The organism is Lentzea sp. NPDC055074 (genome assembly GCF_053608005.1).
On sequence record NZ_JBSGUQ010000018.1, the window covers coordinates 79623 to 135537 of the forward strand.

At 68.4% G+C, this 55915-nt stretch carries 59 protein-coding genes (1 of these 59 running past the window's edge); 24 read left to right on the top strand and 35 right to left on the bottom strand.

Features of this window, described 5'->3' with window-relative positions; all coding sequences use genetic code 11:
* Window positions 1–75: 75 nt before the first annotated feature.
* Window positions 76–1875 (bottom strand): Xaa-Pro dipeptidyl-peptidase, encoded by a 1800-nt coding sequence (locus ACWF7A_RS33005; protein ID WP_452254421.1) that lies wholly within the window; start codon window positions 1873–1875, stop codon window positions 76–78.
* Window positions 1876–1982: 107 nt separating this feature from the next.
* On the opposite strand from ACWF7A_RS33005, the gene add reads away from it, so the two are divergent.
* Both add and cutA read left to right on the top strand, forming a co-directional pair.
* Window positions 1983–2984, top strand: a complete 1002-nt coding sequence (gene add, locus ACWF7A_RS33010) for an adenosine deaminase (protein ID WP_452254422.1) — start codon at window positions 1983–1985, stop codon at window positions 2982–2984.
* Entirely contained in the window at window positions 2981–3292 is a 312-nt protein-coding gene (gene cutA / locus ACWF7A_RS33015; protein WP_452254423.1) for a divalent-cation tolerance protein CutA, read from the top strand. The genes add and cutA overlap by 4 nt, the downstream gene beginning before the upstream one ends.
* On the opposite strand, the gene ACWF7A_RS33020 is transcribed toward cutA, so the two are convergent.
* Window positions 3275–5299: a helicase gene (locus ACWF7A_RS33020; protein WP_452254424.1), complete on the bottom strand. Its 2025-nt coding sequence runs from the start codon at window positions 5297–5299 to the stop codon at window positions 3275–3277. The two genes, cutA and ACWF7A_RS33020, sit on opposite strands and share 18 nt — an antisense overlap.
* Before the next feature lie 288 nt (window positions 5300–5587).
* Here ACWF7A_RS33020 and ACWF7A_RS33025 point away from each other — a divergent pair, with 288 nt between their 5' ends.
* Genes ACWF7A_RS33025 through lspA form a run of 3 tightly spaced genes read left to right on the top strand, consistent with a single transcriptional unit; the run spans window position 5588 to window position 7893 of the window.
* A complete protein-coding gene (locus tag ACWF7A_RS33025) occupies window positions 5588–6886 on the top strand; it encodes a 6-phospho-beta-glucosidase (RefSeq protein WP_452254425.1) in 1299 nt (432 codons plus the stop codon).
* A gap of 4 nt (window positions 6887–6890) precedes the next feature.
* Window positions 6891–7358, top strand: a complete 468-nt coding sequence (locus ACWF7A_RS33030) for a YybH family protein (RefSeq protein WP_452254426.1) — start codon at window positions 6891–6893, stop codon at window positions 7356–7358.
* A gap of 49 nt (window positions 7359–7407) precedes the next feature.
* The gene (lspA, locus tag ACWF7A_RS33035) at window positions 7408–7893 is read left to right on the top strand and encodes a signal peptidase II (protein ID WP_452254427.1); all 486 of its coding nucleotides are present in this window, start codon (window positions 7408–7410) and stop codon (window positions 7891–7893) included.
* Here lspA and ACWF7A_RS33040 read toward each other — a convergent pair.
* Together ACWF7A_RS33040 and ACWF7A_RS33045 are read right to left on the bottom strand one after the other, a co-directional pair.
* Window positions 7865–8494 (bottom strand): endonuclease V, encoded by a 630-nt coding sequence (locus ACWF7A_RS33040; RefSeq protein WP_452254533.1) that lies wholly within the window; start codon window positions 8492–8494, stop codon window positions 7865–7867. The genes lspA and ACWF7A_RS33040 overlap by 29 nt on opposite strands.
* A gap of 13 nt (window positions 8495–8507) precedes the next feature.
* Window positions 8508–9470, bottom strand: coding sequence for a DUF3500 domain-containing protein (locus ACWF7A_RS33045; RefSeq protein WP_452254428.1), 963 nt, complete (start codon window positions 9468–9470; stop codon window positions 8508–8510).
* A 125-nt stretch (window positions 9471–9595) separates the two neighbouring features.
* Between ACWF7A_RS33045 and ACWF7A_RS33050 the strand changes: the two genes are divergently transcribed.
* Both ACWF7A_RS33050 and ACWF7A_RS33055 read left to right on the top strand, forming a co-directional pair.
* Entirely contained in the window at window positions 9596–9943 is a 348-nt protein-coding gene (locus ACWF7A_RS33050) for an ArsR/SmtB family transcription factor (protein ID WP_452254429.1), read from the top strand.
* Window positions 9936–10472 carry an SRPBCC domain-containing protein gene (locus ACWF7A_RS33055; RefSeq protein ID WP_452254430.1) on the top strand — a complete coding sequence of 179 codons (537 nt, stop codon included), beginning with the start codon at window positions 9936–9938 and terminating at the stop codon, window positions 10470–10472. Before ACWF7A_RS33050 ends, ACWF7A_RS33055 begins: the two co-directional genes overlap by 8 nt.
* 103 nt (window positions 10473–10575) lie before the next feature.
* Here the strand turns inward: ACWF7A_RS33055 and ACWF7A_RS33060 are convergent, their stop codons facing one another.
* The 4 genes from ACWF7A_RS33060 to ACWF7A_RS33075 all read right to left on the bottom strand — a co-directional run bounded on the left by ACWF7A_RS33060 (window position 10576) and on the right by ACWF7A_RS33075 (window position 13470).
* The gene (locus ACWF7A_RS33060) at window positions 10576–11517 is read right to left on the bottom strand and encodes an MBL fold metallo-hydrolase (RefSeq protein ID WP_452254431.1); all 942 of its coding nucleotides are present in this window, start codon (window positions 11515–11517) and stop codon (window positions 10576–10578) included.
* A 39-nt stretch (window positions 11518–11556) separates the two neighbouring features.
* Complete coding sequence (locus tag ACWF7A_RS33065; RefSeq protein WP_452254432.1) at window positions 11557–11985, bottom strand: CBS domain-containing protein; 429 nt, start codon at window positions 11983–11985, stop codon at window positions 11557–11559.
* Between the two features lie 145 nt (window positions 11986–12130).
* Entirely contained in the window at window positions 12131–12310 is a 180-nt protein-coding gene (locus ACWF7A_RS33070) for a hypothetical protein (protein WP_452254433.1), read from the bottom strand.
* 194 nt (window positions 12311–12504) lie between these two features.
* Window positions 12505–13470 (bottom strand): DUF6923 family protein, encoded by a 966-nt coding sequence (locus ACWF7A_RS33075; RefSeq protein WP_452254434.1) that lies wholly within the window; start codon window positions 13468–13470, stop codon window positions 12505–12507.
* A gap of 325 nt (window positions 13471–13795) precedes the next feature.
* Between ACWF7A_RS33075 and ACWF7A_RS33080 the strand changes: the two genes are divergently transcribed.
* Complete coding sequence (locus ACWF7A_RS33080) at window positions 13796–14554, top strand: bestrophin-like domain (protein ID WP_452254435.1); 759 nt, start codon at window positions 13796–13798, stop codon at window positions 14552–14554.
* On the opposite strand, the gene ACWF7A_RS33085 is transcribed toward ACWF7A_RS33080, so the two are convergent.
* The 3 genes from ACWF7A_RS33085 to ACWF7A_RS33095 form a co-directional block, all read right to left on the bottom strand.
* Window positions 14551–15207 carry an EcsC family protein gene (locus ACWF7A_RS33085; protein ID WP_452254436.1) on the bottom strand — a complete coding sequence of 219 codons (657 nt, stop codon included), beginning with the start codon at window positions 15205–15207 and terminating at the stop codon, window positions 14551–14553. The genes ACWF7A_RS33080 and ACWF7A_RS33085 overlap by 4 nt on opposite strands.
* Before the next feature lie 28 nt (window positions 15208–15235).
* Window positions 15236–17746, bottom strand: a complete 2511-nt coding sequence (locus tag ACWF7A_RS33090; RefSeq protein ID WP_452254437.1) for a PEP/pyruvate-binding domain-containing protein — start codon at window positions 17744–17746, stop codon at window positions 15236–15238.
* A gap of 87 nt (window positions 17747–17833) precedes the next feature.
* Window positions 17834–18730, bottom strand: a complete 897-nt coding sequence (locus ACWF7A_RS33095) for an ADP-ribosylglycohydrolase family protein (protein WP_452254438.1) — start codon at window positions 18728–18730, stop codon at window positions 17834–17836.
* Between ACWF7A_RS33095 and ACWF7A_RS33100 the strand changes: the two genes are divergently transcribed.
* The gene (locus ACWF7A_RS33100) at window positions 18723–18953 is read left to right on the top strand and encodes a hypothetical protein (protein WP_452254439.1); all 231 of its coding nucleotides are present in this window, start codon (window positions 18723–18725) and stop codon (window positions 18951–18953) included. The two genes, ACWF7A_RS33095 and ACWF7A_RS33100, sit on opposite strands and share 8 nt — an antisense overlap.
* Here ACWF7A_RS33100 and ACWF7A_RS33105 read toward each other — a convergent pair.
* Window positions 18928–19479 (bottom strand): hypothetical protein, encoded by a 552-nt coding sequence (locus ACWF7A_RS33105; protein ID WP_452254440.1) that lies wholly within the window; start codon window positions 19477–19479, stop codon window positions 18928–18930. The genes ACWF7A_RS33100 and ACWF7A_RS33105 overlap by 26 nt on opposite strands.
* 98 nt (window positions 19480–19577) lie before the next feature.
* Between ACWF7A_RS33105 and ACWF7A_RS33110 the strand changes: the two genes are divergently transcribed.
* A complete protein-coding gene (locus tag ACWF7A_RS33110; protein ID WP_452254441.1) occupies window positions 19578–20099 on the top strand; it encodes an HNH endonuclease in 522 nt (173 codons plus the stop codon).
* Between the two features lie 511 nt (window positions 20100–20610).
* Here ACWF7A_RS33110 and ACWF7A_RS33115 read toward each other — a convergent pair.
* The 3 genes from ACWF7A_RS33115 to ACWF7A_RS33125 all read right to left on the bottom strand — a co-directional run bounded on the left by ACWF7A_RS33115 (window position 20611) and on the right by ACWF7A_RS33125 (window position 24532).
* Window positions 20611–23436: a vitamin B12-dependent ribonucleotide reductase gene (locus ACWF7A_RS33115; protein ID WP_452254442.1), complete on the bottom strand. Its 2826-nt coding sequence runs from the start codon at window positions 23434–23436 to the stop codon at window positions 20611–20613.
* 66 nt (window positions 23437–23502) lie between these two features.
* Entirely contained in the window at window positions 23503–23973 is a 471-nt protein-coding gene (gene nrdR, locus ACWF7A_RS33120; protein WP_089924179.1) for a transcriptional regulator NrdR, read from the bottom strand.
* Window positions 23974–24247: 274 nt separating this feature from the next.
* The gene (locus ACWF7A_RS33125; RefSeq protein WP_452254443.1) at window positions 24248–24532 is read right to left on the bottom strand and encodes a hypothetical protein; all 285 of its coding nucleotides are present in this window, start codon (window positions 24530–24532) and stop codon (window positions 24248–24250) included.
* 222 nt (window positions 24533–24754) lie between these two features.
* Here ACWF7A_RS33125 and lexA point away from each other — a divergent pair, with 222 nt between their 5' ends.
* On the top strand, window positions 24755–25432 hold the full coding sequence (gene lexA / locus ACWF7A_RS33130; protein WP_452254534.1) for a transcriptional repressor LexA: 678 nt from the start codon (window positions 24755–24757) through the stop codon (window positions 25430–25432).
* Here lexA and ACWF7A_RS33135 read toward each other — a convergent pair.
* Window positions 25416–26156 carry a helix-turn-helix domain-containing protein gene (locus ACWF7A_RS33135; RefSeq protein ID WP_452254444.1) on the bottom strand — a complete coding sequence of 247 codons (741 nt, stop codon included), beginning with the start codon at window positions 26154–26156 and terminating at the stop codon, window positions 25416–25418. The genes lexA and ACWF7A_RS33135 overlap by 17 nt on opposite strands.
* 109 nt (window positions 26157–26265) lie before the next feature.
* Between ACWF7A_RS33135 and ACWF7A_RS33140 the strand changes: the two genes are divergently transcribed.
* A complete protein-coding gene (locus ACWF7A_RS33140) occupies window positions 26266–27375 on the top strand; it encodes a cytochrome P450 (RefSeq protein WP_452254445.1) in 1110 nt (369 codons plus the stop codon).
* Here the strand turns inward: ACWF7A_RS33140 and ACWF7A_RS33145 are convergent, their stop codons facing one another.
* From ACWF7A_RS33145 to ACWF7A_RS33155, 3 genes are read right to left on the bottom strand one after another with little or no spacing between them, the layout of a single operon-like run.
* Window positions 27376–28332, bottom strand: a complete 957-nt coding sequence (locus tag ACWF7A_RS33145) for a hypothetical protein (RefSeq protein ID WP_452254446.1) — start codon at window positions 28330–28332, stop codon at window positions 27376–27378. It abuts the gene before it with no gap.
* Window positions 28329–29789, bottom strand: a complete 1461-nt coding sequence (gene hflX, locus ACWF7A_RS33150) for a GTPase HflX (RefSeq protein ID WP_452254447.1) — start codon at window positions 29787–29789, stop codon at window positions 28329–28331. Before hflX ends, ACWF7A_RS33145 begins: the two co-directional genes overlap by 4 nt.
* A 25-nt stretch (window positions 29790–29814) precedes the next feature.
* Window positions 29815–30315 carry an ArsR/SmtB family transcription factor gene (locus ACWF7A_RS33155; RefSeq protein WP_452254448.1) on the bottom strand — a complete coding sequence of 167 codons (501 nt, stop codon included), beginning with the start codon at window positions 30313–30315 and terminating at the stop codon, window positions 29815–29817.
* Window positions 30316–30369: 54 nt separating this feature from the next.
* Between ACWF7A_RS33155 and ACWF7A_RS33160 the strand changes: the two genes are divergently transcribed.
* Complete coding sequence (locus tag ACWF7A_RS33160; RefSeq protein WP_452254449.1) at window positions 30370–31611, top strand: MFS transporter; 1242 nt, start codon at window positions 30370–30372, stop codon at window positions 31609–31611.
* A complete protein-coding gene (locus ACWF7A_RS33165) occupies window positions 31604–32482 on the top strand; it encodes an SMP-30/gluconolactonase/LRE family protein (RefSeq protein ID WP_452254450.1) in 879 nt (292 codons plus the stop codon). The genes ACWF7A_RS33160 and ACWF7A_RS33165 overlap by 8 nt, the downstream gene beginning before the upstream one ends.
* A gap of 33 nt (window positions 32483–32515) precedes the next feature.
* Here the strand turns inward: ACWF7A_RS33165 and dapF are convergent, their stop codons facing one another.
* From dapF to ACWF7A_RS33180, 3 genes are read right to left on the bottom strand one after another with little or no spacing between them, the layout of a single operon-like run.
* The gene (gene dapF / locus ACWF7A_RS33170) at window positions 32516–33322 is read right to left on the bottom strand and encodes a diaminopimelate epimerase (protein ID WP_452254451.1); all 807 of its coding nucleotides are present in this window, start codon (window positions 33320–33322) and stop codon (window positions 32516–32518) included.
* Window positions 33310–34218, bottom strand: a complete 909-nt coding sequence (gene miaA / locus ACWF7A_RS33175; protein WP_452254452.1) for a tRNA (adenosine(37)-N6)-dimethylallyltransferase MiaA — start codon at window positions 34216–34218, stop codon at window positions 33310–33312. The genes dapF and miaA overlap by 13 nt, the downstream gene beginning before the upstream one ends.
* The gene (locus tag ACWF7A_RS33180; protein ID WP_452254453.1) at window positions 34215–34895 is read right to left on the bottom strand and encodes a hypothetical protein; all 681 of its coding nucleotides are present in this window, start codon (window positions 34893–34895) and stop codon (window positions 34215–34217) included. The genes miaA and ACWF7A_RS33180 overlap by 4 nt, the downstream gene beginning before the upstream one ends.
* Window positions 34896–35065: 170 nt before the next feature.
* Between ACWF7A_RS33180 and ACWF7A_RS33185 the strand changes: the two genes are divergently transcribed.
* Window positions 35066–36415 carry a DUF349 domain-containing protein gene (locus ACWF7A_RS33185; RefSeq protein WP_452254454.1) on the top strand — a complete coding sequence of 450 codons (1350 nt, stop codon included), beginning with the start codon at window positions 35066–35068 and terminating at the stop codon, window positions 36413–36415.
* An 85-nt stretch (window positions 36416–36500) separates the two neighbouring features.
* Here the strand turns inward: ACWF7A_RS33185 and ACWF7A_RS33190 are convergent, their stop codons facing one another.
* From ACWF7A_RS33190 to miaB, 3 genes are all read right to left on the bottom strand, one after another.
* The gene (locus ACWF7A_RS33190; protein WP_452254455.1) at window positions 36501–37349 is read right to left on the bottom strand and encodes an RICIN domain-containing protein; all 849 of its coding nucleotides are present in this window, start codon (window positions 37347–37349) and stop codon (window positions 36501–36503) included.
* A gap of 76 nt (window positions 37350–37425) precedes the next feature.
* Complete coding sequence (locus ACWF7A_RS33195; RefSeq protein ID WP_452254456.1) at window positions 37426–37905, bottom strand: Rv2732c family membrane protein; 480 nt, start codon at window positions 37903–37905, stop codon at window positions 37426–37428.
* Entirely contained in the window at window positions 37902–39383 is a 1482-nt protein-coding gene (miaB, locus tag ACWF7A_RS33200) for a tRNA (N6-isopentenyl adenosine(37)-C2)-methylthiotransferase MiaB (protein WP_452254457.1), read from the bottom strand. The genes ACWF7A_RS33195 and miaB overlap by 4 nt, the downstream gene beginning before the upstream one ends.
* A 131-nt stretch (window positions 39384–39514) precedes the next feature.
* Here miaB and ACWF7A_RS33205 point away from each other — a divergent pair, with 131 nt between their 5' ends.
* Window positions 39515–40429 (top strand): TAXI family TRAP transporter solute-binding subunit, encoded by a 915-nt coding sequence (locus ACWF7A_RS33205; protein ID WP_452254458.1) that lies wholly within the window; start codon window positions 39515–39517, stop codon window positions 40427–40429.
* 10 nt (window positions 40430–40439) lie between these two features.
* Here the strand turns inward: ACWF7A_RS33205 and ACWF7A_RS33210 are convergent, their stop codons facing one another.
* Window positions 40440–41825 (bottom strand): sensor histidine kinase, encoded by a 1386-nt coding sequence (locus ACWF7A_RS33210; RefSeq protein ID WP_452254459.1) that lies wholly within the window; start codon window positions 41823–41825, stop codon window positions 40440–40442.
* A gap of 54 nt (window positions 41826–41879) precedes the next feature.
* Window positions 41880–42554, bottom strand: a complete 675-nt coding sequence (locus ACWF7A_RS33215; RefSeq protein WP_189159389.1) for a response regulator transcription factor — start codon at window positions 42552–42554, stop codon at window positions 41880–41882.
* A 159-nt stretch (window positions 42555–42713) separates the two neighbouring features.
* On the opposite strand from ACWF7A_RS33215, the gene ACWF7A_RS33220 reads away from it, so the two are divergent.
* The 4 genes from ACWF7A_RS33220 to ACWF7A_RS33235 all read left to right on the top strand — a co-directional run bounded on the left by ACWF7A_RS33220 (window position 42714) and on the right by ACWF7A_RS33235 (window position 45980).
* On the top strand, window positions 42714–43442 hold the full coding sequence (locus ACWF7A_RS33220; protein WP_189159489.1) for an amino acid ABC transporter ATP-binding protein: 729 nt from the start codon (window positions 42714–42716) through the stop codon (window positions 43440–43442).
* Window positions 43443–43481: 39 nt separating this feature from the next.
* Window positions 43482–44375 (top strand): glutamate ABC transporter substrate-binding protein, encoded by an 894-nt coding sequence (locus ACWF7A_RS33225; protein ID WP_452254460.1) that lies wholly within the window; start codon window positions 43482–43484, stop codon window positions 44373–44375.
* Between the two features lie 79 nt (window positions 44376–44454).
* Complete coding sequence (locus ACWF7A_RS33230) at window positions 44455–45102, top strand: amino acid ABC transporter permease (RefSeq protein WP_452254461.1); 648 nt, start codon at window positions 44455–44457, stop codon at window positions 45100–45102.
* On the top strand, window positions 45099–45980 hold the full coding sequence (locus tag ACWF7A_RS33235; protein ID WP_452254462.1) for an amino acid ABC transporter permease: 882 nt from the start codon (window positions 45099–45101) through the stop codon (window positions 45978–45980). The genes ACWF7A_RS33230 and ACWF7A_RS33235 overlap by 4 nt, the downstream gene beginning before the upstream one ends.
* Before the next feature lie 53 nt (window positions 45981–46033).
* Here ACWF7A_RS33235 and ACWF7A_RS33240 read toward each other — a convergent pair whose 3' ends face one another.
* Genes ACWF7A_RS33240 through ACWF7A_RS33250 form a run of 3 tightly spaced genes read right to left on the bottom strand, consistent with a single transcriptional unit; the run spans window position 46034 to window position 47144 of the window.
* Window positions 46034–46501 carry a hypothetical protein gene (locus ACWF7A_RS33240; protein WP_452254463.1) on the bottom strand — a complete coding sequence of 156 codons (468 nt, stop codon included), beginning with the start codon at window positions 46499–46501 and terminating at the stop codon, window positions 46034–46036.
* Window positions 46486–46851, bottom strand: coding sequence for a hypothetical protein (locus ACWF7A_RS33245; protein WP_452254464.1), 366 nt, complete (start codon window positions 46849–46851; stop codon window positions 46486–46488). Before ACWF7A_RS33245 ends, ACWF7A_RS33240 begins: the two co-directional genes overlap by 16 nt.
* A 20-nt stretch (window positions 46852–46871) precedes the next feature.
* A complete protein-coding gene (locus ACWF7A_RS33250; protein WP_452254465.1) occupies window positions 46872–47144 on the bottom strand; it encodes a hypothetical protein in 273 nt (90 codons plus the stop codon).
* 125 nt (window positions 47145–47269) lie between these two features.
* Between ACWF7A_RS33250 and ACWF7A_RS33255 the strand changes: the two genes are divergently transcribed.
* Window positions 47270–47926 (top strand): response regulator, encoded by a 657-nt coding sequence (locus ACWF7A_RS33255; RefSeq protein WP_452254535.1) that lies wholly within the window; start codon window positions 47270–47272, stop codon window positions 47924–47926.
* Here the strand turns inward: ACWF7A_RS33255 and ACWF7A_RS33260 are convergent.
* The 4 genes from ACWF7A_RS33260 to ACWF7A_RS33275 all read right to left on the bottom strand — a co-directional run bounded on the left by ACWF7A_RS33260 (window position 47913) and on the right by ACWF7A_RS33275 (window position 51678).
* Window positions 47913–48662: a succinate dehydrogenase/fumarate reductase iron-sulfur subunit gene (locus ACWF7A_RS33260; protein WP_452254466.1), complete on the bottom strand. Its 750-nt coding sequence runs from the start codon at window positions 48660–48662 to the stop codon at window positions 47913–47915. The two genes, ACWF7A_RS33255 and ACWF7A_RS33260, sit on opposite strands and share 14 nt — an antisense overlap.
* Window positions 48659–50527 (bottom strand): fumarate reductase/succinate dehydrogenase flavoprotein subunit, encoded by a 1869-nt coding sequence (locus ACWF7A_RS33265; protein WP_452254467.1) that lies wholly within the window; start codon window positions 50525–50527, stop codon window positions 48659–48661. The genes ACWF7A_RS33260 and ACWF7A_RS33265 overlap by 4 nt, the downstream gene beginning before the upstream one ends.
* A gap of 9 nt (window positions 50528–50536) precedes the next feature.
* A complete protein-coding gene (locus ACWF7A_RS33270; RefSeq protein WP_452254468.1) occupies window positions 50537–51301 on the bottom strand; it encodes a hypothetical protein in 765 nt (254 codons plus the stop codon).
* An 86-nt stretch (window positions 51302–51387) separates the two neighbouring features.
* Complete coding sequence (locus ACWF7A_RS33275; protein WP_452254469.1) at window positions 51388–51678, bottom strand: hypothetical protein; 291 nt, start codon at window positions 51676–51678, stop codon at window positions 51388–51390.
* 227 nt (window positions 51679–51905) lie between these two features.
* On the opposite strand from ACWF7A_RS33275, the gene edd reads away from it, so the two are divergent.
* From edd to ACWF7A_RS33290, 3 genes are all read left to right on the top strand, one after another.
* Window positions 51906–53762, top strand: coding sequence for a phosphogluconate dehydratase (edd, locus tag ACWF7A_RS33280; protein ID WP_452254470.1), 1857 nt, complete (start codon window positions 51906–51908; stop codon window positions 53760–53762).
* A 427-nt stretch (window positions 53763–54189) separates the two neighbouring features.
* Window positions 54190–54813 (top strand): bifunctional 4-hydroxy-2-oxoglutarate aldolase/2-dehydro-3-deoxy-phosphogluconate aldolase, encoded by a 624-nt coding sequence (gene eda, locus ACWF7A_RS33285; RefSeq protein ID WP_452254536.1) that lies wholly within the window; start codon window positions 54190–54192, stop codon window positions 54811–54813.
* 106 nt (window positions 54814–54919) lie between these two features.
* Window positions 54920–55219, top strand: a complete 300-nt coding sequence (locus ACWF7A_RS33290) for a hypothetical protein (protein WP_452254471.1) — start codon at window positions 54920–54922, stop codon at window positions 55217–55219.
* A 380-nt stretch (window positions 55220–55599) separates the two neighbouring features.
* On the opposite strand, the gene ACWF7A_RS33295 is transcribed toward ACWF7A_RS33290, so the two are convergent.
* A protein-coding gene (locus ACWF7A_RS33295) for a BREX system ATP-binding domain-containing protein (RefSeq protein WP_452254472.1) crosses the window boundary here: on the bottom strand, window positions 55600–55915 show its final stretch. It continues 2225 nt past the right edge of the window; only the last 316 of its 2541 coding nucleotides appear in the window; the start codon falls outside the window, past its right edge; its stop codon occupies window positions 55600–55602.

Genomic DNA, 55915 nt, shown 5'->3' on the forward strand with positions numbered 1-55915 from the left:
GGGCGGGGGTGGGGGGGGGGGGTGGTGGATTGTGCCCCGCTCCGCGCCCTGCTAGGCCCACCCCGCGGCGACACGTCAGAACGAACCGAACACGGTGCGCCAGCCGCCGACGACCGGCAGCTCGACCGACGTCCGGGTGAGGTCCAGCGACAGGCTGGCACCCGGCTTCGGGCGCAGCGTGTAGTCGTAGTCGCTGGAGATCACGACGAACTCGAGCCGGTGACCGGCCTGCAGGACGTAGTCGTCCGGCACGATCGGCACCTCGACGTCGTAGAACTTGCCGGGCTTGATCGGCGACGTCCTGTCAGGACGCTCTCGGTTCTGCGGGTCGGTCGAGCCGCGCGTGATGACGTGCGACCTGCCGTCCGCCGCACGGTCGACGAGCAGCGTCGTCACGTTCGCCGCGGGCCGGTCGAACGCGACCCGCAGGTTCGCCGTCGACTTGCCCGACAGCCGCACCGGCTTCTTCGCCGGCTCCGACGTGTAGGAGAGGCGGTTCGGCGAGGTGGCCAGGTCGATCAGCGACTCGGCCGTCTTCGTCGCGTCGTCGGTCAGCTGCTCGACGCCGCGGCCGGGCAGGATCCCGAGGCCGCCCTTGGTCGTTCCGCCCGTGGACAGCCGCAGCCGCACGTCGGACGTGCCGGGGGCCGGCCAGTCCTTCTCGTCGACCCACGTCTTGTCCTCGCGCTGGATCGTCGCCTTCGGCTCCTTGTCGATGCCGTTGCGGTGACCCCAGAGGTACTGGGTGAACCAGCGGTTGAGCGTGCGTCGCCACTCGACCGAACGCAGCGTGTCCGCGTCGGTGTGCCCGGACTGGTGCAGCCAGATCTTGTGCGGCGTGCCGACCTTCTTCAACGCCGAGTACCACTGCTCGACGTGCGTCATCTTGACGTTCCAGTCGTTGAGCCCGTGCACCGCCAGCACGGCCGCACGGACCTTGCGGACGTCGTTCATGTAGTTGCGCTTGTCCCAGAACCGGCTGTAGTCACCGGTGATGCGGTCCTGGTCCTTGGCGATCTCGGCGATGATCGGCTTGCAGATCTCCCTGTCCGCGCGCGTGTAGACGTACTCGGCGAGCACGTCGGCGTCCTCACCCTGGAACGTGCCGGGTGCGACGACGGCGCCGTCCGCGCGGTAGTAGTCGTACCAGCTGGAGATCGCGGCGATCGGCACGATGGCTTCGAGACCGCGCACGCCGGTCGAGGCGACGGCGTTGGGGAGCGTTCCGTTGTAGGAGACGCCCATCATTCCGGTCTTGCCGGTGGACCAGGTCGCCTTGATGGCTTCGCCCGTGGCGGTGCGTGCGGTCGCACGGCCGTTGAGCCAGTCGACGACGACACGCGCGCCAATCGTCTCGTTGACGTCGCCCGTCGTCGGGCAGCCCGTGGACTTGCCGGTGCCGAGCGACTCGGCGTAAACGACGGCGTAGCCACGCGCGATGAAGTAGGCCTCGTAGCGACCCGACGTGATCGGGTTCGGGCCGAGGGCGGCGGTGATGCGTTCGTCGGAGGAGGACTTCAGCAAACGGCCGTTGCGCTTGTCCGGCACGTACAGCTCGACGTCGACATTGTGGTTGGCAACGTCGTTACCGCCCGAGAAGTACGGGCTGACCATGTAGACGACGGGGACCTTGAGACCGCGTTCGGTGGCACGTGGCCGGACGACCTCGGTGTAGACCTCGTCGTCCTTGCCGTCGCGGTCGCTGTCGACCGGTGCCCGGACCCAGAGGCTCTCCTTCACCACGTCCTTCGGATCGAAGACGGGTTGCGCCTCGCCGTCCAGGAACACCGGCCCTTCGGCGGCTTGAGCCGTCACGGGCAGGAATGGCAGAACCAGCACCGCTGTCAGCAGTGCAACTCTTCGTGCGCCCCTCACGAGGCACCCCCAATGCGGAAGCCAGAGACAGGGATCGCCCTGCACCCTCTCCTTTGACTGCAAGACATGTCACCCGTCGAACGGCCCTTGACCTGAGAGCATGGACCGTGCACATTTCCGACTTCGTCCACGCGTTGCCGAAGGCCGAGCTGCACGTCCACCTCGTGGGCGCGGCTTCCGTCGACACCGTCCTCGCGCTCGCGCGCAACCACCCCGGTGGGCGGGTGCCGACCGACGAGGCCGCTCTGCGGAAGTTCTACGAGTTCAGGGACTTCAGACACTTCATCAACGTCTACGGCATCGTCAACGACCTCGTCACCACCGGCGAGGACATCCGCACACTCGTCGTCGGATACGCCCGTGACGCCGCCCGAACCAACGTCCGCTACGCGGAGCTGACGATCAGCGCGACGAGCCATCTGCGGGCGGGCATCGCGCCTGACGAACTCGTCGAGGCGTTGAAGGCGGGCAGGAACGAAGCCCTCGCCGTGCACGGAGTCGCGCTGCAGTGGATCTTCGACGTTCCCGGCACATGGGATCGCGACTGGGGCATGACCAGTGCGCGGTTCGTCGCCGACTACCGGCCCGAGGGCCTCGTCGGGTTCGGGTTGGGCGGGTTCGAGTCGGACTCGCCGCGGGCTAAGTTCCGCGAGGCGTTCGCGATGGCGCGCGACGCCGGGTTGCACATGGTGCCGCACGCCGGTGAGACGACGCCGCCCAGTGAGATCTGGGCCGCGGTGCGCGATCTGCGCGCCGAACGGATCGGTCACGGCGTCAGCGCGGTACAGGATCCCGAGCTGGTGCGGCATCTCGCCGACGAGGGCGTCGTCGTCGAGGTGTGCCCGACGTCGAACATCCGCACGGGTGCGGTGACCTCGTTGGACGAGCATCCGTTGCCACGGCTCGTGGAGGCCGGTGTGCCGGTGACGATCAGCACGGACGACCCCGGCATGTTCCACACCGATCTCGACCGCGAGTACCTGCTGTGCCACGAGCGGTTCGGGTTCGGTCGCGACGAACTCGCCGGCCTCGCACGGGCCGCGGTGCGGGCGTCGTATGCGCCTGCCGAGCTGAAGGACCAGTTGCTGAAGGAGATCGACGCCCTGTGAGTGTGAGTGTGGTGACGACGACCGTCGACTCCGAGGAGATCGCGGAGTCGCTGGCGAAGGGCATCGTCGAGGCACGGCTCGGCGCGTGCGTGCAGATCGTGCCTATCCGCAGCGTCTACCGGTGGGACGGCGAGGTGCGCGTCGACGCGGAATGGCAGTGCGTCGTGAAGACGTCCACCATCCGCGTCGACGAACTCGTCGCGCACATCAAGGCACACCACACCTACGACGTGCCGGAGGTCGTCGTCACCCCCGTTGTCGGGGGCAACGACGACTACCTCACGTGGGTCTCAGAGGAGACCTCTTAGGTGACGTGGCAACGGCTCGGTGTGCAGGACGCCGAGCCGTTGCGTCGCCCTCGTCAACGCCACGTACAGCTCGCTGGGCGACATGCGTTGCGGTTCGACGACGAGGACGACGTCGAACTCCAGCCCTTTCGACGCGCGTGGCGGCATCCAGCCCTCGCCGATGACGGCGATCGTGCGTTCCTCGTGTGCGTTCGCGTGCGCGTCGAGTTCGTCGCGCACGGCCGCCGATATATCAGTGACGCGGCGGGCCCACGGACGTACGCCGGCTTTGCGCACCGACATCGGCGCCGACGCGTCCGGGTCAACGAGCTTCAGCACCGGGGTGGCGACCGCCATGATCTCGCCGGGCGTGCGGTAGTTGACCTCCAGCCGGCGGTAGGCGAACCGGTCGAACACCGATCCCCAGCTCCGGACTCCGCCCGCCGCCTGGCGCTGAGCCAGGTCACCGACGACGGTCATCGACTTGTTCGGGCATCGGCGCAGCAGTACGCGCCAGTCCATCGCGGACAGTTCCTGTGCTTCGTCCACGACGACGTGGCCGTAGGTCCACGTGCGGTCGTCGGCGGCTCGTTCGGCGAGGGTGCGCTGGTCGCGGACCTCGTGCCGGGCGGCCAGCACTTCGGCGTTGACGAAGTCCGTGACGATGTACTCGTCGGAGTCCGCACGCTTGTCGATCGACAGGACGTCCATGACTCCGCGCGCGTAGTCGAGCTGTTCCTCTTCCTCTCGTCTCGCCGCGCGCTCTGCGGTGCCGTCGGACCCGAGCAGGTTTGCGAGCTCGTCCAGCAACGGGACGTCGGACACCGTCCACGCCTCGGCGTCGAGCCGATGCAGTTCCGGTGCGCCGATCCGGAAGCAACGGCCCCCGTACAGGTCGGCGAGCAACTCCTCCGGGGTGAGCAGCGGCCACAGCCTGTCGACGGCGTCACGCAACGCGGTGCTGGTGCGGAGCTCGTGGCGGACGTCCTCCTCGATCTCCGGCCAGTCGACACCGATCAGCTTCATCGCCGGGGCGACGAGTTCCTCGGCGAGAGCAAGGAAGAAGTACTTGCGCGCGGCGTTGTGCGGGAGCTCGTAGTAGCGGGTCTTCTCGCGCGCGACGGCGGCGACATGCGCGTCGAGCGGGACGACAACGTCCTCCAGTTCGATCTCGACGGGCTCGTCGGGAAGCTCCTGCCGGTCGGCGACGGCGACGGCCAGCAGGTCCAGAACTGATATATCGCCTTTCAGTCGCTGCAACGAAGGCGTGTCCTCGACGCCGGTCACGACGCCGGGGTACAGCTCGCCGGGTGTCGCGAACACGACGTCGGTCTCCCCCAGCGACGGCAGGACGTCGCCGACGTAGTGAAGGAAGCCGGTGTTCGGTCCGACGATCAGGACTCCGTGGCGTGACAGGCGTTCGCGACGCGTATACAGCAGGTATGCCACGCGGTGCAGGGCTACGGCGGTCTTGCCGGTGCCGGGACCACCTTCGATCACCAGCACGCCGGGGCCCGAGTAGCGGATGATCTCGTCCTGCTCGGCCTGGATGGTCGAGACTATGTCGCGCATCGTCGCGGTCCTCGGCGCGTTGAGGGCGTCGAGCAGTGCTGTCGTGTCGGTCAGCAGCTCGTCGTCGTGGAAGTCGCACAGCTCCCGGTCGCGAACGCGGAAGTGCCTCCGGAGCACGACGCCCTCCGGGTTCGCAGCGGTCGCCGTGTAGAACGGCCGCGCAGCCGGCGCGCGCCAGTCCAGCAGCAGCGGTTCGAAGTCGTCGTCGAACAGTCCGACGCGTCCGATGTAGGTGCATTCGCCGGTCTCCGAGTCGATGCGGCCGAAGCACAGCCCCGCCTCGGCCGCGCGGTACTTGCTCACTTCCCTGGTCAGCAGCTCGACCGAGGTCTCGCGGTCCAGTCGCTGGGTGGCGGTGTCCCGCAGCGCGGCCGCGAGGTCGGCGGCCGCTTTGTTCCGTTCTTTGTCGAGCTTTTCATACAGAGAGGTGATCCGTGCCTGTTCGCTCGCCAACACCTTGCCCCCTGTGATACAATCTTTTTATCTTCCCGGAAAATTGATTCCGAAAATCCAAAGCCATTCTTTCTATCACACTTCAGTCGTGCGCGGCACCCTTTGCGAGAGCCCGCGATGAAGAGGATCTGGCTGGTCAGCGGCTCAGACTGTCCACGCGGACGTTCCGGCCATCCACCAGCAGTCCTGTTGCCCGGCGGCCGCTGATTCGTCGTCGGCCGCACGTGGAAATGTAGGATTCGACGAAACGGTCGACGCTGCGGAAGAGGCCTGAATGGACGTGGTCGAGGCATGAAGCTGGTCATCCTGGGCGGCGGCGGTTTCCGCGTGCCTCTCGTCTATCACGCGTTGCTCGCCGACCGTTCGCCTGGCCGCGTGACCGAGGTCGTACTGCACGACCTGGACGCCTCGCGGCTGTCCGCGATCGGCGGAGTCCTGGCTGAGCTCGCGAAGGACGTAGCGGATGCGCCGGTCGTGACGACGTCGACCGACCTCGACGAGGCGGTGCGCGGCGCGGACTTCGTGTTTTCCGCGATCCGCGTCGGCGGGCTCGACGGGCGCGCCGCCGACGAGAGCGTCGCGGCGGGCTGTGGTGTGCTCGGGCAGGAGACGGTCGGCGCCGGAGGCGTCGCATACGGACTGCGCACCGTGCCGGTCGCGCTCGACATCGCACGCCGCATATCAGTGCTGGCGCCGGAGGCGTGGGTCATCAATTTCACGAACCCCGCCGGCATGGTCACCGAGGCGATGTCCGCGCACCTCGGCCACCGCGTCATCGGCATCTGCGACTCCCCCGTCGGGCTCGGCAAGCGGGTCGCCCGGGCCGTCGGCGCCGATCTTGAGGACGCGTGGCTCGACTACGCCGGTCTCAACCACCTCGGCTGGTTGCGAGGCGTCCACGTGCGAGGGCGGGACGTGTTGCCGGATCTGCTCGCGGACACCGAGCGGCTCGAGTCGTTCGAGGAGGGCAAGCTCTTCGGCTCGGAGTGGCTGCGGACATTGGGCGCGATTCCGAACGAGTACCTGCACTACTACTACTTCACGCGTGAGGCGGTGGAGTCCGGCGCGTCGCGTGGGGCGTTCTTGCTGGAGCAGCAGAAGCAGTTCTACGCGGCGCCTTCGTGGGACAGCTGGGAGCGGACTCGTCTCGAACGCGAACAGACGTACATGGCCGAGACCCGCGACGACGAACGCGACAGCGACGACCTCGACGGCGGCGGCTACGAGCGGGTGGCCCTCGATCTGATGCATGCCATCGCGTCCGACAAGCAGGCCACCTTGATCCTCAACGTGCCGAACGGGACAACGTTGGCGTGTCTCGACAAGGAGGCCATCGTCGAGGTGCCGAGTCTTGTCGACGCGAACGGCGCGAGGCCAGTCTCGGTCAGTCAGGTGCCGGATGAGGGCGTCGGGCTCGTCACCGCGCTCAAGGTCGTGGAGCGCGCCACCATCAAGGCGGCCATCAGCGGTGAGCGTGCAGATGCGGTGAAGGCGTTGGCCCTGCATCCGCTCGTTGACTCCGTGACCGTCGCACGGAAGATCGTCGACACGCATCCGCTCCTGTCCGGAGTCTTCCGCGCTACCTTCTGAGGTCGTGGACACCGACCTGTTGCGGCAGCTCAACAACGACGTCTGGCATCCCTTCCGGCAGGCCTACGCCCGGCTGGACGCGGCGTCGTTCCTGGGCCTGTACTCGCCGGACCTGATCCGGGCGGGCGGGCCGGCGAAGCAGGTGACGAGGTTCTCCGAGTACGCGGACCAGACGGAGAAGTGGTTCGCAGAGCTCGCTGATCGCGGCAGCTCGGTCACTGTGTCTTTCCGGTTCGTCGAGCGCATCGCGACTGACGACGTCGCGAGCGAGCGCGGCATCTTCCAACTCGTGTCGACGCGTGCGGACGGCGACGGGCGCACGTTCTATGGCCGCTTCCACACGTATTCGCGGCGAACGGACGGACGGTGGCGCATCTGCGTCCACTACGACACGGACGAGCGGTCGGCGACGTTGGAGGAGGAGTTTCACGCGGCGATCGACGTCGACGACGTCGACGCGTTCAGGGAGTGACGAGGGTCTGATGCCGAGTGGTGGTGTTCTTAACTACGCTCGACCGCAAATGGACACCACCACCTCTCGCCGCGTGCCACTCGTCATGGGCATCGCCGTGCTCGTGCTGCTGCTGGACCAGGCCACGAAGTTCTGGGCCGAGAGCGCGCTGACCGGCCGCGCGCCCATTCCCGTACTCGGGGAGTTCCTGCAGCTCAGGCTCCTCTACAACCCCGGTGCCGCGTTCTCGATCGGCGCGGGGTCGACGTGGATCTTCACCATCGTCGCGGCCGTCGCCGTCGTGATGCTCGCGCGGTACGGCATGCAGCCACAGACAAAGCTGCGGGCGTCCGCGCTCGCGTTGATGCTGGGTGGCGCGACGACGCACCTGCTCGACCGGCTGTTCCGGCCGCCGGGCTTCGCACGCGGGCACGTCGTCGACTTCCTCGATTACAACGGCTGGTTCGTCGGCAACGTCGCGGACATCGCGCTGGTCGGCGGGGCGATCCTGCTCGTGCTGCTGAGCTTCACCCCGACGAAGCAACCTGCCGAGTGAGCGTGTCGGCGCGGCGGGTCGTCTCGGGCAGTCGGTAGCGCGGGGCCAGACGCAGCACCTCGGCGCACGCCCGGTCCAGGTCGATCTTGTGGCCGACCGACACGAAGACGGGTTTCACGCCGTCCTGCGTCCGCAGGGCTCTGCCGACGACCTCGTCGCCGTCGTCGCCGGCCATGACGAGGTCGCTCGTCGACCCGCGGGCGTGGCCGGGCTGCTCGAACGCGCCCATCGCGTTCTTCGCGACGCCGATGCTCGGGATGCCCGTGTGCACGCCGAGATGACACGCCAGGCCGAACCGGCGCGGGTGCGCGAGGCCCTGACCGTCCGCGACCAACAGGTCCGGCGCGACGGTCACCTGATCGAGGGCGCGCAGCAGGACAGGCATCTCGCGGAACGCGAAGAGCCCGGCGATGTACGGGAAGTCCGTCTTGTCCTCGACGACGACCTCGTCTAGGACGACCAGCGATTTTGCATCGAACACCACGCAGACGCCTGCAACTGTGTCGTTGCTACGGTAGCCGACATCTAGGCCCGCAACGGTGTCTATCCGCAGGTCAGGTGCACTTTGGGTGATTACCTGGGCGCGCAGGTGCTCTTGCATCGCTACGGCGTCGTCAACCGTTCTGGGCCACTCCACGGACGCCAGTGTGCCGTGACTCGTCGTGGTGGGCGGCGATCAGGTCGTCGCCGAAGTCACCTGAATGGCGACGCCAGACGGTGTGGACGTGGTTGGCCTCGTTGGCCGTGTTGTCGTACTCGATGAGCAGTTCCGGGCCCTGGACGCGGTAGTAGTGGCCTTCGCCTCGGCGCAGCGATCCTTCCCAGGAGAAGTGCAGGTGTTCCTGGTCGATCTGGGCGAACTCCTCGTCGGCCAGTTCGTAGGAGAGCCGATCGAGGTAGAGGCGGACGATGTCGACGAGCAGTTCCGCGGCGGGTTTGCCGAGCTGTGCCGGTGTCACGCCGACCGGCTCGGACGGGCTGATCCGTGGCGCGTTGCCGGTGCGGATGTCGTGCGGCGCGGTGTCCGCGACGACGGCCAGGCGGCGGGCGGTCGGGCCCATGCGGTCCAGGAGTTCGCGGGCCAGCTCCTCCTCCAGGCGCAGTGGCTGGCCGACGACGCGGCCTCGGTAGGTGACGCGGGCCGGGTTCGCGCCCAGGAAGAACGGCGTGGCCGAGACGCGGCCGTTGGCGACGACAACATTCACCGACAGGTGGTGTCCCTCGACGCGCCAGCCCCACGGGTCGTCGCCTGGGGTGCCGAAGAGCACTGTCGAGAAGTCGCCGCTGTGACGGTCGCGGTGCCCGCCTTCGCGGTGGTCGAGCACGTCTTCCAACGCCATCACCGCTGCGGCTTGCGCATAGGCGTGCGGGCTGAGCACGGTCGCGAGCATGCCGTGCACCGCCTTGCGCTGGTCTCGTCGAAGTTCGCCCAACGCGAGTCCGGGGCGTGTACCGGGTGTATACGCCCAGCGGTGCCTCAGGTCGTCGTCGGTGACCTCGCGGATCGCGTGTTCGTGCTGGTCAGCAGCGAGCAACCTAATATATTGGTGCGTGGCGTCAGCGACGTCGTGCAGCATGATTCGAACTTATAGGCCTTGAGGTCGCGGAGCAGCTGGTAGCAGTTCGGCGGCGTCGCTGAGGCCTCGCCGTTGCCGATCCGATGCTCGACACCTGCGGTCTTAGGTGTTAAAAACCTTACGTAATGAAGTTGCCACATGATGACGACGCCGTCTGGCGCGCCCTCGCGAACCCGCTGAGGCGCGCGATTCTCGACGTCCTGCGCAAGGGCCCGCGCACCACGGGCGAGCTGGTCGAGGAGTTGGAGACCAGCCGGCATGTCGTCATGCAGCACCTCGGTGTGCTCCGCGAGGCCGATCTGGTGCTCGTGGAGCCGCGGGGCCGGAAGCGGGTCAACCACCTGAATCCCGTGCCCATCCAGCAGATCCATCAGCGGTGGGTCGCGCACTACGAGCAGAACTGGGCAGAGGCGCTGGTCGGCTTGAAGCTCACGGTCGAGAGCGCCGAACAGGAGGATGAGGACGTTGGCTGAACCCGGCACCGAGCTGCTGCACAGCATCGTGATCGCCGCGCCCATCGAGAAGGTGTGGGCGGAGATCACCAAACTCGACGGCAAGCAGCGAGCCATGATGGACGCGATCCTCGACTCGGCGCTCGAACCGGGCGCGCCGCTGTACTACCGGTCGACCGATGGCAAGCGGGTCTTCGTCGTCGGCCGCGTCGTCGAGGTTGATCCGCCGCGACTGCTCTCGCACACGCAGCGGCTCACCATGCGCGACGATCCCTGGACCGTCGTCTCGTGGGAGCTCGAAGAGGTCGACGGCGGCACGCGGGTGACGCTGCGCAACTCCGGTTGGCCCGAGGGCGTCAAGCGGCTCGACAAGGTCGACGCGACCTGGAAGGGCATTCTCGCCGCGCTCAAGCAGGTCGTGGAGTCCGGTGACGTCGGCGCCGGCCTGAGGTTCCAGTACGCCATGATGCGCGCCTTCATGTGGGCGATGCCGGCGGGCACCAAGACCGAGAACGTCCCCGAACCGCCCGGCATCGGCCAGGCCGTCTGAAACGTGAAACCTGGTTTAGCAATGACTCGTTTGACGACGAAGTCCAAAGAATCATTGCTAAGCCGCAGGTCAGCGAAGCAAGGAAGCAATATATTGGTGTGAGCTAGGCGTGGCAGGCGATGGGGCCGCCGTGGAGCTCCATCATGTCCATCCAGACGCGAGGGAGTTCGAGGCGTTCGAAGAGGGGCTTACCGTCCAGTTCGTGGAAGGCCCGGTGGAGGTTGCCGACGAGTCGTTCGGACTCCTGCCACGACGAGAAGCGTGACTCCCCCGCGGCGAGGACGGCTTCCATCGGGGTCTTGCCGGTCCTGTGGGCGGACGTAGCCAGTTCTGACAAGTAGGTCGTGTAGGCGACCAGGTCGTCGAGGACGCTGGTGATCTCTGGGCCTCGCAGTAGCGGACCGTGACCGGGGACGACGACCTCGGCGTCGAACGCGCGCAGGAACTCCAGGGCGGACAGGTAGCCGTGGATGCTGCCCTCGGCGAGGAACGGCTGGCCGCCCGCGAAGACCAGGTCGCCGGTGAACAGGACGCGCTCGGCCGGCAGCCAGACGATGGTGTCGCCGCGGGTGTGGGCCGGGCCGGGGTGGTGGAGCTCGACCACGCGCGTGCCCAGGTGCAGTGTCATGGACGTGCTGTAGGTCAGGGACGGCGGGCGGACCTCGAGGTGGCCGTAGTCCGGGCCGGTCAGGACCTGCGCGGCGATCAGGCCGGCGGCGAGCACCTCGTCGCGGCACGCGTCGTGGCCGACGATCACGGTGGACGGTGGCATGAGCCAGTTGCCGTAGGTGTGGTCGCCGTGGTGGTGGGTGTTGATGACATAGCTCGGGTCCGCTGGGCACACCGACGCCACCGAGGCGAGCAACGCGCGGTTGCGTGCCTCGGTGGACGTGGTGTCCACGAGCAGCAGCGTGTCATCCGTGCCGACGACGGCGCCGGTGTTGTTGATCATCCAGGACCCGTCGGGCTGGACGTAGGCGTGGACCCCTGGTGCGACCTCCACCAGTTCTGGGACGAGTGCGGGCCGGTCAGGAGAAGGTTTCACCCGATCCAGCGTAGTGAGGAGTCCCTGGTCCGGCTGTGGTCAGCCCTGGGCGATGTAGGCCTGCAACTGGTCGTGCGACTGCTCCAGCTGGCCGATCCGGCTCTTCACCACGTCGCCGATGCTCACGATCCCGACCAGCTGCCCGTCGGACAGCACGGGCACGTGGCGGAAGCGCCGCTCGGTCATCACGACCGTGAGGCTGTCCACCGTGTCCGACGGCGAACAGGTGAAGACGTCGGCGGTCATGATCGCCGACACGGGAGAAGACAGCAGGTCGACGCCCACTTCGTGCAGTCGGCGCACCACGTCGCGCTCCGACACGATCCCCGTCACGCCGGAAGGGCCGACGACGACGATCGCGCCGATGTTGTGTTCCGCGAGCGCTCTCAGCAGTTCGGACACCGGGACGTCCGGGGCGATTGTCGCGACCGCCGATCCCTTGGTCCGCAACACGTCAGCGATCCTCATCTGGCGCCTCCGATCCTGTCGGTCCGGGTAGCAACTCAGGCTAGATCGGATTCGGACAGAACGGGAGATCAAGCCCACGAAGGGAGCAGGGGACGTAGCCGATCGGCCACGTCCCCTGCTGGTGTCGCGCCTGGTCCGGCGTCGGCTACGCGGTTCCTCCGCGGCGACGGGTCGCGAACTGGCGCGGCTGGACCACCGGCACCCGCTGCTGTGGCAGCTGGAAGTGCGTGTTCTGGTCCTGCTTGCCCCGCTTCTGCGCACGTCGCGCAGCGCGGTTGCCCGGCTCGGGCTGGGTCTCGGGCTGGGGTTGGCTGGTGTCAGGCATGCGAAAGCCTCCTCGCGAAGAGGGCGTGCAAAGGGCACGGCGAAAGACGGCCGTGAGAGAAGGACCCGCGCATGGGTCACCGAGAAAGCGCGCGACGTCGAGGTCGCGAGGGCAGCGTCGAGAGCGCTGCGGGCTTCATCAGATGTACAGCATGCCCGCAACGCTAGCGACGCCTTCGCGCCGTGCCAACCGAATTAACCGCGGCCCCGTGCGGCGGCCGCGCCGGCGCCGAGCATCACGAGGATGACGGTGACCATCGCCCACTTTCGGGACTTGGTCATCGGCGTCGTCTCGGGGTAGAGCGGAAGTTCCTTGCGCTGCTCGGGTTTCTGACGTGCGGCACGCACCGGCACCGGTTGCTGCGGCCGCGCGGGAGGCGGTGAGGGCGCGACGGCGGGAGGCTGCTGCACGACCGGAAGAGGCGCCGGTACCGGCGGCACCGTCGTGGTCGGAACGGGCGGGGCGGGAGGCGCTGGGGGCGGCGGCACCTCGGGACGGGGCGCGGGCGGTTCGACGCGCGGTGGCATCGGGGTCGGCAGGCAGCCCGCCGCGTCGATCATGCCCATCTGCGGGCCGCTCGCGAGCTCTTCCGCCGTGGCACCCGTGATGCGGTAGAAGCGGCTGCGGCCCTTGTAGCCGTTGTTGATGGTGTAAACGGTGCCCGCCGCGTCGATCAGCACGGCGCCGTACGTGGACTTGCCGGGCAGCCCGGCGATCTCCGTCTTGCCCAGCACCCGTCCGGACACCGGGTCGAACGTCACGACCTCGCCCGGCCCCCGGCCTGCGGCCGACACCCCCGTGAGCTTCCCGCTCGCCGGGTCGACGGCGAAGTCGTCGAGCGTGAGGGCAGGCCAGCCCAGGACGACGGTGCGCACGATCTTGAGGTACGTCGGGCTGCCCGGGTCGATGTCGATGGCGTGCAGCCGGGCGTTGTCACGCACGTAGAACGTGGTGCCGACGACCGCGCCCGCGGACACGTCGTCGGTGCGGAACCAGTGCGCGTCAACGGGTCCGAGGTCGTTGACCACGCCCTTGGTGTCGATCAGCACGATGTGCGACGGGTTCTTCCACCAGTGGTGGCCCTTGGACGTGAGTCCCACCAGACGGCCGAGCGTCGCCGAGTACCCCAATGCATTCAGTGCGTAGTCCAGGCGAGCCACTTCTGTCACTCCACCGGATGAAACGTCCACTTTCGTGAACATCGAGAAGTCTCCACCATGGGATGAACGCACTTGATAAGCATCACAGTTCGGCGCCGCCGCGTGGGCAACGGCGCTGGTGAACGGCGTGGAAAGCACCAATAGCGACGAGACCGCGCTCAACGCGAGCGAATCCCGCCGCCACCGGAATGGAGTAGCCCAATACGACAACCGGGTATTTGTGCTGTTGCCGCGCATTCCCACCTGACCATTACTCGTCAACCCCACCTTGCTGTACCGGCCACAGTAGACCGTGGTCTAATCCCACACCAAGAAAGGAGCCGAATTGAGCATTTACCTCAGTGGCACGCTCTGGGTTCTCGGTGCCGCCGCCATCTCCGCCGTTCTCGTCGTCATCACCCGCCGGTTCGGCTCGGAGGAAGTGAGCGAGAAGAACCTCGGCGCGGGCGGATCCGTGTTCAGCATCGTCGCCGGCCTGCACGCGGTGCTCGCCGCGTTCATCCTCATCTCCCTGTTCGACTCGGCCAACAGCGCCGAGGAACAGGTGCAGAAGGAGGCGAACGCGCTCGTCGCCGTCGACTGGTCCTCGGACTCGCTGCCCGAACCCGCGAAGTCCAAGGTCGACCAGCTGATCCGCGACTACGTGTCGACCGTCGTCGACGACGAGTGGCCCCGCATGCGCGACGGCGAGGAGATCGGCAACCAGGGCTGGACCACGTTGAACCAGCTCAGGGACACGATCTCGACGGCGGCGCCGGACGGCGGCTGGCAGGAGGACCGCAAGGCCGAGGCGGCGAACCAGCTCTGGGAGGTCTACCAGGCCCGGCAGGAACGGCTGGACGCGGCGGACAACGGCGTCAACCCGGTCGTGTGGCTCGCCCTGCTGATCGGCACCGGTCTCTCGCTGCTGTTCCCGTACCTCTTCCGCGGGCCGACCCTGACCTCACAGCTGCTGATCACGATCACGCTGAGCTCGACGCTGGTCCTGCTGCTCTTCGCCATCTACCAGCTGCAGAACCCGTTCAGCGGCGGGGTGCTCATCCCGCCGGACGCGTTCAGCTCCGCACTGGACAGGCTGAGCTAGCGCGAGTCGGCCGTTCCGTCCGCTTCCTCGATCTCCACGGACAACACCTCGCCGTCGATGACCTTCGGCAATACGTCCGTGTGAGTGAAGTAGCGGTTCGCGAATGCGCCGACGGCTCTGGTGGAGGCGGCGTCGACGCCACCGCCGATGACGCCGCCCAGCAGCGGAACGCCCTTCGCGGCGACGGTGCCGAGTTTCTTCGTGCCGTATTTTGTGATGAGTGCCGACGCGGCCTTCTTGGTGAACTGCTTGATGCCGACCTTTTTGAACAGCTCGGTTCCGGCATTCCCGAGAAGGCACAGCAGGATGGCCATCTGCACCTCGTCGCTGTCCACGTCGTGGCCGCGCAACGACGCGATGGACGCGATGAGGTGCGTCTGGATGACGTACGTGGCCGCGATGTTGGACGGCAGCGAGACCGGCAGCGTGATCAGGCCGCCGAGGTTCGTGACGAAACCCTGCGCGCCCGCCAGCGCGACGTGCGTGCGGATGAGGTGCTTGATCGCGTCGTTCTCCTCGCCCTTCTTGGCGAGGGCGTCGGACGCGGACTCACGGGCGCTCTTGAACGGGCCGAAGCCGTCCACGCCGGCGCGCAGCAGGTAGTCGGCGATGCCCTGCTGGACCTTGTTCAGCTCACCTTTGGACTCAGCCACAAACCCGACATTACGCGTCCGGACGGGTTCACGAGACGTCAACAGGCGGTTCCAGCGTGGTGATCGCGCCGGTGCTGCCGTCGACGGTGATGCGCTCGCCGGTCCTGATCCGCGTCACGGCCTGACGCACACCTACGACCGCCGGAATGCCGTACTCACGCGCCACGACCGCGCCATGCGAGTTCGCGCCGCCCATCTCCATCACAAGACCGCCCGCTGTCAGGAACAGCGGCGTCCAGCCCGGGTCCGTCGACGGCGCCACGAGGATCTCGCCGGGTTCGAGATGCGCGCCGACCGGGTCCATGACGACGCGCGCGATGCCGGTGATCGTGCCCGCCGACGCCGGGGTGCCGACGAGGTCGCCCTCCACCGGGCCGCCGTGGTGCACGGCCTCGGGTTCCGTACCGTCCGACAGCAGCACGCGCGGGATGTGCCTGCGCCGCATCTCGCGGTCGTAGACCTCACGGCGTTCGGCCACGAGCGGGCGCAGGTCTCCGTGCGGGGACCGCATCTCCTCGAAGTTCAGGAAGAAGACGTCGTCGCGGGCGTCGAGACGGTCGGCGGCGACGAGCTCGGCGCCGACGTCGGCGACGCGCTTCCGCAGCGCGCCGAACAACGTGATGATCAGGTACTTCGGGTACTCCCGCAGGCCGGCGAGGACCCTGGTGCGGCGCAACGCGAAACGCACGAACCAGCCACGGCCCCAGGCACGTCTGGCCAGCGTCTCGATCATCGCCTCGGCTTCGGCGGCGCCCCGTGCGAAGACCGCGTCGGGGTGGGCCTGGACGTCCTCCAGGAGCAGGAAGTTCTTCACGACGCCGATGACGTGCGCCGGGTCGTCGGACCACCGGGGCAGGCCGAGGTCGATCTCGGCGACGGCGCGGTGACCCCACCGCGCGAGGAAGCGGTCGAGCGCGGCGGGGCGTTCGCCGGCGCGGAACCGCCGCAGCGCCTCGGGGTCGTGGCGGATCTCCTGCGCCAGGTCCCACATCGCCATGTCCATCTCGGTGGTGATGTTGTTCGGCAGGCCGCGCAGCACGGTCTGCAGCTCCCCCGGCCTCGTCTTCACGACCTTGCCGACGAGGCCGAGCATCGCGAACCCGATCAGCGCGGTCGGCGCGAGCCTCGGCAGCACCGGCACGGTGCACTGCTGCAACGCCTGCTCGATCGAGAGGTTCGCGGACCTCTCCAGGACCTCGCGTTCCATCAGCAACGCGGTGCGCACGGCCTTTTCGGGGTTCACCAGTGCCTTCACCGCCGTCACGGGCAGGTGGAACCGGCGGGAGAGCCGGAGCAAGCGCTTCACCGCGGGGGTCGGCGAGGAGTTCCTGATCGCGAACCTCGGGTCGTCGAACAGGCCGCGCAGCACCTCGGAGGACCTCGCCTCCATCACGCCGAGCAGGCGCGTGACGAACTCGCGGCCGACCTTGCTCTGCAACACCTTGGTGGCGTCGAAGAAGATGCGTTCGCCGGCCTCTACATAGGACTTGCTCTTCGGGTCACCGATGACGATCTCGAAGGCGGCCTTGGAGATCTCCCGGAACACCGCGCGGCCCATCGGCGTGATCGGGCGTTCGAGCCCCTGCGCGAGGCTGAAGCAGAAGTAGACGTGTGCTTTGCCGTCCGCGTTGTCCGGCAACGGGAACAGCGTCGTGATCGGCCGCGCCTGAGTGAGGTGCGGTTCGCCCTCGTCGTCGATCGCCCACTCGGTGTCCTGGGGCGACCCGTAGTGCTGCTGCACCTTGCGGCCGAGGACGGCGAGCGCGTGGATCTGCCCGTCGGTGAGGCACTGCTCGTCGCTCTCGGCGACCTCGACGTGCTCGGTGCCGCCGCCGGGCAACGAGCGGATGACGAACTTCTTGTCCCCCAGCCGTTTCTCGACGATCTCACCGTCGTCGACGACGAAGTGGTCGGGGTTGACCGCGCCGGACACAACGGCCTCGCCGAGACCGGGGCTCGCGTCGATGACGATCTGGTCGCGCGTGCCGGTGACGGGGTTCGCCGTGAACATCACGCCGGACACCGCGGACTGCACCATCCGTTGCACGACAACGGCCAGGTAGGTCGTGGTGTGGTCGATGCCGTTCGTCTCGCGGTAGCTGACCGCGCGGTCCGTCCACAGCGACGCCCAGCACCGGCGCACCGCGTCGACCACCGCGTCCTCGCCGACGACGTTGAGGAACGTGTCCTGCTGGCCCGCGAAGCTCGCGAACGGCAGGTCCTCGGCCGTGGCGCTGGACCGGACGGCCACCGGGACCCCAGGATCGCGATCGTCGCCGAGTGCACGGTACTCGGCGACGATCGCGGCCCGGATCTCCTGGGGCACAGCGGTTTCCAGCAGAGTCCTGCGGGCGTTCTCCGGAGTGGTGCCCGCCAGCTCGTCGGCCCGCGCAACAGCGCGGTAGGCGTCCGTGGTGACGCAGAAGCCCTGCGGCACCGGCAGGCCGGCCCTGGTGAGCTCACCGAGGTTCGCGGCCTTGCCGCCCACGGTGGCGAGCATCGTGCCGTCGATGGACTTGAAGCCGATGGTGAGCGCCATGGGTCCCCTCCAGGTTCCGCCTGAAGAGGAGGTTACGAGCGTTCGGCCAAAAACTCAACACGTGATGAATAAATCACGCCACCGGGATCACAACTCCTGCTCAGAGCGGTGCGCCCAGCCCGGGAGGGGCTCGCGGGACTGCCGCCACTCCTCCGGCGGGCTCCCGATGACACCGCCGACGATCGCGGCCGTGGTGTCGACGTCGCCGCCCGCCCTGACGCACGCGATGATCGCGGCGCGGTAGTCGTCGAGGTGGTGGGCGGCTACCCAGAGCGTGAACGGCACGGTGTCCTGCGCCGTCACGCGCGAGCCGTTGCCCAGCACGTACGCGGCCTCCTCAGCGCTCCCGATCCTGCGCGCCTTGTCGATCCCCTTGCGCACGAACGAGTCTTCGAGGTGGTCGAGCACCGTCCCGAGCAGATCCCGCGGTGGCACGCCGGCCAGCCGGGCCCGGGCCGCCGCTGCCGCCGCGTGGGCCACCGCGAGGCCGCCCATGACGCCCTCCGGGTGCTGGTGCGTCACCTCGCTCGCGCGGATCGCCTGTGTCGTGACGGTGGCGGGATCGTCGGCGAAGTAGGCACCCAGCGGAGCGATCCGCATCGCGGCCCCGTTGCCGCACGAGCCCTGGCCGCCGAACGCGCTGGAGGCGGCCTCTCTCCACGGCGTGCCCTGGCGGATCTTGCGCAGGATGATGAAAGCCCCAGCGCCGTAACCACGATAGGGCTCGCAGCGGTCGGCGAACGTCGCCGCGAGCCGGGTCTGGTCGACGTCTCCGTGGTCACGGAGCTCGGCGACGAGGTTGCAGGCCATCTCGGTGTCGTCGGTCCACTCCCACGGACCCTGTGGCGGCTTGCCGGCCACGAGGTCGGGCAACGAGCGGCCGACCATGAAGAACTGAGCGCCCAGAGCGTCGCCGACGGAGAGCCCGTCGAGCGAGGCGTATGCGAGGTCCAGGCGCGCACGAGTGTGCAGAACTATGCGCATCACCTGCGATTTTACCGTTCTGACCTCGGCTGGGCACCTGGATTCGGACCTGCGGGAGCTCCGGCTGGAGCACGTCGCGTTGACGGCGACGTTCTACTCGCGCGCGGACCTGGTGCACGTGCCGATCGAGGACATCGCGCCGAACGAGGTCGCACTGGTGTGGGCGGAGCACCGGCAGACGCCGCTGCTCGCCGAGTTCACCGCGACAGCCCTGCAGGGGTGAAGACGAAGCTGTCGCGGAAGCCTCCGTCGCCTCGCCGCGTCGCCATCAACCGCATCTCCGGCATGAAGTGGAAGAACACCAGCGAACCCGACCGGTCCGGGTAGCCGAGCGTCTTCGAGTACTTGGGGTTCGTGCCGCCCAGCCACAACGGCGGCTCGCCGTACTCGGCGATCACGTCGTCGAGCAGGCAGTCCCGCTCCCCCAGAACCCCGGGGATGCGGCTGTCGGCGTCGAGGCTGAGCCAGCCCTGCCGGTGCGCGAGGTCCGCGTACACCGACGCCATGACGTCCTCGCTGCGGTGCCCGAGCGCCTCGTGCACCGCGCCGCTGACCATCGCCGCGTTCGCCGCGCCGCGCTTGACCAACGACTCGAGCTCGACCTGCCAGCGGTCCGTGCGGTCGTCGGCGAACGCCAGCGCGTCGAGCAGGGTGAGGATCACCGCCTCACCGCCGTACATGCCGGGACGCCGGACAGCGGCGTTGAGCTGACCGAGCAGGTACCGGCGTAAGTCGTCGAACGAAGGCATCTCTCCCCCTTAATGCGAGATGTTCTATCAGTTGCGGGTGAGCGAAACGGAATCGCCTTCATGACCGACAGGAGAGGCAACAACTGGGGAAGGATCACATGAGCACCAGCAACCAGCAGATCGTCGCGTACTGGGTCGAGCACGAGGTCGACCTCGTCATCGACTGGAGCACCGCTCACGAACGGTGCTGGCGCTGCGGTTACAGGTCCTCACTGGAGCAACACCTCGTAGTTCCCGCGTCAATGGGTGGCAGTCGCACCACGGACAACCTCGTGCTGCTGTGCGGGCGGTGCGTCGGCGAGTCGCCGAGCCACGTGGACCCGCAGTACCTGTGGCGGTGGCTGCGCGCGACGTCCGCGTCGTCGTTCGACACGTACTGGACGTTGCGCGGCTGGGAGGAGTTCGAGGTCATCTTCGGCCGCAAGCCCCTGGAGTGCTTCAAGGAGGCCGCGGTCAACCACCGTTCGCTGAACGCCGAGTGCCGGGCGCTGGCGGCGGACGAGTTCGCGCGGACCGTGGTGCGGTTCGGGGAAGGGCGGCTCAACCCGTCGACGATCGCGTGCGTGATCGCGGAGATCGAGAAGAAGCTGGCGGACCGTCACGGCATCAAGCTGCCGTGACGGTCCGCTCGCACTCTCAGCTGTTACTTCTTCTTGCTCGACTTCGGCGTCTGAGCCAGCGCGCTGGCCGCTGAAGTCTTCTCAGACCTGGTCGATCGTGGATCCGCGAGCACCTTGGATGCTTTCGAGGCAGCGGCAGGGCTCGTCTGTCCCTTGCTCGCTGGAGACTGCGCGAGAGCACTCGCGGCCGCAGACTTCTCGGCGGCAGTCGACTTGGGGTTGGACAGCACCTTGCTGGCGCTCGATGCGGCCTTTGAGCTTGTCTGCTTGCTGTTTCTTGAGTTCACTTCGTTCTCCGTATCACTCGTTTGGCACAAGCGTCCGGAACGTGATGTCATGCGGTTGATGGACCGCGCGGGACACCACGTCCTGACGCCACGAACACCCGGCCCTGCCAGGCCGGGTGTTCGTCGTTCCGGGGCTTCTGACCGCCGGTACGTACAGGTGGGGCCTCGAACGCGCGAAGCGTCGAGGCCCCAAGCCACTGTTCAGTTGAGCCCAGCGGCGGCGATCAGCTGCAGCCGGAGGTGCTGCCGCAGCCCTCGCACAGGTAGCACGAGCCGGCCGGACGCATCTTCGTGCCGCACGTCATGCACAGCGGCGCGTCCGCGGCCTTGCCCAGGTGCAGCTCCAGCAGCTCGGTCGAGCTGCCGACCTGCTTCGGCGCGGCGGCCTCGACCTCGACGGCCGGAGCCGCCTCCACCGATCCACGCAGGCCCTCGAGGTCCACGTCGGACGTCGCTGGAGCACCGTACTCGCCCGCGACCTGCGCCGAACGCTCGTCGGCGGTGAAGATGCCGAGCTGCGCGCGCTTGTCGTAGGACAGGTAGTCCAGGGCCAGGCGGCGGAACAGGTAGTCCAGCACCGACGTCGCGATGCGCACGTCCGGGTCGTCCGTCATGCCCGCCGGCTCGAAGCGCAGGTTCTGGAACTTCGAGACGTAGAACTCGAGCGGGATGCCGTACTGCAGACCCACCGAGATGGACATCGAGAACGCGTCCATCACGCCGGCGAGCGTGGAGCCCTGCTTGCCCAGCTTGACGAAGATCTCGCCGAGGCCGTTGTCCGGGTACGAACCGGCGTGCAGGTAGCCCTCGGCGCCACCGACCGTGAACGACACGGTCTGCGACGGGCGCTTCTTCGGCAGGCGCTTGCGGACGGGGCGGTACTCGACGACGGTTTCCGAGGCCTTCTTCTCCTCGGTGGCCTTCGCGCCCTTGCCCGCGGACAGCGGCTGGCCGACCTTGCAGTTGTCGCGGTAGATCGCGAGCGCCTTCAGGCCGAGCTTCCAGCCCTGGTAGTAGATCTCCTCGACGTCCTCGACGGACGCGGTCTCCGGCATGTTGACCGTCTTGGAGATCGCGCCGGACAGGAACGGCTGCGTGGCCGCCATCATCCGCACGTGGCCCATGGGCGCGATCGAACGCTCGCCCATGGCGCAGTCGAAGACCTCGTAGTGCTCGCGGCGCAGGCCCGGCGCGTCGACGACGTGGCCGTGCTCGCCGATGAACTCGACGATCGCCTCGACCTGCTCGTCCAGGTAACCGAGGGCCTTGAGCGCGCGCGGCACCGTCTGGTTGACGATCTGCATCGAGCCGCCGCCGACGAGCTTCTTGAACTTGACCAGGGCCAGGTCCGGCTCGATACCGGTGGTGTCGCAGTCCATCATCAGGCCGATGGTGCCGGTGGGGGCCAGCACGGACGCCTGGGCGTTGCGCCAGCCGTTCTTCGCGCCGATCTCCAGCGCCTGCTGCCAGGCCTCGGTCGCGACCTTGTGCGTGGCCGAGTCGTTGGCGCTGTAGGTGCGGATCAGGTCGTTCGCGGCGGCGTGCTTGCGCATGACGCGCTGGTGCGCCGTGGCGTTGCGCTTGTAGCCGTCGTACGCGCCGACCATGCCCGCGAGCTCGGCGGAACGGCGGTACGAGACACCGGTCATCAGCGAGGTGATGGTCGCGGCGAGCGCGCGGCCGCCCTCGGAGTCGTACGCGTGGCCGGTCGCCATCAGCAGCGCGCCGAGGTTGGCGTAGCCGATGCCGAGCTGGCGGAACTTGCGGGTGGTGTCCGCGATCGGCTCGGTCGGGAAGTCCGCGAAGCAGATCGAGATGTCCATCGCGGTGATGATCAGCTCGACGGCCTTGGCGAACGTGACGGCGTCGAAGCGGCCGTCGTCACCGAGGAACTTCATCAGGTTCAGCGACGCGAGGTTGCAGCTCGAGTTGTCGAGGTGCATGTACTCGGAACACGGGTTGGACGCGGTGATGCGGCCCGACTCGGGGCAGGTGTGCCAGTCGTTGATCGTGTCGTCGTACTGGATGCCGGGGTCGGCGCACTCCCACGCGGCCTTCGCGAGCTTGCCGAACAGCTCCTTGGCGTCGACGCGCTCGATGACCTCACCGGTCTGACGGCCGCGCAGGCCGAAGTCGTTGCCGGACTCGTAGGCGTGCATGAACTCGTCCGACACGCGGATCGAGTTGTTCGCGTTCTGGTACTGCACCGACACGATGTCCGCGCCGCCGAGGTCCATGTCGAACCCGGCGTCGCGCAGGGCGCGGATCTTGTCCTCTTCACGCGCCTTGGTCTCGATGAACTCGACGACGTCCGGGTGGTCGACGTCGAGGACGACCATCTTGGCCGCGCGGCGCGTGGCGCCACCGGACTTGATGGTGCCCGCGGACGCGTCGGCGCCGCGCATGAACGACACCGGGCCCGACGCGGTGCCGCCGGAGGACAGCAGCTCCTTCGACGAGCGGATGCGCGAGAGGTTCAGGCCGGCACCGGAGCCGCCCTTGAAGATCAGGCCCTCCTCGCGGTACCAGTTGAGGATCGACTCCATCGTGTCGTCGACCGCGAGGATGAAGCACGCGCTGACCTGCTGCGGCGAGCTCGTGCCGACGTTGAACCACACCGGCGAGTTGAAGCTGAACACCTGGTGCAGGAGCATGTAGGTGAGCTCGTGCTCGAAAATCTCGGCGTCCTGCTCGCCACCGAAGTAGCCGTGCTCCTTGCCGGCGCCCACGTAGGTCTTCACGACCCGGTCGATCAGCTGGCGCAGCGACTGCTCGCGCTTCTCGCTGCCGACGGCACCGCGGAAGTACTTGCTGGTGACGATGTTGGTGGCGTTCACCGACCACGACTCGGGGAACTCGACACCGCGCTGCTCGAAGTTCACCGAACCGTCGCGCCAGTTCGTCATGACGACGTCGCGGCGCTCCCACGTGACCTCGTCATAGGGGTGGCGGCCTTCGGTGGTGTAGACGCGCTGGATCTTCAGCGCGGCAGGCTTGGCAGCCGCCCGTGCGGCTGTCTTCTTGGCTGAGCCGCCGACGGTCTCGGTCACGGTGGATCTCCCTCGTGCAGGTGCTTGGAAAAAGATGGTTGCCTCACGCGCTTTGGTGCGCGCGGATCACTGCTCGGCCGGTGCTTCCTCGGCTCTCGCAGTGCGAAGATCAAGAATTTCCTTCTCGAAGTCCTCGACGGACGAGAAGGACCTGTACACGCTCGCGAAGCGCAGATAAGCGACCTCGTCGAGCTCACGCAGGGGGCCGAGAATGGCGAGCCCCACCTCGTGGCTGGCGATTTCCGCGCACCCCGTCGACCGGATCGACTCTTCCACCTGCTGTGCCAGCACCTGGAACGCGTCCTCGTCGACCGGGCGGCCCTGGCACGCCCTGCGCACGCCGACGACCACCTTGTCGCGGCTGAAAGGCTCCGTCACGCCGGAGCGCTTGACCACGGCGAGAACCGCTTCTTCGACCGTGGTGAACCTGCGGCTGCAGCTGTTGCAGGAGCGCCGACGACGGATCACCTGACCCTCGTCGACCTCACGGGAGTCGACCACCCGCGAGTCCGAATGGCGGCAGAACGGACACCGCACGCCACCTCACCCCTTCCCCCGCGCAGCATCCATCGCAGCAGCCTCACTGGTCGGGTTACCCACAACCTGTGGACTACTTACAACGGTGCAACCACTAGATGTAGGGGTAGAACCTAGATCGCAACCCAACCCCTGCGCAACTCGACACGGCGCATCGCGTGTCACCCTGTTGGGCGAACCGGCGACGATCAGGGGTGATTACGCAAAAAAGCCCGCCGATGACGGAGCGTTCACGTCACGGCGGGCACCGGGAACACAAGATGTAGGGGCAGACCTACGGGGTGACCCCCGCCTGCTGTAGGTAGAGCACACCGAGCGCGACGACCGTCAGTGCGCTCAGGACACCGACCGCGACGAGTTCGAACAACGACTCGCGCTTCGGCCGGACCTCGCACGAGCTCGACTCGCGCCGGGCGGGCACCACGACCGGGTGCGGCCTCGTCGCCGGGCGGCGCGGCATGACCCGGGGACCCGAACGGAGTGGACGCCCCGCTGCGACGTCCGCGTCCTCGACAACGCGCAACCGCTTCTCGACGAGCACCGCCATCACGACCTCCATCGCAGGTCAAACACTTTGATCGAACAGGGGTTCGATCGAACGTCCGTGCGAATTTCTACCAGACCCGCACTCCGAACGCCACAACACGCGCCCAAATACCTCGAACAGGTGTTTGATCTGTGCAGCAAACACGACTACCGTCGAGCACGAAGATCGACGGAGGCCGGAATCCCATTCGAACTGGGGGCGGCGAGGAGGACAGCGACCGTGGCAGGCAAGACGATCGAACCGGATCCCGCTCTTGTGGAGACACAGTTGAATGAGATCGCGGGGAACGCCGGCCTGACCCTGCGTCAGCGCAAGGTGCTCGACGTCATCCGCGATTGGGTCGACCGTTTCGGTTACCCGCCGAGTGTGCGTGAGATCGGTGAGGCCGTGGGCCTCACGTCGACCTCGTCCGTCGCGTACCAGCTGCGCGCGCTGGAGCGGAAGGGCTTCCTGCGCCGCGACCCGAACCGCCCGCGCGCGGTGGGAATGCTGCCGAACGAGATCGACGCCGGTCTCGACCCGATGTCCAAGCCGACGCCCGCGTACGTGCCGATGCTCGGCCGGATCGCGGCCGGTGGCCCGATCCTGGCCGAGGAGTCGATCGAGGACGTGTTCCCGCTGCCGCGTGAGATCGTCGGCGAGGGTGAGCTGTTCCTGCTGCGCGTCGTCGGTGACTCGATGGTCGACGCCGCGATCACCGACGGCGACTGGGTCGTGATCCGCAAGCAGCCCACCGCCGACCAGGGCGAGATCGTCGCCGCCATGATCGACGGCGAGGCGACGGTGAAGACGTTCAAGCGCAAGGACGGTCACGTGTGGCTGATGCCGCACAACCCGGCCTACCAGCCGATCAACGGCGACGAGGCCACCATCCTGGGCAAGGTCGTGACCGTGCTCAGGCGCCTTCCGTAGCTTCTCCGCGGGCCCGCTTCTTCTTCTCGAAGTAGGCGAGCCACTTCTCGCGCGTGGCGTCCATGTCCACGACGACGAAGGCGAAGAACTGGCCCATGTCCTTGAGGCGGGCACCGACCGGCGTGTCGAGACCGAAGATCTCGGCACCGTCCAGTCCGGTGTCCGCCCAGGTCGCGTTGCGCTGGCCGCTGGAGAGCCACGCGCGGTACCAGAGGTCGTCGCCCAGGAAGTAGCGCACGCGTTTGCCGTCGCGCTCGCTGTGCAGCAGGTCGATCTCCTGCAGGTAGGCCGTCGAGCGGGAGACCGTCGCCGGGCTGACCGACAGCCGCAGCACCAGTTCCGTCGCGGTCAGGCTGCCCTTGTCGGTCATGAAGATCTCGGCGAGGATCCGCGCCGCCGTGCGCGACAGCCCGGTCTGGCGGAAGACCGCGAGCAGCCTCAGGTGGAACTCCTGCACCTTCGCCGGGCTGCGGTCGAACGAGTACGCCTCCTCGTCGATGTCGAGGTCGTCGACCGACGGCATCCGGCGCATCGCCCGCTCGCTCGCCGCACGGTGTGCGGCGCCCGGCCGGTAGCTGTTGTGGCCGCCGTTGCGGGCCACCTCGCGCTGGATCGTCGAGGCCGGCCTTTGCAACCGCCTCCCGATCTCGGAGTACCCCAGCCCGTCCCAGAGGAACTGGGCGATGAGCTGCCGTTCTTCTTCGTCTAGCCGCTTACCAGGCACAACTCCATGGTGCCTTGCACCTCAGGCCATTGCAATGAGTCTTTTGACTTCGTCCGCAAACGTTTTTAGCTTGCAGGGAGGGGAAATAACCTCGTTGCAAGGGGGAGCAATGCCATTGAGTCCGATGTCGTTCCCGGACGGGCACGACGGCTGGCGGGCGCACGACCACGCCACGGTGCGCGCGGTGCTCGCGGACGACCGGTTCAGCATCCGGCCGGACCTGATGCACAACCCGTTCGGGCCGGGGAGCCCTGGCGACGCGCCGCCGTCGCCGCCCGGCGCGTTCACCGACCACGACCCGCCGGACCACACGCGGTACCGGAGCAGGCTGACCGGTCAGTTCACGGTGCGGCGGATGCGGCTGCTCGCCGAGCGGCTCGAGGTGATCACCGGCGAGCACCTCGACGCGCTGGCCGCGCAGGGGTCGCCCGCCGACCTGGTCGAGCACTTCGCGGTGCCCGTGCCGGGGTTGATGATCTGCGAGCTGCTCGGGGTGCCGTACGAGCGGCGGACGGAGTTCCAGCAGGACGCGATGCTGCTGACCGGGGGCAGCGGCGCGGAGGCCGACGAGGCCGGCGCGATGTTCGCCGCGTTCGAACGGCTGCAGCTGTTCATGCTGGAGATGGTCGCGGCCAAACGGGCGCGGCCGACGGACGACGTGCTCAGCGACCTGGTCCACGCGGAGCACGACCTGAGCGACGACGAGATGGCCGCGATGGGCATGGCGTTGCTCGGCGGCGGGCTCGACACGACGACGAACATGTTGTCGCTCGGGACGCTGGAGCTGCTGCGCGAACCGGCGCGCGTGCGGGCGATGCTCGCTGATCCGGGGGCGGCCGTCGAGGAGCTGCTGCGATATATCAGTTTAACGCCCGCCACGGCGCGGACGGCGTTGGAGGACGTCGAGATCGACGGCATCGTCGTGCGCGCGGGTGACACCGTGTTCGTCGAGCTGGGGTCGGCCAACCGGGATCCGGCTCACTACGCCGATCCCGACGTTCTCGACCTGGCTCGGGGGACGGCGGGGCATCTCGCGTTCGGGCACGGCATCCACCAGTGCATCGGGCAGCACCTGGCGCGGATCGAGCTGAAGATCGCTTATCCCGGGCTGTTCACACGGTTCCCGAAGCTGCGGCTCGCCGTGGCCGAGGACGAGCTGCCGCACCGGGCGAGCCTGGTGATCGGCGGGCTGGAGCGGATGCCCGTCGCCTGGGACTGATCAGGCGCGGCGACGGAAGCGCAGACCGATGACCAGGGCCGCGACGAGCACGAGGCCGCCCAGGGTGAGAGCCAGGGGCCAGTTCTGCCAGGAGCCGCTCGACGAGTCCGCGGGCGCTGCCTGCGGCTGGTCGGCGGCCGGTGGAGGCGTCGTGGTCGTCGGCGCGGGTGGCTGGGCCAGGGCCGCGGCGCCCGCGACGGCGCGGATCGGGGTGCCGGCGCCTTCGGAGGCGGAGAGCAGGGTGCCGTCCGGGTCGAAGGCGATGGCCTCGCCCTGGGGTTCGTTCGGCAGCGGGACGCGGACCGGGTCGCCGGACAGGGCCTTCACGACGTCGCCGTCGGGGACCGGGTACAGGTAGGCGTCGGTGTAGGTGCGCAGGGCGATGACGGAACCGTCGGCGGTCGAGGCGGCCCCGGTCACCAGGCGCGAGTCGAGGGTGCCCTCCAGCGGGCCGCCGGGCGTGTCCGTCGACAACAGCGACACGCGCGTGACCTGCTCCAACGGCACCGATATATCAGTTCGGAGCGGGGCTGTCGGGCGATATACCAGCGCGGAACCGAGGGGTTCCTTGGTGATGATGTACGGCGTCCCGGACTTGTCGATGAGCAGTGCCTCGGCGTCGTGCTTGCCGTCCGGGTACGTGACGCGGAACCGCTCCACGGCGCCGGAAGGCGAGACCTTGTGCAGGGCGACCGTGGAGCGGGACTTGCTGTTGTCGCCGGTGTCGGACGCCCAGAGGGTGCCGTCCGGCGTCATCGCGAGATCTTCGACGTCGAACGGGTCGACGGGCGCGGTGATCGTGCGCTTCACGACGCAGTCGCGGCCCATGACCTGGATGCGCAGCGTCCCGTTGTCGCTGTCGCTGACGGCGAAGAACTCTTTGCCGATGGACGTGAGCCCGGAGAGCTCCTGCATGGCTACCGGGCACACGTCCACCGGTGGAGGCGGGAGGATCAAGCAGGCGTCCCGTTCGTCGCGAACTCCTCGAGCACTCCGGCGAGGTCCGGGCGCACGCGGGCGTTGAGCAGCGTGCCCGACTCCGTGTGCTTCTCGGACAGCACCTCGCCGTCGCGGTGCACGCGGGCGACGACCTCGCCGCGCGCGTACGGCACGAGTGCCTCGACCACGACCTCAGGACGTGGCATCAGCTCGGCGATGCGGACCCGCAGCTCCTCGATGCCGAGGCCCGAGTGCGCCGACACGAACTCGGCGTCCGGGAACAGGTGCCGCAGCCGGGCCATGCCCAGGTCGCCCACGGCGTCGATCTTGTTCACGACGAGCAGCTCGCGCGGCATCGGCGTGCCGGACTCCTCGTTGATCTCGGCGAGGACCTCGCGCACGGCCTTGACCTGCTTCTCCGGCATGCCGTCGGAACCGTCGACCACGTGCACGAGCAGGTCGGACTGGCCGACCTCCTCCAGCGTCGAGCGGAACGCCTCGACCAGCTGGTGCGGCAGGTGCCGGACGAAGCCGACCGTGTCCGTCAGCGTGTACGGCAGGCCTTCGGGCGTCAGCGCGCGGCGCGTCGTCGGGTCGAGGGTGGCGAACAGCGCGTCCTCCACCAGGACACCGGCGCCCGTCAGCGCGTTGAGCAGCGACGACTTGCCCGCGTTCGTGTAGCCCGCGATCGCGACACTCGGGATCTCGTTCGCCGTGCGGCGACCCCGCTTGGTCTCGCGGACGACGCCGATCGCGGCGATCTCGCGGCGCAGCTTGGCGATGCGCGCGCGGATCCGGCGACGGTCGGTCTCGATCTTGGTCTCACCGGGACCGCGCAGACCCACACCGCCGTTGCCACCACCGGCACGACCACCGGCCTGCCGGGACAGCGACTCACCCCATCCACGCAGACGCGGCATCAGGTACTGCAGCTGAGCCAGCTCGACCTGCGCCTTGCCCTCCTTGGACTGCGCGTGCTGCGCGAAGATGTCCAGGATGAGCGCGGTGCGGTCGATGACCTTGACCTTGAGCTTCTCCTCCAGCTGACGCAGCTGGCCGGGAGAGAGCTCACCGTCGCAGATCACCGTGTCCGCGCCGGTCGACTGCACCACGTCACGCAGCTCGGAGACCTTGCCGGAGCCGATGTACGTCGCCGCGTCGGGTTTGTCACGACGCTGCACGACACCTTCGAGGACCTCGGAGCCCGCGGTCTCGGCGAGGCGCGCGAGCTCGGCCATCGACGCGTCGGAGTCGGCGGCGGTGCCCTCGGTCCACACCCCGACGAGCACGACCCGCTCCAGGCGAAGCTGGCGGTACTCGACCTCGGTGATGTCCTCGAGCTCGGTGGACAGCCCGGCGACACGGCGCAGTGCCGCGCGCTCGACGCGTTCGAAGTCACCGGTGGAGAGTTCTTCCTCTTCCCAGGTGGTGTCGAACTCGGGGTCGAACTCTGTGCTCTGGATGTTTTCCGTCATTTGCCCTTCATCGTCCCACGGACAGTTAGTCCCCCGGATACACCGCGAGGTAGATCGCCACACGGGGAACATCCGGCTTGACCGGTTGCGCGGCCAGCTCATCCATCAACGACGCGAGCCGCTGCTTTAGTTCCTCGGGGTCGACGGTGACGACCAGACGGCTCTGATCCACGTCACTGAGCCCGATGTCGGCGACCTCGCCGAGGAAAGCGTGCAACATCGCCTCGCCGACGGCGACCGCATTTTCGCTGTTGTCGAGCTGCCACGACAGCCCTGTCGACCGATAGGGGATCTCTTTGGCGCCCCTGTTGCCCGCGCGGGGCGGCATCGCCTCCAGGAATCCGGCGGCGACGAGCTTGCGCACGTGGTGCAGCGTCGTGGCCGGGTCCTTGCCGAGGCGCTGCGCCAGCTCCTTGTTGGTGAGCGGGCGCTCGAACGTCATGCGGATCATCCGCAGCCGCAGGTCAGAGCTCAGCGCGGCAGCTTCCTCGCTCGTCGCTGGACGTCGCTTCCGGGAGAGTGGCACGCGCCCAGTCTAAGTGATTGACAGTTTCCAATCACTCAGCGCAGACTCCTCGGCATGGCGCTTTGGGGGCATCACGACTTCCGCCGGCTGTGGATCGGCGACACCATCAGCCAGTTCGGCTCGACGATCGGGCTGACGGTGATCCCACTGCTCGCGGCGGGCGCGCTGAACGCGACACCGTTCGAGATGGGCCTGCTGGCCGCGGCGGGCACGATGGCGTTCCTGCTGATCGGACTGCCCGCGGGCGTCTGGGTCGACCGGATGCGCCGCAAACCGCTGATGATCGCGATGGACGTCGTCCGCGCCGTGATGATGCTGAGCGTGCCCGTCGCGTGGTGGATGGACGTGCTCGACCTGCCGCAACTGATCGTCGTGAGCCTCGCGGTCGGCGTCTGCACGGTCTTCTTCGACGTCGCCTACCAGTCGTACCTGCCGTCGCTGGTGGGACGCGACCAGCTCGTCGAAGGCAACTCGAAACTGCAGGCCAGCATGTCCGTGGCCGAGGTGTCGGGGCCGGCGGTCGGCGGGTACGTGGCGCAGTTCCTCGGCGCGGCCAACGGCGTGCTCGCGACCGGTGTCGGCTACCTGAGCTCGGCGCTCTTCCTGTCCCGGATCAAGACCGCGGAGCCCGTGCCGGAACGCCACCCCGACCCGCACCTGCGGCGCGAGATCATGGAAGGGCTGCGGTTCGTCTTCGGCAACGCCACCCTGCGCAAGATCGTGGCCTGCACTGGCACGTCGAACTTCTTCCACGGCATCCAGAACGCCGTGAGCGTGCTGTTCCTGCTGCGGGTGGCCGGGCTGAGCGAAGGCACGGCAGGCCTGATCTTCAGTGCCAGCGGTGTCGGCGGTGTGCTCGGCGCGATGGTCGCGCACCGGCTCGGTGTGCTGATCGGACAGGCGCGGCTGATCTGGTTCGTGCCTCTGCTGACCTGGCCTTTTGTTCTGCTGATGCCGTTCACCAGGCCGGGCTGGGGCATCGTGTTCGCGATGGCGGGGCTCGCGATCAGCGCGTTCGGCGTCGTCGTCTACAACGTCGGCCAGGTGAGCTACCGGCAGGCGATCTGCCCCGACCACCTGCTGGGCCGCATGAACGCCTCGATCCGCTGGGTGGTGTGGGGCGCGACGCCGCTGGGCGCACTGCTGGGCGGCGGGCTCGGCACGTGGATCGGGATCGTGCCGACGCTGTGGGTCTCGCTGATCGGCTCGGTGGCCGGAATGGGGTGGGTGCTGTTCTCGCCGCTGCGGTCTATGCGGGACCTGCCGACCGCGTCTAGCGTCGAGGCCCATGGCTGACACGAGGGTTGTGCGGGAAGGTCTCCACTTCGGCGAGGGGCCGCGACGCGGTCCCGACGGCCGCCTCTACTACTCCGACTTCTACGCGGGCGAAGTGCACGCCCTCGACCTGACGACCGGGGACGACGAGGTCGTCGTGGCCTTCGACGGCCAGCCCTCGGGCCTCGGCTGGCTGCCCGACGGACGTCTGCTCGTCGTCTCGATGCTCGACCGCACGGTCCGCCGCCTCGAAGGCGACGACCTCGTCGTGCACGCCGATATATCGGATATTGCCACCTTCCACGCCAACGACATGCTGGTCGACGCCGAAGGCCGCGCGTACGTCGGCAACTTCGGCTTCGACCTGCACGGCCTGATCGACGATGTCGGCATCCCGCGGCTGCTCGAACCGGACTTCGACCCGCAGGGCGCCGCGCTCGCGCTGGTGCAGCCCGACGGCTCCGTCAGCGTCGTCGCCGAGGACCTCAAGTTCCCGAACGGCATGGCGCTGCTGCCCGACCCGACGGGCGAGTCGGAGAGCGGGAACATCCTCGTCGTCGCCGAGACCGTTGCATTCCAGCTCACTTCGTTTTCGGTCGACCGCAACGGATCGTTGCAAAACCGCAGGGTGTGGGCCGATGTGAAGGAGTTCGGGATCGCGCCGGACGGCATCGCGGGTGACGGGGACGGCGTGTGGGTCGCGCCGGCGTTGCAGCCGGCGGTGTTCCGGGTGACCGAGGGCGGCAAGATCACGCACCGGGTCGAGACGACGCAGACGTGCTTCGCCGTCGCCGTCGTCGACGACCACCTCGTGTGCCTGACCGCGCCGGACTCGAACCCGAGCGTCGTGAAGCCGGAGCGGCTCGGGAAGATCGAGATCTACAAGCTCTGACCGATATATGGGATATCGGTCAAAGCCTGGAACTCAGGCGAGGGCGTCCCACCAGGACTTGTCGAGCTCGCCGCGCGCGACGAGCACGGCAGGTCCGGTCAGGGTCGACGTCGTCGGCTCGATGGTCACGCGGACCTGCCCGCCGAGGACGTCGACGGTCGCCGCGCCTGTGGTGCGGCCCTGGCCCGCGAGCCAGGAGGCGACGGACGCGACGGTGCCGGTGCCGCACGAGCGGGTCTCCCCCACGCCGCGCTCGTAGACGCGCATGCGCAGCGCGTCGGCGCCGATCACGTTGACGAGCTCGACGTTGACGCCGTGCGGGAACATCACCGGGTCGAAGCCGGGCGGCACGGTGAGGTCGAAGTCCTCGACCGGGGTGTCGGTGACGCACGCGAGGTGTGGGTTGCCCACGTCGACCGCGAAGCCGCCGATGCCGGCGCCGTCGACCGCGGCGATCGACGTGCCGGTGACGCGGGCGGGGCCCATGTCGTTCGTGACGGAGCCGTCCGGGTGCGTCGTCACCGTGCGGTCGCCGGCGCGGGTGCCCACCACGAACTCGCCCTGCGGCTGGTGGCCCGCGTCGACGAGGTAGCGGGCGAAGACGCGCAGGCCGTTGCCGCACATCTCGGCGATGGAGCCGTCGGCGTTGCGGTAGTCCATGAACCACTTGCCGCCGGAAGTGCCGTCGGACCGGACGACGCGCAGCACGCCGTCGGCGCCCAGGCCGCGCTGCCGGTCGCACAGCGCCTGCACGCGCGCGACGGTCAGGTCCAGCTGGTCATCGAGGTCGGGCAGGACGACGAAGTCGTTCTCCGTGCCGTGCCCCTTCACGAACTCCACGGGACAAGGTTACCGGCGGCGTCCAAAAGATCCGGGCGAGCACCGTCGAGCCAGGTGATGCGCTGGTCACGCCGGAACCACGACCGCTGCCTCCGCACGAACCGGCGGGTGGCGCGCTTGGTCTCCTCGGCGGCGAAGTCGATGGTGCAGGCTCCGTCCATTGCGGACAGCACCTGCTGGTAGCCCAGGGCGCGGGACGCCGTCCTGCCGTCGCGCAGGCCGATCCGGACGAGGGCGCGCACCTCGGCCTCCAGGCCGGCGGCGAACATCTGGTCCACGCGCAGGTCGACCCGGGAGTCCAGTTCGGACACCTCGCGGTCGACGCCGATCTGGACGGTGCCGTACCGGGCGGGGCCGGGCTTGGGGAGGTTCGCCGAGAACGGTTGCCCCGTCAGCTCGATGACCTCCAGCGCGCGCACGATGCGACGGCCGTTGGACGGCAGGATCGCGATCGCTGCGGCGGGGTCGAGCTCCTTCAAGCGCTGATGCAACGCCTCGGCACCGAACGAGGCCAGTTCGGCCTCGAAGCGCAGGCGCACCGCGTCGTCGGTGCCGGGGAACTTCAGGTCGTCCAGCACCGCCTGCACGTACAGCCCCGAACCACCGACGAGGACCGGTGGGCGGCCCGCGGCGAGCAGCTCCTCGACGACGGCCCGCGTCTCCCGCTGGTAGGCGGCCACGGACGCGGTCTCGGTGACGGACAGGACGTCGAACAGGTGGTGCGGCACACCCCGGCGTTCGGCGACGGGCATCTTGGCCGTGCCGATGTCCATACCGCGGTAGAGCTGCATGGCGTCGGCGTTGACGACCTCACCCCCGAACCGTTCCGCGAGCGCGACGGCCAGGTCGGACTTGCCGGTCGCGGTGGGTCCGACGACTGCGATGGGGGTGATCACGGGCGCTCCCAGACAGCGACGTGGTAGCCCACGCCGAACGGTGCGAAGAACTCGGCACTGGCGCAGCGCCACGGTCCGGGCACGCCGGCGAGGACCTGCCACGCCGCACGGCCCTGCGCGCCCAGTTGGCGGGCGAGGTCCAGATCGAGGCCGAGCAGGCCGTCCACGTCGGCGGCCGCCAGCAGAGTGTGGACCAAAGAATCAAAAGGTCCCGAACGCTCGTCGTCCGAACCCGGCGAGCGCGGGCCGTGCCGGGTCGAGCCGTCACCCAGGACCAGGAGGCCGGCGTCCTCGCCGGCGAGTTGTTGTCCAAACGAGACACAGTCGGAGACGGGCAGGTCACGCGGTACGAGTTCGACGCGTGACACCTCGACTGCGCAGCGTTCCCGCAGCCACGCGGTGATTAGCACTGGCAACGGAATCCGGGCGTCCGGGGCCAGGTCACCGCCGAGTGACACGGGCACATCGACCCCATAACCGAGAAAAGTTCCCGACAACGGCGGCACGTAGGTCGCACGACCGCCGTCACCTACCGCCACCGCGACCCACGGACCGGGCAGTTTTCCTGCTGCGGCAAGGGTTGCGGCGCGCACGGACTCGGTCTCGGCGGCGGCTCCCACGACCAGTTCTGGCACCAGGAGAGGTGGGTGCGGCACCACCACAGCGCGGGTGATCACAACGAACGAGGCTACCTATCGTGGACTCCCAGTACCGAGTCGAGCTCTGACCTGTTTGAATGCGCGCGGGGAACTGGGGACGGGAGACCCTCCAGCGCCCGTATTGCATCGGCCCCGCTTCTGGCGGGGCGCCCGTGGCAGGCACGGGCGTCAGATGGGAGGAACCGGCGATGTCGGAGCAGGACAGCACACCGGAGGCCGTGGCCGAGACCGCTCCAGTGGCGGTCGCAGCCGAGGGTGGGGTCGAGGAAACGCCGAAGGAGACCCCGCCGCAGGCGACGCCTCCGGCCGTCCCCGTGGCGTCGGACCACCCTGACCGCTGGGGGCGCGTGGACGCCGACGGCACCGTGTACGTGAAGACCGAGGACGGCGAACGCGCCGTCGGGTCGTGGCAGGCCGGTGAGCCGGTCGAGGGTCTCGCGCACTTCGCGCGGCGCTTCGACGACCTGCGCACCGAGGTCGAGCTGCTCGTGTCGCGGCTCAAGTCCGGCGCCGGCGACCCCAAGCACGCCCTGACCAGCGCGAAGCACGTCAAGGAGCAGCTGGCCGAGGCCGCCGTCGTCGGCGACCTGAAGGCGCTGGCCGCCCGCGTCGAGCACGTGCTGGAGCGGGCCGAGGCGGGCATGGAGAAGGCGAAGGAGGCCAAGGAGGCCGCCCGAGCCCAGTCCGTGCAGCGCAAGCAGGCGCTCGTCGACGAGGCCGAGTCGATCGCGAACGAGTCGACGCAGTGGAAGGTCGCGGGCGACCGGCTGCGCCAGATCCTCGACGAGTGGAAGACCATCCGCGGCGTCGACCGCAAGACCGACGAGCAGCTGTGGCGCCGGTTCTCGAAGGCCCGTGACGCGTTCAACCGCCGTCGCGGCTCGCACTTCGCGGACCTCGACCGCCAGCGCTCGGTGGCGAAGACCTCCAAGCAGGCGCTCGTCGACGAGGCCGAGAAGCTCATCGACTCCGACGACTGGGGCCCCACGGCCGGTCGCTACAAGGAGCTGATGGTCGAGTGGAAGGCCGCCGGGCGTGCGCCCAAGGAGGCCGACGACGCGCTGTGGCAGCGGTTCCGGGCGGCGCAGGACGCGTTCTTCCAGAAGCGCTCCGAGGCGTTCAGCGAGCGGGACGCCGAGTTCTCGGCCAACGCGAAGCTGAAGGAGGAGCTGCTCGCCGAGGCCGAGGGCATCGACCCGTCGGGCGACCTCGAGGCGGCGCGCAACCAGCTCTACAAGATCCAGGAACGCTGGGACGCCATCGGCAAGGTGCCGCGTGAGCGCATCCGCGACCTCGAGGGCAAGCTCCGCGCCATCGAGGAGCGGGTCCGCGGCGCGGTCGACGCCCAGTGGCGCCGGTCCGACCCCGAGGCCGAGGCCCGCGTGGCCCAGTTCCGCGAGCGCGTGGAGCAGTTCGAGGCGCAGGCCGCCAAGGCCCGTGCCGCGGGCGACAAGCGCCGCACCGAGCAGGCCGAGGCTCAGGCAGCTCAGTGGCGCGAGTGGCTCGCCGCCGCCGAGCAGGCCCTGGCGACCCGCTAGAGGGTCTAACGCCTGGTTGACGCTGGAACTCTTGAAGGCCCCTCTCCCGTTCGGGACAGGGGCCTTCAGGCGTTCCAGGCGCTTTCTAGCGGGCGATGCGCCACCGTTGGTCGTCGCGGCCCGTGCACAGCGACACGATCAGCCAGGTGCCGTTCGCGTACGAGCCGTCGTTCGCGGTCCCCAGGCACCGCCCGGACGTCACGTGCGCGAGCTGGTCGGTGTTCACGACCTGCCACAGCTGGGCGTCGTTGCTCCAGGAACACGCGTTCGCTTTGATGTGCTCGCCGAAGTCCTCCTGGTACACGGGCTCCATGCAGAGGTTGCTCCGCTGGTTGCGGACGCGGAACACGCCGTGGTTCGCGTCGGAGAACTCCCGCGCCCAGAACGGCTGGAAGCTCGTGCCGTCGCTCGGCGGGTGCCGTTCCCACATGACGACGTCGTTCCAGCTGTTCTGGTAGAAGTCCGCGGCCCGCTGGTCGTTGCCGGCGGGCACCAGGTACCCAGGCCCGTCGGTCGCCGGTTTCGTCGGCCCTGGAGGCGGTGGCGGGGGCGGCGGAGGTGCCAGGGTCGTCGGGACCGGCACCGGCTTCACGGTCGTCCGGCCATCGGGCGGCAGCGGGCCCGCGGTCAGCGCGGACGTGGTCGTCCCCGGCGACGCGCCGGACGTCGTGAGAGCGGTGGAGAGCAACGGCGGCGTGGACACCGGCGGAGCCGCGGCTGCCTGCTGCCCGTCGGTCTTCTTCAGGTACACAGCGACGGTGGCCGCGACGGCCAATGCCACCACCACTCCGAGCGCGATGAGCCACCGCGCCGCATGGGACGGCTTCTTCCGCTGCTCGCCGACGTTCACCGTGCCGACGGAGTTCGCCTGCACGATCACGCCGCCGTTGTCGCCGTTCGTGGTGTTCGAGCCGCCGTCCACCGCGTCCGTCATGCCCAGCGCACCTCGACTCGCCGTCGTCGTTTGACGAGAAATCGAGAAGGCGCCTCAGATCATTACAGCGGAGCCGTCACAGCTGGGGCGGGCGCGAGGCCGCGATCTTCACCCACTTGACCAGCAGGACGATCACGGCGATCACCGCGATGATCAGCCCGACGCCGGGGCCTGGGCCGATCGTCTTGTTGCTCGTCGTCGTCTGTTGCGTCCAGATCGACAGCACGCCGATGATCGACCCGGCGAACAGCCCCAGCGAGCACACCCACGTGAGGCCCCAGCGCCGCACCGCGAGCGTGACGCCGGACCCGATCACGCCGATGCCGAGGGCGAGGTACGAGAACAGCCTGGGGAGGAACAGCGACGACTCGCCCAGCACGACCTGCAGGCCCGTGTGCTCGCCGATCCACGGCAGGATCAGCGACACGAGGATCGCGAGCACCGCGATCGAGATCGTCAGGGCGCCCGTGCCGGGGTCGATGCGCTTGGCGGCTTCGTGCTCCACCGAGTCGATCTCCTTGCGCAAGAAGTCGTCCGAATCTCTGGGATCGGTCACTGGGCCGCGCATCCGGAGACGGCGGGCAGCGGCTCGGGCGCTCCGAAGGAGGGCAGTCCCAGGCCGATGCCCGCAGTCTTGGGCTTGATGCCGGCCTCGGAACGGTCACCGGCCTTGGTGCGGCGCCACGACAGCGGTTCGCCGTCCGCGACGAGGTAGTGCGGGGCCGCGTACGTCACGACGGTCTCCACGACGTCACCGGGACGCGGAGCGGAGGCACCCGGCGTGAAGTGCACGAGACGGCCGTCGCGGGCACGGCCGCTCATGCGCTGCGTCTCGGCGTCGCGCTTGCCCTCACCGGTCGCGACGAGCACCTCGACCGTGCGGCCGACCTGCTCGATGTTCAACGAGTGCGTCATCTCGTTCTGCAGCGCCACGAGCCGGTCGAAGCGCTCCTGCACCACGGCCTTGGGCAGCTGGTCCGGCAGGTCGGCGGCCGGGGTGCCGGGGCGCTTCGAGTACTGGAACGTGAACGCCGACGAGAACCGGGCCTGGCGCACCACGTCGAGCGTGCCCTGGAAGTCCTCCTCGGTCTCGCCGGGGAAGCCCACGATGATGTCCGTGGTGATCGCGGCGTCCGGCATGGCGGCACGGACCTTCTCGATGATCCCCAGGTACTTCTCGGTCCGGTACGAGCGGCGCATCGCCTTGAGCAGGCGGTCCGAACCGGACTGCAGCGGCATGTGCAGGCTGTGGCACACCGCGGGCGTCTCGGCCATGGCGGCGATGACGTCGTCGGTGAAGTCCTTGGGGTGCGGCGAGGTGAAGCGCACGCGCTCCAGCCCGTCGATCTCCCCGCACGCGCGCAGCAGCTTGCCGAACGCGAGGCGGTCGCCGAACTCGACGCCGTAGGAGTTGACGTTCTGGCCCAGCAACGTCACCTCCAGCACGCCCTCGTCGACGAGCGTCTGCACCTCGGCGAGCACGTCGCCGGGGCGGCGGTCCTTCTCCTTGCCGCGCAACGACGGCACGATGCAGAACGTGCAGGTGTTGTTGCAGCCCACCGAGATCGACACCCAGCCCGAGTAGGCCGAGTCGCGCGCGGCCGGCAGCGCCGACGGGAACGTCTCCAGCGAGTCGAGGATCTCGACCTGCGCCTCGGCGTTGTGGCGGGCGCGTTCGAGCAGCACCGGAAGCGACCCGATGTTGTGCGTGCCGAACACGACGTCCACCCACGGGGCGCGCCGGACGATCTCGCTGCGGTCCTTCTGCGCGAGGCAGCCGCCGACGGCGATCTGCATGCCGGGCTTCGCCGCCTTCTGCGGGGCGAGGTGGCCGAGCGTGCCGTACAGCTTGTTGTCGGCGTTCTCGCGGACCGCGCAGGTGTTGAAGACGACGACGTCGGGCTGCTCGGCGTCGGTGGCCCGCGCATAGCCCGCGTCCTCCAGCAGACCGGCGAGCCGCTCGGAGTCGTGCACGTTCATCTGACATCCGAACGTGCGTATCTGGAAGGTCTTCGTGTCCTGCACGGTACTCACGCCCAACACGATAACCCCTGGTCACACGCCCGAGTTCTGCGGACCGGGCTAACCCCGCCCCATCCGCGCGTTGACCAGGCAGGACCTTCGTCGGGTGCAACCGCCGCGCACCCCCGTGGCACGATGCGGTGGTGTTCGGACGAGTGCATGTCGCCGTGAGCCTGCTGACCGCCGCAACGGTCCTGACGGGCTGTACCAGCACGGTGTCGGACGTCAAGATCACGATGGCCACCGGGAGTGAGGGCGGCGTCTACTACTCGCTCGGCAAGGGCCTGGCGGACATCTGGAGCGGCCGGCTCGGCATCGCGAAACCCCAGGTCGTTCCCACGGTCGGGTCCAAGGACAACGTGACGCGGCTGGTCAACGACCAGGCCGAGGTCGGTTTCTCCCAGGCGGACGCGCTGGAGGGCGTCCCCGGCTCGGAGAAGCTGCGTGCCCTGGCCCGCATGCACGACGACTACCTGCAGATCATCGTCCGCGCCGACCTCCCCGTGACGAAGCTGAGCGAGCTGTCCGGGCTGCGCGTGTCGATCGGCGCGAAGGAGTCGGGCGTCGAGATCATCGCGGACCGCCTGCTGAAGGCCGAGAACGTCACGCCGCAGAGGGTCAACCTGAACGTCAACGACTCCGCCCAGGAGATGCAGGAGGGCAAGCTCGACGCGTTCTTCTGGTCGGGCGGCCTGCCGACGAGCCGGATCACCGAGCTCACCCAGGGCCTCGGCGTGCGGATGCTGGACCTCAAGGACGAGCTGCCGAGGTTCCGTCAGCAGTACCCCGTGTACGGGTCCGCGACCCTGCCCGCCTCGATCTACACCCTGCAGTCCGGGCCTGTCATCACGCTCGTGGTGCGCAACTTCCTGCTCGTGCAGGAGTCCATGCCCGACGACGTCGCCGAAGCGCTCGTGCGGCAGCTGTTCGACGGGCAGCCCGAGCTCGTGAAGGCGCACTCGGCGGCGCGCACGATCGAGCAGCGGTCGGCGATCGAGACGTCGCCGGTGCCGCTGCACAACGGCGCCATGCGCTACTACCGCGAGACCAAGGTCTGACTCCCGGGTTCTAGACCGCGGGCAGGGTGATCACGACCTTCAGCCCGCCGTCCTCGGGCGACTCGAGGGCCACGGTGCCGTCGACGCGTTCGACGACGAGCCGCACGATCGAGAGCCCGAGCCCGGAGCCCGGCACGTTCTGGTGAGCCGGGCTGCGCCAGAACCGGTCGGTGGCCCGTTCGAGCTCGTCGGGCTGCAGGCCGGGGCCGTGGTCGGCGACGGAGAGCTGGATCATGCCCCCGGTCTTGCGGGCGTCGACCACGATCAGCGTGCCCTCCGCGGTGAACTTCAGCGCGTTGTCGAGCAGCGCGTCCAGGATCGTCTCGACCCCGCGCGGCGGGACGAGGGCCATGCCGACCCGTTCGCCGTCGAGCACGAGGTGGACCTCCTTCGCCGCCGCGGCCGCCGACCACGCCGAGAGCCGTGCCGTGACGGACTTGTCGACGTCGACCGGCACCGGGTCGACCGAGCTCGACTCGGCGCGCGCCATGGCGAGCAGCTCGTCGAGGATCCGGTTGAGCCGGTCGGTCTCGCTCAGCGCCTCGACCTGGTGCACCTCCGCCTCGGAGTCGACGTGTCCCTCCAGGTTGGACAGTCGAAGTTTCAGGGCGGTCAACGGGTTGCGAAGCTGGTGTGACGCGTCCGCCACGAAGGCCCGTTGCGCGGCAAGCACATCGCTCACGTTCGCGGCCATCTGGTCGAACGACCGCGAGAGCTGGCGCAGTTCCGGCGGCCCGGACTCCGCGCCCACCGGCGGCACCGGCCGGCCCGCCACCACCGCCGCGAGGAGCTTGCCCGTCGCGTCGTCGAGGGCCTGCACCGGCCGCAGCGTCCAGCGCACCACCGGCAGCGCGAGCAGCACCGCGAGCGCCAGCACCAGCAGGCTCGCCGCGAGCAGCAGGGCCCACCATGCGAGCACCTCGAACCGGGTCTTGGCCGTCGGCGAGAACGTGATCACCGCGCCGCGCACCTCGCCGTCGACCAGCACTGGTTCGGCGAGCACGACCTTGGTGTCGCTCCACGGCATGAACAGCGGCGGAGCGACCGGCAGGCGCCCGGCCAGCGCCTTGCTGACCAGGTCCTGCACGGCGCTGTCGCCGAGCGCGAGGTCGTTGCGCGACGCCACCAGCGGCACGGTCGGCGCGTCGCGGGCGACCACGGCCACGCCGATGTCGTAGAGCTGGTCGTAGCGCTCCAGCTCCGGCCTCATCAGGTGCGGGCTGTCGTCGATCAGCGGCCGTTGCGCGAGCGACGCGAACCGGCTGGTGTCGGTGAGCCGGTCGAGGAACATCTCCTGCTGCTCCGCGGCCGCCACACCGCGGCCCAGCGGCACCCCGAGACCCACCAGGACCAGCACGATCAGGGCGAGCACCACGCCCAGCAGCCGAGACCTCACAGCCCGTCACCCCACCCGATCGCGACACGCCGACAGAAGATCACCCAATCGAGATCACACCTGCCCCAGCCGGTAGCCGACGCCCCGCACGGTCTCCAGCAACGCCGGCCTGCCGAGCTTCGTCCGCAGCGTGGCGACGTGCACGTCGAGCGTCCGGTTCGCACCGGACCACGTGCGACCCCACACCTCGGCGAGGATCCGCTCCCGCGTGCACACCGCCCCGCCCGCCGCCATCACGAGCGCGAGCACCTGGAACTCCTTGCGGGACAGGGCGACCGACTGCCCCGCGACCGTGACCTCGTGACGACCCAGGTCGACCCGCACGTCACCGGTCTCGAACACCTCTGTGGACACCGCGCCCACACCCACCGGATCGGCACCGCGGCGCCGCCTCACGGCGTGCACCCGCGCGACGAGTTCTCCCACGTCATAAGGCTTGACGAGGTAGTCGTCGGCCCCGGCGTGCAGGCCGAGGATCCGGTCGTCGATCTCCCCTCTCGCGGACACCACGATGATCGCGACGTCCGACGCGGCCCTGATGGCACGGCACAGCGTCACACCGTCCATGTCGGGCAGGCCGAGGTCGAGCAGCACCACGTCGACGCCGGTGAGGCGGTCGAGCGTGCCGCGGCCCGTGGCCTGCCGGTCCACGTGGAAACCCCGTCTGGTCAGGGCTGGGACCAAGGCCTCGGCGACCCTGTCGTCGTCCTCGACGAGCAGCACGCGCACTTTCGCTACCTCCCGGGCAACCGATGTCTGCCTGTGACAGAGTTGAGACCCTAAGTCTTGCTCAATGTCCTGGACTGGTGTGGTGGCGGACACCTAGGTTTCCGCCAACGCCGACGACCCCCAATGGAGGACTGGATGACTGCCGCCTCTGCCCCGCCGATGATTCGTGTGGCGGGTGTGGACAAGTTCTTCGGCCCGTTGCACGTGCTCAAGAACGTGCAGCTGGAAGTGCCGAAGGGGCAGGTAGTGGTCGTGCTGGGGCCGTCGGGTTCCGGTAAGTCGACCCTGTGCCGGACCATCAACCGCCTCGAGCCGATCGATTCCGGCGTCATCGAGGTCGACGGGCAACCACTTCCCGCCGAAGGAAAAGAACTGGCTCGACTCCGTGCCGATGTCGGCATGGTGTTCCAGTCCTTCAACCTTTTCGCGCACAAAACCATCGGCGAGAACGTGATGCTCGCGCCGATGAAGGTCCGCAAGACTCCGGCCGCCGACGCCCGCAAGACCGCGATGGAACTGCTGGAGCGAGTCGGAATCGCCAACCAGGCCGACAAGTTCCCCGCTCAGCTCTCCGGTGGGCAGCAGCAGCGCGCGGCGATCGCCCGTGCGCTCGCGATGAAGCCCAAGGTGATGCTGTTCGACGAGCCGACGTCCGCTCTGGACCCCGAGATGGTCCAGGAGGTCCTGGACGTCATGACGGGCCTGGCCAAGGACGGGATGACGATGCTGGTCGTCACCCACGAGATGGGCTTCGCCCGCAAGGCCGCGGACCGGGTGATCTTCATGTCCGACGGTGAGGTCGTCGAGGATTCCACCCCGGAAGAGTTCTTCTCGGCGCCGAAGTCCAACCGCGCGAAGGACTTCCTTGGCAAGATCCTGACTCACTAGTAGTCAGCCCACTTTCGAACGAATGGCAGGAGAAGGACGATGAGGGTTCGCACCCTTGCGGCGGTGCTGCTGACGGGCGCACTGGCCCTGACCGCGTGTGGCAAGGAGGGCAGCCCGACCGACCAGCCGGCGCCCGCCGGCCTCTTCGAGGTCGCCAAGGACGTCAAGGTCGAGGGCTCGCCCTCGTTCGAGAAGATCAAGGCGCGCGGCGAGCTCATCGTCGGTGTCAAGGAAGACCAGCCGGGTCTGGGCTACAAGGACCCGACGACGAACAAGTACAGCGGCTTCGACATCGACATCGCGCGCCTCATCGCCGCGAAGCTGGGCTTCGACCCCGAGACGAAGATCCAGTTCAAGACGATCCAGTCGGCCGCCCGCGAGCAGGCGCTGATCAACGGTGACGTCGACTACTACGTCGGCACCTACACGATCAACGCCGGTCGCAAGGAGAAGGTCTCGTTCGCGGGCCCGTACTTCGTCGCCGGTCAGGACCTGCTGATCAAGGCCGACAACACCACGATCACCGGCAAGGACACCCTCAAGGGCAAGAAGGTGTGCTCGGTGACCGGCTCGACGCCGGCCAAGCGCATCAAGGACGAGAAGCTCACCGAGGACGGCAACGTCCTCGAGTTCCAGGGCTACTCGCAGTGCGTCACCAAGCTGCTCAACGGCGAGGTCGACGCGGTCACCACCGACGACGCGATCCTCAAGGGCTACGCGGCCGCTGAGGAGGGCAAGCTGAAGGTCGTCGGCAAGACGTTCTCCAGCGAGCCGTACGGCATCGGCCTGCCGAAGGACGACAAGGCCCTGCGCGACAAGGTGAACGACATCCTGCAGGCCTCGCTCGACGACGGCTCGTGGCAGAAGATCTACGACGGCACGCTGGGCAAGTCCGGCTCGTCCGCCGAGAAGCCGAAGATCGACCGGTACTGACGGTTCCTCACGTGGCCGGTGGATCCCGCGTGGGTCCGCCGGCCGTTCCTTTGAAGGCGGACGGACGGCAAGGAAACCGATGAGCGTCCTCACCAACAACCTAAATCTGTTCCTGAGCGCATTCGGGCAGACACTCCAACTCTTCGCGGTCTCCGCGGTGCTCTCGCTGGTGCTGGGCACGCTCCTCGCGGCCCTGAGGGTCAGCCCCGTGCCGGTGTTCCGCGGCATCGGCACGACGTACGTCACGGTCGTGCGCAACACGCCGTTGACGCTGGTCTTCGTCTTCTTCGTCTTCGCGTACCCGCTGCTGGACATCGTGAAGATCGAGCCGTACACCGCCGCGGTGGTGTCCCTGTCGCTCTACACCGCGGCGTTCGTCTGCGAGGTCGTGCGGTCGGGCATCAACACCGTGCCGGTCGGCCAGGCCGAGGCCTCGCGCGCGCTCGGTCTCACGTTCATTCAGATGCTCGGCAACGTGGTGCTGCCGCAGGCGCTGCGTTCGGTGGTGCCGCCCATGACGAGCACCATGATCGCGTTGCTGAAGAACACGACGGTCGCGTCCGGCTTCGCCGTCGTCCAGGCGGGCAACATCCGCGAGCAGCTGTCGGACCAGGGTGACAACGTCCTCATCGGACTGCTGTGGGTCGCACTCGGGTTCATCATCCTGGTGTTGCCGCTGACGTACGTCCAGCAGGTCTTCGAGAAGCGGTGGAGCGTGGCCCGATGAGCATGGTGCTGTTCGACGTCCCCGGCCCGAAGGCCCGCGTCCGTCACAAGCTCATGGCCGTCGTCGGCATCGCGGCGGTGGCCGCGGCGCTGGTGTACGTGATCATGCGGTTCGTCGTCACCGACCAGTTCAGCACCCGCCGGCTCGACTGGATCAACTACAAGCAGATCCAGCTCTCCCTGGTCGAGGCCATCGGCAACACGCTGACCGCGTTCGCCGCCGGTGCCGCGCTCGCGCTGGCGTTCGGCGCGATCTTCGCGGCCGCGCGGCTGTCCGACCACGGCTGGGTGCGCGCTCCCGCGGCGGTGATCGTCGAGATCTTCCGCGCGATCCCGCTCGTGATCATGATGTTCTTCTTCTACTACGGCCTTCCCGTGGCCGGGGTGAAGCTGAGTGCGTTCACGGCGGTCGTGATCAGCCTGATGCTCTACAACGGCTCGGTGCTCGCCGAGATCTTCCGCGCGGGCATCAACTCGCTGCCGAAGGGCCAGAGCGAGGCCGCGTACGCGCTGGGCATGCGCAAGACGCAGGTCATGACGTTCGTGCTGCTGCCGCAGGCGTTGCGGGCGATGCTGCCGACCATCATCAGCCAGCTCGTCGTGCTGCTGAAGGACACCGCGCTCGGCTTCCTCATCACGTTCGAGGAGCTGCTGCGGTGGGGTACGCGCATCGGTGGTGACGCGGTCAACTTCGGCCGCCCGATGATCCCGGTGATGATCGTGGTCGCGATCATCTACATCGGACTGTGCCTCCTGCTGACGTGGCTCGCCACGTACCTGGAGAAGCGCAACCGCCGCAACAAGAAGGTCGTCAAGCTCGACAACGACGACGCGAAGCAGGTCCAGCTCGCGAACTCGATGGGTGGCGGCGGCATCTGATCCGCCGTTCTCGCAGCGAACGGGGCGTGTCCACACCGGACGCGCCCCGTTCGTCATTTCCAGAGCACCGAGTCGCAGTTGTTCGTCACGTAGTCCGCGGCCAGTGACCCGTCGCCCTGCCGGGCCTTCGCGGCCGTCTCGCGGGCGTAGCGCTGACCGTCGGGGTCCTCGGGCGAGAACGTCGGCAGCACCTCGTCCATCACCTCGAGCGCCTTCGTCGCCGCCGCCTGGTCGCCGCGTTTCCGCGACTCCTCCCAGTCGAGGTACCAGGCGCAGGAGTTGGCGATCTCCAGGACGATCCGTTCGCTGCCCGCGGGTGCCTTGTCCGGTCCGGGCCCCGACTTCTCCGCGAGCACACCGAGATCCGGTTCGCGGCCGTCCGGCCAGGTGAACCTCACGTATCCGTCGCGCATGTCCTGGGTGTACCGCTGCTGGTCGACGAGCGGAGGCACCGCCGGTGGCGGTGCCGAGCACCCCGCCAGGAGCACGAGCGCGAGCAGTGCGGTCAGTTTCCGCTCCACCACAGCGTTCCTCCAACGGTGCCCGAGGTGTACGGGCTGTTCGAGGCGAGGCAGAACTTGGTGCCCGCCTTGAAGTTCGTGCCGACGTGCTTGCGGGTCTCCTCCATCCGCACGAACGCGCCGCGCGTGGTGCGGTCGCCGCACTTGTACCAGGCGAGCTGCATGACACCGCCCAGCGCGACCCTGGCGTCGATGTCCGACCCGGCGACGGTGATCGTGCGCGCGGTGGTGAACCAGGTGATCTGGTTCTCCTTGAACGGCACCGTGATCGTCGTCGACGCCGCCTGGGCGGGCGTGGCCGACAGCATCACGAAGCCCACGGCGAGCAGGCCGGCGAGAGCGCGTTTCATCGAGAGTCCCCTTCGCAAGGTCAGACGTTCCAGTCGACGACACCGCACCAGTCCCCGGACTCCCCCACGACGTCGAGGCAGAACGTGGTGCCGGCGCGGAAGTTCGCGCCGAGCAGCCGGCGCGACCGATCTCCCGCGGGGAACAGCACGGGGCTGCCCGCCACCCGGAGGTCCCCTTCGCGCGACCACCGGATCGCGAGGTCGACGGGACTGGCCGTGACCCGGAGGTAGACGTCCGAGCCGTCCACGGTGATCGTGCGGACGGCGAGCAGGTCGGCCGATGCGGTGCGCATGGCGCGGAACGTATCGACGCGGGCGGAACCCGGTCGTCTCACGAAGAGTGGATCTCCCGTCAACTTTCGCGGTACGCTCCTGGTGGGGGAACTACCGCGGTGACGTCACATGAGTGAGGGGCACTGTGGCGCGCGTGCTTGTTGTCGACGACCAGCCGTTGTTCCGTGCGGGCCTGGTCGCGTTGCTGAACGCTTCACCTGATCTGACCGTCGTCGGCGAGGCCGGGGACGGTGCCACCGCGGCCGTGCTGGCCGAGTCGTCGAGACCGGACGTGATCCTGCTCGACATCCGCCTGCCGGACCTGGCCGCGCTCAAACGCGTCGCGGCGTCCACGCGGGTGCTGGTGCTGACGACCTTCGACCTCGACGAGTACGTCCACGAGGCGTTGCGGCTGGGCGCGGCGGGGTTCGTGCTGAAGGAGTCCGAACCGGCCCGCCTGATCGCCGCCATCACCGCCGTGGCGTCGGGTGAGATGCAGTTCAGCCCGACGGTGATGCGCAGGCTCGTGGCGGCTTATCTGAGGGGTGACACGGGTGTCTCGCCGTGGGGCTCGGTCGGCCTGGACGAGCTGACGGACCGCGAACGCGAGGTGCTCCGGCTCGTCGGCACGGGGCTGACGAACACGGCGATCGCGGGCAAGCTGACGGTCACGGAGGGCACGGTGAAGACGCACCTCAACCGCGTGATGACGAAGCTGCGGCTGACCAGCCGGGCTCAGGCCGTGGTGATGGCGTACGAGTCCGGGCTGGTCATCCCGCAGGCTCTCGCTAGGACCGCCTGAACAGCTTGTTGCCGAGCCAGACGATCGGGTCGTACTTGCGGTCGGCGACGCGCTCCTTCATGGGGATGAGCGCGTTGTCGGTGATGTGGATGTGCTCGGGGCACACCTCGGTGCAGCACTTGGTGATGTTGCAGAGGCCGAGCCCGTGCTCGTCCTGCGCCTGGTCGACGCGGTCCGCGGTGTCGAGCGGGTGCATCTCCAGCTCGGCGACCCGCATGAGGAACCGGGGCCCCGAGAAGGCTTCCTTGTTCTCCTCGTGGTCACGCACCACGTGGCAGGTGTTCTGGCACAGGAAGCACTCGATGCACTTGCGGAACTCCTGCGAGCGCTCGACGTCCACCTGCTGCATCCGGTACTCGCCCGGCGCCAGGTCCTTCGGCGGCGCGAACGACGGGACCTCGCGTGCCTTGGTGTAGTTGAAGGACACGTCGGTCACGAGGTCGCGGATGATCGGGAACGTCCGCATAGGCGTGACCGTGATCGTCTCCGACTCGTCGAAGATCGACATGCGGGTCATGCAGAGCAGCCGCGGGCGTCCGTTGATCTCCGCCGAGCACGAGCCGCACTTGCCGGCCTTGCAGTTCCACCGCACCGCGAGGTCCGGGGTCTGCGTGGCCTGCAGCCGGTGGATGATGTCGAGGACGACCTCGCCCTCGTTCACCTCGACGGTGAAGTCCTCCAGCGCGCCACCGGAGTCGTCACCGCGCCACACCCGGAACTTCCCCTGGTAGCTCATGACAACTCCTCGGCGGTCAGGTACTTCTCCAGCTCGGTGCGGTCGAACAGGTCCAGCAGGTCGTGCCGGATCGGGATCTGCGGTTTCTCCGTGACCACCGCTCCGTCACCTTCGGTCTTGCACACCAGCAGCTTGCGGCGCCACTCCGCGTCCATCACGGGGTGGTCGTCGCGGGTGTGGCCGCCGCGGGACTCGGTGCGCAGCAGTGCCGCCTTCGCCACGCACTCCGACACCAGCAGCATGTTGCGCAGGTCGAGCGCGAGGTGCCAGCCGGGGTTGAACTGCTGGTGGCCCTCGACGGTCAGCGACCGCGCGCGTTCCTTGAGCTTCTCCAGCCGTTGCAACGCCTCTTCCATCTCACCGGCGCGGCGGATGATACCGACGAGGTCGTTCATCGACTGCTGCAGCTCCATGTGCAGCGTGTACGGGTTCTCACCGCCTTCCTGCTGGAAAGGTTTAAGCGCCGTCGCCCGTGCCTCGGTGACGATGTCCTCCGAGACCGCGGGGCGGTCGGTCATCGCCCGCACGTACTCGGAGGCTCCCGCTCCGGCCCTGCGCCCGAAGACGAGCAGGTCCGACAGGCTGTTGCCGCCCAGGCGGTTCGAGCCGTGCATGCCGCCGGAGACCTCACCGGCCGCGTAGAGCCCCGGCACGGAGGAGGACCCGGTGTCGGGGTCGACCTCGACGCCGCCCATCACATAGTGACAGGTCGGCCCGACCTCCATCGGCTGCGCGGTGATGTCCACATCGGCCAGTTCCTTGAACTGGTGGTGCATGGACGGCAGCCGGCGGCGGATCTCCTCGGCGGGCAGACGTGTCGACACGTCGAGGAAGACGCCGCCGTGCGGTGACCCTCGCCCGGCCTTGACCTCGGAGTTGATCGCGCGGGCGACCTCGTCACGCGGCAGCAGCTCCGGTGGGCGCCGGTTGTTCGCCTGGTCGGTGTACCAGCGGTCGGCTTCTTCCTCGTTGTCTGCGTACTTGTCCTTGAACACCTCGGGGATGTAGTCGAACATGAACCGCTTGCCGTCGGAGTTGCGCAGCACGCCACCGTCACCGCGGACGGACTCGGTGACGAGGATGCCCTTGACCGACGGCGGCCAGACCATGCCGGTGGGGTGGAACTGGATGAACTCCATGTTGATCAGGGAGGCTCCGGCGCGCATCGCGAGCGCGTGGCCGTCGCCGGTGTACTCCCAGGAGTTCGAGGTGACCTTGAACGACTTGCCGATGCCGCCGGTCGCGAGGATCACCGCGGGTGCCTCGAACATGACGAACCGGCCGGACTCGCGCCAGTAGCCGAACGCGCCCGCGATCCTGTCGCCGTCCTTGACGAGGTCGGTGACGGTGAACTCCTGGAACACCCGCAGGCGTGCCTCGTAGTCGCCGAACTCCTTGAAGTCCTCCTGCTGCAACGACACGATCTTCTGCTGCAGCGTGCGGATCAGCTCGAGCCCGGTGCGGTCGCCGACGTGCGCGAGACGCGGGTACTCGTGGCCACCGAAGTTGCGCTGCGAGATGCGGCCGTCCTTGGTGCGGTCGAACAGCGCGCCGTAGGTCTCCAGTTCCCAGACCCGTTGCGGCGCTTCCTGTGCGTGCAACTCGGCCATCCGCCAGTTGTTGAGGAACTTGCCGCCGCGCATGGTGTCGCGGAAGTGGACCTGCCAGTTGTCGCTCTCGTTCGCGTTGCCCATGGCGGCGGCGATGCCACCCTCGGCCATGACGGTGTGGGCCTTGCCGAACAACGACTTGCAGAGAACGGCGACGCGCAGTCCGTGCTCACGGGCCTCGATCGCGGCACGCAGACCGGCGCCACCCGCGCCGATCACGAGAACGTCGAACGAATGCCTTTCCAGCTCGGGCAAAACCACTCCTTAGTTGATGAAGCGGAGGTCGGAGATCGTTCCCGAGGCGACCAGCGCGACGTACAGGTCCGTGAGGCAGACGAAGATCAGCGACGCCCAGGCGAGTTGCATGTGCCTGTTGTTCAGCTTCGAGATCTGCGTCCACGTCCAGTACCGGACCGGGTGCTTGGAGAAGTGCTTGAGCCGCCCGCCCGCGATGTGGCGGCACGAGTGGCACGACAGCGTGTACGCGGCGAGCAGGCCGACGTTGACCAGCAGGATGATGTTGCCGAGGCCCAGGCCCGTGCTGAACGCGGAGACCGCGTCGTAGATGTTGATCAGCAACAACAGCGAGGCCGCGTAGAAGAAGTAGCGGTGCAGGTTCTGCGCGATGAGCGGGAACCTGGTCTCACCGGTGTACTTGCTGTGCGGCTCGGCCACGGCGCACGCCGGCGGTGACGCCCACGCTGCGCGGTAGTAGGCCTTGCGGTAGTAGTAGCAGGTGATCCGGAATCCCAGCAGGAACGGGATGATCAGCAGCGGCGGCGTCAGGAAGCCGGGCAGGGCCGGGAACCACTGGCCGAAGTGCGAGGCCGCGGGCACGCACTCCTCGGTGAGACACGGCGAGTACATCGGTGTGAGGTAGTGGTACTGGTCGACCCAGTAGTAGTCCCCCTGGAACGTGCGGAACGCCGCGTAGATCGAGATGAGCAGCAGGCCGACGAATGTCGTCAGCGGCGGCAACCACCATCGGTCCGTGCGCAGAGTCCTGGCGGCGATCTCTGCCCTCGCCATTGGTCACCTTTCTGGGGGTCCACGTCGTTGTGGAGGAAACGCGTAACGGCCCCCGCTGTCCGCGAGGGCCGTGAGTTCGGGCTGGGTCAGGTCCGGTTGCGGTACCCACCGAGTCCTTCGTCGTCCGCGTCCTTCCAGAGCGACTCGTCGTAGGGCGTGTCGGGCACGACCACGACCTCGCGTTCCACCAGAGGCGCTTCGCGCTGCCTCGGGGTGCTCAGGTCGACGAGTTCGGTGGCGTCGATGTCCATGCGTTCTACGTCGTTGGCCAGGCGTTGCACCGCAGCCACGTCGCCATACCGGGCGCGCAGGTTGCTGACGGCATGCCGCATCTGACCGATGACCCGCCGCAACTCGACGATCTCCGTGGACGTCATGGGACACCTCCGTTCCAAGGTCGTGCCCCGCACTCTGCCCAATCTCAAGCCATGTGACAAGCACCACACGCCAAGATTCAAAACTGGTTCCAGACCAGTTACTGAATCGTTTTTGTGCCTACGACCAGCCATGACTTATTGTGTGTGGCGTCACGCCCGTCTGTGGGACGCCACCGTTGTCGTCTCGTAAGGGCCCCACCACGGCCCGTGATGACCCGGAGACCCCCATGACCGAACTGCATCCTGTTCTGACAGAGGTGACACGCCGGATCGCCGCCCGCAGCGCCGATTCACGCCGCGCGTACCTCGAGCGCGTGGCCGCCGCCGCGCAGGACGGAACGTCCCGGTCCGGCTTCGCCTGCAGCAACCTCGCGCACGGCTTCGCCGGGATCACCGGCGGTGACAAGGCCGCGTTGCGCGCGCTGCGCAAGTCCAACGTCGCGATCGTGTCGTCCTACAACGACATGCTGTCCGCCCACCAGCCGTTCCAGGAGTACCCGGCCTGGATCAAGGACGCCGTCCGCGCCGTCGGCGGCGTGTCCCAGTTCGCCGGTGGTGTGCCGGCGATGTGCGACGGCATCACCCAGGGCCGCGAGGGCATGGAGCTGTCGCTGTTCAGCCGCGACGTCATCGCCATGTCGACCGGCGTGGCCCTGTCGCACGAGATGTTCGACGCCGCCGTGCTGCTCGGCGTGTGCGACAAGATCGTGCCGGGCCTGCTGATCGGCGCGCTGTCGTTCGGGCACCTGCCGTCGATCCTGGTGCCCGCGGGCCCGATGTCGTCCGGCCTGTCGAACAAGGAGAAGGCCCGCGTCCGGCAGCTGTACGCGGAGGGCAAGGCCTCCCGCGACGACCTGCTGGAGGCCGAGGCCGCCTCCTACCACTCCCCCGGCACCTGCACGTTCTACGGCACCGCGAACTCGAACCAGATGGTCGTCGAGGTCATGGGCCTGCACCTGCCGGGCGCCTCGTTCGTCCCGCCCGGCACCGGCCTGCGCCGCGCGCTGACCGAGCACGCGGGCCGCCGCGCCGTCGAGATGGCCAAGGGCGAGGGCTACACGCCGATCGCGCACATCGTCGACGAGAAGGCCGTGGTCAACGGCGTGGTCGCGCTCCTGGCGACCGGCGGTTCCACGAACCACACGATGCACCTGGTCGCCATCGCCGCTGCCGCGGGCATCGAGCTGAGCTGGGACGACTTCTCCGACCTGTCGTCCGTCGTGCCGCTGATCGCGCGGGTCTACCCGAACGGCGGCGCCGACATCAACCACTTCCAGGCCGCGGGCGGCGTCCAGTTCGTCGTGGGCACCCTGCTCGACTCGGGCCTGCTGCACGCCGACGTCAACACCGTCGCGGGCCACGGCCTGGACCGCTACCGCCAGGAACCGATGCTGGCCGACGGCGAGCTGATCTGGGTCGACGGCCCCGGCCGTTCCCTCGACCTCGAGGTCCTGCGCCCCGCCTCGGAGCCGTTCGCGTCCGACGGCGGCCTGCGCATGCTCTCCGGCAACCTCGGCCGCTCCGTCATCAAGGTCTCGGCTGTGGCGTCGGAGAACCACGTCGTCGAGGCCCCGGCCCGCGTCTTCACGACGCAGGAGGCGTTCCAGGAGGCCTTCAAGGCGGGCGAGCTGGACCGCGACGTGGTCGTCGTCGTCCGCCAGCAGGGCCCCCAGGCCAACGGCATGCCCGAGCTCCACAAGCTCACCCCGCCGCTCGGCGTCCTGATGGACCGCGGCCACAAGGTGGCGCTCGTGACCGACGGACGCATGTCCGGCGCCTCGGGCAAGATCCCGGCCGCGATCCAGCTGACCCCGGAAGCCGCAGTCGGCGGCCCGCTCGGCCGCGTCCGCGACGGCGACGTCGTCCGCCTCGACGCCACCGCCGGAACCCTGGAGGTCCAGGTGCCCGCGGAGGAACTGGCGACCCGCCCCCTCGTCGACTTCCCGCCGACCAGCCGCGAGTGGATGGGCACGGGCCGCGAACTGTTCGCCGCCCTGCGCCGCAGCGTCGGCCCGGCCGACCGCGGCGCCACGGTGTTCGGCCCGATCACCGCGGATCACTTCGCCCCGGTCACCCACCACTAGCCGTTGCACCCGCTGCAACCAATATATTGGTTCCGCACCACTGCTGACCTGCCCCTTAGCAATGACTCTTTGGACTTCGTCCGCAAAAGACCCATTGCAAAGGGGCGGCGACGCCCGTCCGACCCAGCCCGCCAACCGCCCGCGACACGGCCCCGCCGACCGCTCCGACAGCGCCACCCAGCCGTCCCGCGAACCTCGCCGCCACCCATCCCGGATGCCATTGCAATGAGTCTTTTGACTTCGTCCGCAAACGTTTTTTGCATCCGGGTGAGCGGTGCCAGGCACAGTGGAGGCTTGTGGGACCCGCGCCCAGGGGCACGGCAACCCGAGCCGCAGGCAGCAATATGCGATATATCGGTTTTCGATCTTCAGCTACGACCCGAGTTCGGCAAGGAGAGCAGCAGTGACCAACGGTGACAATCCTCGGGTGACGACCGGCGCGGACCTCCTCGGCCTGTCGCCCGTCATCCCCGTCGTCGTGGTCGACGACGCCGACCACGCGGTGCCGCTCGCCCAGGCACTGCTGCGCGGTGGCGTGCGCGTCATCGAGCTCACGCTGCGCACCCCGGCCGCGCTCGCCGCGATCGAGAACGTCGCGCGCGAGGTTCCGGAGATCGTGATCGGCGCGGGCACCGTCACGGCGCCGGAGCACGCGGAGCAGGCCGCGAAGGCCGGGGCGGCGTTCCTCGTCACCCCCGGCACGACCGACCGGGTGCTCGACGCCGCCGACGCGACCGGGCTGCCGTACCTGCCGGGCGCCGCGACGGTGTCGGAGGTGCTGCGGCTGGCCGAGCGCGGGCTGACCGCGCTGAAGTTCTTCCCCGCCGAGGCCGCGGGCGGGGTCGACTACCTCAAGTCGATCGGTGGCCCCATCCCGCACGTGCGGTTCTGCCCAACCGGCGGCATCACGCCGCAGACCGCGCCGAACTACCTCGCGCTGCCGAACGTCGGCTGCGTCGGTGGCTCGTGGCTCGCTCCGAAGGACGCCCTCGTCCAGGGTGACTGGGAGCGCATCGAGACCCTCGCCCGCGAGGCCTCGCAGCTCGGGTAACCCAGATCACGAACCGGAAGTTCGGCTCACCCCACGAGACTGGCGTCCCGCCACGTTGGATTCTTCACCCAACAGGCGGTGACGCCGGTCTCGGCCTGCTGATGCAGTGGAACCTGCGTCGCCGTACTGGCTGACGGCGATCAATGCCGCGATCGCCGTCGTGGTCGCGCTCAGGCTGCCGCCGATCCCGGGCTGGACCCGGCCTGAGGGCAGGACGTCGAAGCTGCTCGCGGGTGTCTGCGGCGCGCTCCAGGCGCTCGGCGGGTCTCGCTGGCTGGTGTTGCTGATGATCCAGGGCATCGCGATGTTCACGCTGGTGCGGATCCTGCAGGTCAACCTGTTCCAGCCGGTGCTGAGTCGAAGGACGTCCCGGTCGGCTGGTACGGCTCGGTGCTCGCCGCGATGACGGTCTTCGAGGCGGTCGCGGCCGCACTGGTTGTCGCGCAGGATCGGGCCGGCGAGGTCCGTGTTCCTGCTGCCCGTCGTGATGGCGCTGGCGATCGGGTTCGTCGTGCCGTCCGGAGGTGTCGTGACGATCGTGTTGCTGTGCCTGTTCTCCGTGACCGCGGGCATGAGCTTCCCCGTCCAGAAGAAGCTGCTCAACGACGCGATCCCGGACTCCCGTTATCGCGCAACGCTTCTGTCGATGGAGTCCATCATGGACCGTGCCGTGTGCGGTCGTGGCGATCGCGCTCGGCGCCTACCTCGGCTCCGGGCGGCTCAACGAGTTCCTGATGCTGTCGTCGGTTGTCACCGTGATCGTGATGGCGGGTTTGATGGTCGCCGTCAGGACCACAAGGTGGCGACGAGCTCGGCTCGTCCCGTGATGCCGAGCTTGCGGTAGGCGCTCGACAGGTGCAGTTCCACCGTGCGCCGGGTGAGGTGCAGGGCTTCGGCGATCTGCCGGTTCGTCAGGCCCTGCGCCGCCATCCGGGCGACGCGGTTCTCCTGCTTGGTCAGGCCCTGCACCTGGTCGTCCTCGTCGCGGACCTCGTCGCCCGCGAGCTTGGCCAGCGGGTGCGCGCTCAGGCGCCGGGCGAGCTCGAACGACTGCCGCAGGTGCGTCGCGGCCGCGTCGGCGCGGCCCTTGCGGCGCAGGTGG

Coding starts and splice junctions, on each gene's coding strand:
- ACWF7A_RS33025 (WP_452254425.1), top strand. CDS start 5,588: ATGAAGCTGGTCATCCTGGGCGGCGGCGGTTTCCGCGTGCCTCTCGTC.
- lspA (WP_452254427.1), top strand. CDS start 7,408: ATGGACACCACCACCTCTCGCCGCGTGCCACTCGTCATGGGCATCGCC.
- ACWF7A_RS33040 (WP_452254533.1), bottom strand. CDS start 8,494: ATGCAAGAGCACCTGCGCGCCCAGGTAATCACCCAAAGTGCACCTGAC.
- ACWF7A_RS33045 (WP_452254428.1), bottom strand. CDS start 9,470: ATGCTGCACGACGTCGCTGACGCCACGCACCAATATATTAGGTTGCTC.
- ACWF7A_RS33050 (WP_452254429.1), top strand. CDS start 9,596: ATGAAGTTGCCACATGATGACGACGCCGTCTGGCGCGCCCTCGCGAAC.
- ACWF7A_RS33065 (WP_452254432.1), bottom strand. CDS start 11,985: ATGAGGATCGCTGACGTGTTGCGGACCAAGGGATCGGCGGTCGCGACA.
- ACWF7A_RS33070 (WP_452254433.1), bottom strand. CDS start 12,310: ATGCCTGACACCAGCCAACCCCAGCCCGAGACCCAGCCCGAGCCGGGC.
- ACWF7A_RS33090 (WP_452254437.1), bottom strand. CDS start 17,746: ATGGCGCTCACCATCGGCTTCAAGTCCATCGACGGCACGATGCTCGCC.
- ACWF7A_RS33100 (WP_452254439.1), top strand. CDS start 18,723: ATGCGCATCACCTGCGATTTTACCGTTCTGACCTCGGCTGGGCACCTG.
- ACWF7A_RS33095 (WP_452254438.1), bottom strand. CDS start 18,730: ATGCGCATAGTTCTGCACACTCGTGCGCGCCTGGACCTCGCATACGCC.
- ACWF7A_RS33105 (WP_452254440.1), bottom strand. CDS start 19,479: ATGCCTTCGTTCGACGACTTACGCCGGTACCTGCTCGGTCAGCTCAAC.
- ACWF7A_RS33110 (WP_452254441.1), top strand. CDS start 19,578: ATGAGCACCAGCAACCAGCAGATCGTCGCGTACTGGGTCGAGCACGAG.
- ACWF7A_RS33125 (WP_452254443.1), bottom strand. CDS start 24,532: ATGGAGGTCGTGATGGCGGTGCTCGTCGAGAAGCGGTTGCGCGTTGTC.
- ACWF7A_RS33140 (WP_452254445.1), top strand. CDS start 26,266: ATGCCATTGAGTCCGATGTCGTTCCCGGACGGGCACGACGGCTGGCGG.
- hflX (WP_452254447.1), bottom strand. CDS start 29,789: ATGACGGAAAACATCCAGAGCACAGAGTTCGACCCCGAGTTCGACACC.
- ACWF7A_RS33160 (WP_452254449.1), top strand. CDS start 30,370: ATGGCGCTTTGGGGGCATCACGACTTCCGCCGGCTGTGGATCGGCGAC.
- ACWF7A_RS33165 (WP_452254450.1), top strand. CDS start 31,604: ATGGCTGACACGAGGGTTGTGCGGGAAGGTCTCCACTTCGGCGAGGGG.
- ACWF7A_RS33185 (WP_452254454.1), top strand. CDS start 35,066: ATGTCGGAGCAGGACAGCACACCGGAGGCCGTGGCCGAGACCGCTCCA.
- ACWF7A_RS33190 (WP_452254455.1), bottom strand. CDS start 37,349: ATGACGGACGCGGTGGACGGCGGCTCGAACACCACGAACGGCGACAAC.
- ACWF7A_RS33220 (WP_189159489.1), top strand. CDS start 42,714: ATGATTCGTGTGGCGGGTGTGGACAAGTTCTTCGGCCCGTTGCACGTG.
- ACWF7A_RS33225 (WP_452254460.1), top strand. CDS start 43,482: ATGAGGGTTCGCACCCTTGCGGCGGTGCTGCTGACGGGCGCACTGGCC.
- ACWF7A_RS33230 (WP_452254461.1), top strand. CDS start 44,455: ATGAGCGTCCTCACCAACAACCTAAATCTGTTCCTGAGCGCATTCGGG.
- ACWF7A_RS33235 (WP_452254462.1), top strand. CDS start 45,099: ATGAGCATGGTGCTGTTCGACGTCCCCGGCCCGAAGGCCCGCGTCCGT.
- ACWF7A_RS33245 (WP_452254464.1), bottom strand. CDS start 46,851: ATGAAACGCGCTCTCGCCGGCCTGCTCGCCGTGGGCTTCGTGATGCTG.
- ACWF7A_RS33250 (WP_452254465.1), bottom strand. CDS start 47,144: ATGCGCACCGCATCGGCCGACCTGCTCGCCGTCCGCACGATCACCGTG.
- ACWF7A_RS33260 (WP_452254466.1), bottom strand. CDS start 48,662: ATGAGCTACCAGGGGAAGTTCCGGGTGTGGCGCGGTGACGACTCCGGT.
- ACWF7A_RS33270 (WP_452254468.1), bottom strand. CDS start 51,301: ATGGCGAGGGCAGAGATCGCCGCCAGGACTCTGCGCACGGACCGATGG.
- ACWF7A_RS33275 (WP_452254469.1), bottom strand. CDS start 51,678: ATGACGTCCACGGAGATCGTCGAGTTGCGGCGGGTCATCGGTCAGATG.
- edd (WP_452254470.1), top strand. CDS start 51,906: ATGACCGAACTGCATCCTGTTCTGACAGAGGTGACACGCCGGATCGCC.